The following is a 56,917-nucleotide window of genomic DNA, read 5'->3' on the forward strand; positions in this document are numbered from 1 at the left end:
TGGCTCCCCTTGCAAGACTTGAACTTGCGACATACGGATTAACAGTCCGCCGTTCTACCAACTGAACTAAAGGGGAATTATTTGTGTCAACATCAGGTCTATAAAGACCATTATTTGTTAAGCACCAAATAATGGTGCCTCGAGGCGGAATCGAACCACCGACACGCGGATTTTCAATCCGCTGCTCTACCGACTGAGCTATCGAGGCAAAAGAATGGTGCCGACTACCGGAGTCGAACTGGTGACCTACTGATTACAAGTCAGTTGCTCTACCTACTGAGCTAAGTCGGCACACTAAATTCTTTATGCTTTCGTCCGTGCTACCACTCCCTGTTAAAGAGTGTTGACACCAACAAATCAAATTGTGGTGCCCGGAGGCGGAATCGAACCACCGACACGAGGATTTTCAATCCTCTGCTCTACCGACTGAGCTATCCGGGCAACGGAGCGCTATTAAACGGATTTTCTGCATAACCGTCAACACCTTTTTTGAAAATAATTAAAAAAAACGTTCGTTAGTTGTTTTTTTATTCAAAAGTGAGGCTTACGTTTTACCTTGGTTAAAATCTTTCTTGAATTTTGTTACTTTTTCTAAGTATCGGCGCGACTCTTTGTTTGGGTGTTTCTTAGTAAGTGCCCAGTACGCTTGGCTAGGTTGCAGCGAGTTTAAGTCTCGCATTGCTCGTTTTCTGTCCTTACTGAAGGTGTTGAGCACGCCACCCGTGCCGCCGTTGTATGCTGAAATCATACTGTATTCGAGCGTTGTCGGATGTTTTACGTCTTTCAAATAACGATTTTTAAGGATGTAAAAATATGCGGTACCAGCATCAATGTTGTTTTCTGGATTGAATAAATACTCTGGGCTGGGCTCTCCAGGCTTGTTCTTTACTAGTTTAAAGACATCTCGACCTGCGGTTTTAGGCACCACTTGCATCAGACCGTATGCATTTGCCCAACTCACCGCGTATGGGTTGAAACTACTCTCTGTCTTGATTATTGCGTAGATCAAGTCTTCAGGAATGTCGTAACGCTGAGATGCTCGTCGAACGATGTCGGCGTATTGGTAACTACGCTGGCTAGCGTGATCGGCCACCATTGGGATCTCAACGTAATAGGCTTTTTTAAAGTCGACTTCTTTGGTTTTTAGGTTGTTAGCGACCAGGTAATCCGCGAATTGGTTAGCGCGCCATGTCCATTGAATGGGCTTTTTATCTTGGTCTACAACTTGATTATAGAGGAAAGGTTTGCCTTCTAACTTGATGCTTTTGGAAGAGAATAGATCGACATGCGCCGGATCATCAGGCGTCAAAAGCGTTGTCATGATCGCGTTTTTGAGGTGTTTTTTAGGCTCAGTAGAGGAGACTGTTTCTACCGTTATGAGGCCTTCGCTAAAGTTTACTTCTGAACGGCTTAGGTAATTATCTATGTATTTCACATAGTTACTTTTACCGGCCATCTTTACTTCACTGCTGCCCCAGCGCTTTTGGATATTGCCAGAAAAGCTATTAATCAAAGAGTCTAGTGCTCCGGTGTCTTTTTCAAACTGACCGGGTAGCTCTGCCAAATTGCTTACAAATCGGTTGGTCGGCTCATAATTAACATCATAAATGCTTTCGACAAATTCACGGCTGCAGCCAGTTAATAACATGGCTGTTAGGAAGTAACTTAGCTTTTTCATAGTTCCTCATACAAAAATGACATCGCAGCGTTAACCATGATGTCATTAAAAATTGCTTAAATAAATGTCTTATTCGCTTGGTGGAGTATAGCCATCAATTACGACATCTTTACCTTCGAAAAGGAAGTTAACCATCTCAGTTTCAAGAAGTTTACGATGTTCAGGATCCATCATGTTTAGCTTCTTTTCATTGATCAGCATTGTTTGCTTGCTTTGCCATTGTCCCCAAGCTTCTTTAGACACGTTGTCAAAGATACGTTTACCTAAGTCACCTGGGTAAAGTTGAAAATCTAGGCCTTCAGCATCTTTTTGAAGGCGAGCACAAAATACAGTGCGGCTCATAGTAGTTCCTCTTATGGCGTTCGTTGATTCAAACGGCGTCGTTCAGTTCAAAGGGTAGGCTCTCAATAAGCTGCTTTACAGGAGCGGCTAGGCCAATTTCTTCCGGTTTTGATAAGTTATACCAGAGACCTTTAGTCCCTTCCATTATCAAATCTGGTTGTTTATCTAATTTCACTAATACTGGCGTGATATCTAAGTGGTAGTGGCTGAAAGTATGTCGAAACGCAATCATGGTCTCGATTGAATCGGTTTCACTGTCTTTGATCGAGCGAAGATCTAACTGATGTTCGATCTCTGCATTTTCATTTTGAGGGAAACAGAATAGCCCTCCCCAGATACCAGATTGAGGGCGTTGTTCGAGCCATACTTGATTGTTGTGGTACAGAATCACAAACCATGTTTCTTTTACTGGTTTTTCTTTCTTAGGTTTCTTACCTGGAAAGTCGAGTTGTTTATCAAGTTTCTTGGCTTCACACATGCTTTCAATCGGGCACAACGCACATTTAGGCTTGCTACGGGTGCAAACCATCGCGCCCATATCCATCATTGCTTGATTGTACTTATCGACATCTTTCTTCGGTGTGTGTGCTTCGGCGTGTTCCCAGAGCTGGTTCTCGACTTTCTTTTGTCCTGGCCAACCTTCAACGGCAAAGCTTCTCGCAAGTGTTCGTTTTACATTGCCATCAAGAATCGCATGAGGAAGTTTGTGAACCGAAGACAGCACTGCAGCTGCCGTCGAGCGACCTATGCCCGGTAGCGCGTTCATCTCTTCGATAGAAAGCGGAAATTCACCACCATATTGCTCAGCAACGATCTTGGCTGCTTTATGTAGATTGCGAGCTCGTGCGTAGTAACCAAGCCCTGTCCATAAGTGCAGAACCTCATCTTGTTCGGCGTTCGCTAGGTCGATAACCGTTGGAAAGCGTTCTAAGAATCGCTGGTAGTATGGAATCACCGTGGCGACTTGAGTCTGCTGAAGCATAATTTCAGATAGCCAAACGGTGTAGGCGGTTTTGTTTTGTTGCCAAGGTAATTCTTTACGCCCGTAGGCGTCATACCACTTTAATATGGCGGTTGCGAAAGGAGTCACGACATGCTCTATGCTTTGCTATTATTAGAAGCGAAATTGCACCACACTTAACGTTGGATGTAAAACAGACAAATTGTGTGGGAATTTATCCACGGAAAGACTTGCACCGAAGGCAATTCTTTGGATAATCCCCGCTTTGATTAATCAATGTGCAGGCAAAAATCAATGAGTGAAGTGACCACTAACGAATATACTGAAGACGGCAAACTGGTTCGTAAGATCCGTAGTTTTGTTCGCCGCGAAGGCCGCTTAACAAAAGGCCAAGAAAACGCGATGAATGAATGTTGGCCAACAATGGGTATCGACTACAACCCAGAGCTTCTTAACTGGAAAGAAGTATTTGGCAACGATAACCCAGTTGTACTAGAAATTGGCTTCGGTATGGGTGCATCACTGGTTGAAATGGCAAAGAACGCACCTGAGAAAAACTTCTTAGGTATTGAAGTTCACAGCCCAGGTGTTGGTGCTTGTTTAGGTACAGCGCGTGATGCTGGCGTAACTAACCTGCGTGTAATGTGTCACGATGCAGTAGAAGTATTTGAACACATGATTCCAGATAGCAGCCTGCATACACTGCAACTGTTCTTCCCTGACCCATGGCACAAAGCTCGTCACCACAAACGTCGTATCGTTAAGGCTGAGTTTGCAGAAATGGTTCGCGGTAAGCTTCAACTTGATACTGGTATTTTCCACATGGCAACAGACTGGGAAAACTACGCAGAGCACATGATTGAAGTGATGAACGTTGCTCCAGGCTTCGAGAATATCGCTGAAGATGGTGATTACATTCCTCGCCCAGATGAGCGTCCACTGACTAAATTTGAAGCTCGTGGCCACCGTCTTGGTCATGGTGTTTGGGATATTAAGTACAAGCGTACTAAGTAATTCTCGAGCACAACAAGTGAAGGTAAACCTGCTTTAGGTTAAACCTTACACTTTGTGGGATTGATTAAAGCCAACATTATTGTAATGTTGGCTTTTTTGTCCTTAGGCTTTTATTGCGATAAAGGTTTAAGGACAGAAAGTAATGTTAGAACCCTACAAAAATAACAATATAGAAGTAAGCATACATGAAACCAACTCAAGCTATTTTAGCCGAGATTTTAGACGAAGTTCGTCCCCTAATTGGTCAGGGAAAGGTTGCTGATTATATCCCTGCATTGGCTCGCGTATCGAACCAGAAACTGGCGATTGCGGTATACACCAATGAAGGTGAGGTGATTCAAGCGGGTGATGCAGAGGAAGCCTTTTCTGTGCAATCCATCTCTAAAGCCTTGAGCCTGACATTAGCTATGGTGTTATACAAGCCTGAAGAGATTTGGCAACGCGTAGGCAAAGAGCCTTCTGGCCAAGCCTTTAACTCTATGATTCAGCTTGAGATGGAGCATGGGATTCCCCGTAACCCGTTCATTAATGCGGGCGCAATTGTCGTTGCAGACCTACTACAAAGCCGCTTATCTGCGCCTAGGCACCGCTTATTGGAGTTTGTGCGTCAGTTGTCGGGCGACACCCATATAGTCTATGACAAGATAGTAGCGGCTTCAGAAATGATGCACAGCGATCGTAATGCGGCTATCGCTTACTTGATGCGTTCATTTGGTAACTTTGAAAATGATGTTATCCCTGTTTTGAATAACTACTTTCATGCCTGTGCGCTTAAAATGACGTGTGTGGACTTGGCAAAAACCTTTAGCTATTTGGCAAACAAAGGTGTGTCGGTTCAAACCAAGAAAGAGATCATCACGCCAGTTCAAACCAAGCAGTTGAATGCTTTGCTTGCGACATGCGGTTTGTATGATGGGGCTGGTGAGTTTGCTTACCGTGTTGGGATGCCAGGTAAATCGGGTGTGGGTGGCGGTATTATCGCTATCGTTCCTGGCGAAATGACGATTGCGGTGTGGTCTCCAGAGCTTGACCCTTCTGGTAACTCTTTAGCAGGTACTAAGGCGCTAGAGTTGCTTTCTGAGCGAATTGGTCGTTCTATTTTCTAAGAGAAAGATGCGAGCACGGACTTCGTCCTGTAGAACGCTTCGCTCCGAGAGGGGGCTATAAAATAAAAAGGGTTGGCCCTAAAACCAACCCTTACACAATATCTCTCGAATCTATTCGTCCTCTTCTGCCATAAAAGCTTCCAGCAAATCGTTGAGGAATAGCTTCCCTTTTTCTGTTATCTGCCAGTGAGTGTCGGTTTCATTCAAGTAGCCTAGCTCTTTTGCCCATTCAATAGTTTCTTGAATCGAGTCAAAACCAAGCCCAGTCGTATCGATAAAATCTTGTTTTGGACACGCTTCCATTAGCCTAAAGCGGTTCATAAAGAATTCAAAAGGGCGGTCTTCATTCGGCACTTCAAACTCATCGGATAGATAAGGCTTCACCATGTTCTGATACGCTGCTAGGTAGCCTCTAGGATGCTTAACCTTTGTAGTGCGAACAATCCGTCCGTCAGCAAAACTTAGCTTGCCATGAGAGCCACAGCCGATACCTAAGTAGTCACCGAAGCGCCAGTAGTTGAGATTATGCTGACACTGGTAGCCCGGCTTGCTGTAGCCTGAAATTTCGTATTGTACATACCCTGCATCAGCGAGCTTTTTGTGGCCTAATTCGAAGATATCCCAGAGATCATCGTCATCAGGTAGAGTTGGCGTTTTGTAATAGAACATGGTGTTAGGTTCTATTGTTAGCTGATACCAAGATAAATGTGGAGGGTTAAGCTCGATCGCTTTATCCAAATCAGCCAATGCTTGATCTATGCTTTGATCCGGTAAGCCGTGCATGAGATCTAAGTTGAAACTATTCAATCCAATTTTATGCGCTAAATGAGCGGCATTTACCGCTTCGTCTTGACCATGAATACGCCCAAGTCTTTCAAGCTTATCTTGCTCAAAACTTTGCACACCCACCGAGATTCGACTCACTCCTGCCTTTTGGTAACCTGCAAAACGCTCAGCTTCGATAGTTCCCGGGTTGGCTTCCATGGTGATTTCTATTTCAGGTTTGAACGGAATACGTTGCTCAATACCTTGTAGTAACCGCCCGATGCCTTCAGGAGAGAATAAACTCGGAGTTCCTCCACCTATAAAGATTGAGTGCAATGGACGAGGCATACCATTGAGCTGATATTTTTCGATATCGGTATCGAGATCCTCAAGCAGTGCATCGATGTACTCTTTCTCTGGGATCTCGGCTTTGAGGGCGTGAGAGTTAAAATCACAATACGGACACTTTTGTACACACCATGGGATGTGGACATAGAGGCTAAGTGCGGGTGGTATTAGCGCTGCATTGTGCATTACAGAGCTTGCTCCTTGAGAGTCTTTAATAGTGACGCAAGCGCTTTACCACGGTGTGATAGTTGCTTCTTACGTGAAGATTCAAGTTCTGCTGATGCGCAGTTATCTTCTGGAACAAAGAATACGGGATCGTAGCCAAAGCCATTCTCACCATGTTCTTCGGTAAGGATGCGACCTTCCCATTTCCCGTGACACACTAGAGGTGTTGGATCATTCTCGTGACGCATTAGCACCAACACACAGTGGAAACGCGCAGTACGCTTTTCAGTTTCGACACCTTGCATCGCGTTTAGCAATTTTTCGATGTTCTGTTTATCGGTTGCCCCTTCACCTGAGTAACGCGCTGAGTAGATGCCCGGAGCACCATTTAAGTAATCAACCTCTAAACCTGAGTCGTCAGCAATCGCTGGCTGTCCTGTTTCTTTCGCGGCGTGGCGAGCTTTGATGATGGCATTTTCAATGAAAGTTGTCCCCGTTTCAGCGACTTCTGAAACGTTAAATTCACTTTGTGCGACCACGTCAAAGCCAAACTCAGACAGAATATCTGCCATCTCGCGAACTTTACCTTGGTTGCCTGTTGCTAAAACAATCTTGCTCATGGGAATGTGACTCTAATAAGTGAATAAATGAAAAGTAAGGGATAGCTTACTCTTCTATATAGAATTTCTGTGTGAAGCGCAGTGGGCCAGTGCCTTTCAAGCCTGCGTTAACATCGATGTTAAAGGTGATGTTCTCTTCGTGAGTTACAGGGAACTCAGCAAGGTAATAAATCGCATCACCTTCTTTGATTTCTCGAAACTTCAAAGTTCGGGTGTTTCCAACGAGGTTCTTCGCTGTTCCCGTAATTTTAGCCGTTGTAGCAGGCTTGCCTAGGGAAGCCTTGTCTAACACGCTGATGTTGAGGATTGCTGAGTATCCATTTCGCTTAAGTTTGTATTGCTTAGCGACTTGCGCAGTTAGAAACGTGGAATTAAAAGCCGAGTAGTGAACCTCGACATCTTTGATGTTTTTAAACTGCCCTGCCCAACTAGGTAGGGCAATAAGAGAGGTGAGTAGTGCTGTTATCCATAGACGCATAATGACTCCAATAAATAGCAAAAAGCCATCATAGGATGGCTTTGACTTCAGTTGGGATTTGGCTTGGCGAGCATATTCGAACTTGCTTATGCCGACCGAGCTCTCCCTTTTCTATCTTAATTTGCCCTTTTGCGACCTTAAACTGTTTCGCTAGGTATTTCGCTAAATGGGCATTGGCTTTGCCATCTACCGGTGGGGCGGTAATGGCAATTTTTAGTTCCTCACCATGCAAGCCAACAATCTTGTCTCGGCTTGCTTTGGGTTGGATATAGAGCCTAAGAAGAATATCGTCTTCCTCGGCCCAAACCGCTTTTGGCATCGTCAAAGTACCTGATGTTTGTACTTGAATTATAGTTGATACCAAATAGGACCAATCATGTCGCCCATTAGGAAGTTCGCAAATTGCAGAACAATGAACAGAACCAGTACGCTTAGGTCGAAACCACCCATGTCCGGAAGGATACGGCGAATAGGCACTAACATTGGTTCAGTCAGTTGATGGAATACGTACTCTATTGGGCTACGACCTTGGCTTACCCAGCTTAGGATTGCACGGATAAGTAGAACCCAGAAAATTAAACCACCAGCCGCTTTGAGCAGAGACAGTGCACCAAAGATTAGGAAGCTAATATCGAAAACGGCAGCGCCGCCAGAGATAATCAGGTTTAGAGCAACGAACTTAAGTACACACAGCACATAAGCAAAAACAACCGTCGCAAGATCAAGGCTGCCGATAGATGGAATAACTCGGCGTAGTGGGGCAACAACCGGTTGTGTCGCTTTTACGATGAATTGTGAGAATGGGTTGTAGAAATCTGCACGTGATGCTTGTAGCCAGATACGCAAGATCACAACCATGATGTAAAGATCAAAAACGGTCGAGATCAGAAAGCTCATCGAGTTCATATTGTTTCCTTTTTCGGATTTACTTGCCGCTTAGATATAACCTGAGCGGCAAAATGCTTGTTTACCTTGATTGGTACTAAAACAGTTTTTCCATCTCTTCAGCCCGAGCGACTGCCGCTTGCATGGCTTTGGCTACGATGTCTGATAGTTGATGTTCGTTAAACGTGCGTAGTGCTTCTGCGGTCGTGCCGCCTTTTGATGTCACTTGTTCACGCAGTGTTGATAATTCAGTCTCTTGGTTTGCTACCACCATCTCTGCCGCGCCTAACGCAGACTGCTGAACTAATTTACGAGCGGTTTCTTGGTCGAAGCCTTGGTTGACTGCTTCTGCTTGCATCGCTTCCATAAACAGGAAGAAGTAAGCCGGAGCACTACCCGCCGCCGCAATAATGTTATTGATACCAGATTCTTGCTCAACCCAGCTTACTTCACCTACAGCTTGCATCAGCTGAGAAGCAAAGTCTTTATCATCTTGGCTAACGGTTGAATCGGCATAAAGACCGCTCATCCCCTTCCCAAGTAGTGATGGCGTGTTTGGCATCACACGAACAAGGTTTAGCTGGCAGTTTAACATCTCATTGAGTCGATTCGCATTAATACCCGCGGCAATTGAGATAACCAGTTTGTTGCTGAAGTCGATATCTTGTAAGGGCTTACATACATTAGCCATCATTTGTGGCTTCACGGATAACACGACAACGTCTGCTTGCTCTGCTGCTGCAATATTATCGCTGGTGGTATTGATGCCGTATTCTTGTTCTAACGGCAACCTTCTGGTTTCTGAAGGTGCGGTTGCCGTAATCTTTTGCGCTGGGTAACCACTCGCGACTAAGCCCGCTACAATTGAGCGAACCATGTTTCCCGCCCCAATAAAGGCGATGTTCTTATGTTCCATATATAAAATCCTGAGCGTGTCGCTGCGCGGATAAGGCGAAGCGGTATCAATACTTGTACTTGTCGTTGGTTACTTACTACGGCTATTTCGCGTAATCACGAGCGCCGAAAATAGCCGTTCCAATACGAACCATTGTGCTGCCAGCCTCAACGGCTGCATCCATATCACCACTCATCCCCATAGACAGGGTATCGATGTCTGGATACTTCGCGGATAACTTATCTTTAAGCTCTGCCAGTTGAGAGAACGCATTAAGCTGTGATTGATAGTCAGAGACGTTTGCAGGAATCGACATCAATCCTCTTAAGGTGAGGTTAGGGAGCGATGAAATCAACTCCGCGAGTGCAAAAACTGTCTCTTCTGAGGTTCCTGACTTAGACTCTTCACCACTGGTGTTTACCTGAATCAGCACCTGTAGAGGTGGAAGTTCGCTTGGACGTTGATCATTAAGTCTTTGTGCGATCTTATCGCGATCAACGGAATGTACCCATTGGAAGCTTTCCGCGATTGGACGAGTTTTATTGGACTGAATTGGACCAATAAAGTGCCACTCTAAATCTAGGTTAGAATGTTGTTCTGAAAAGTGTTTTACTTTATCGACACCTTCTTGAACATAGTTTTCACCAAAGGCAACTTGGCCTCCGAGTGCGGCTTCTAGAATCGCATCAATAGGTTTAGTTTTGCTGACGGCTAAAAGTTGCACGGACTCTGGAGCTCGTCCGCACTTTTGCTCAGCACTACGAATCTGTGAGGTGATTTGTTCGATATTTTGTTGAATACTACTCATAGCTGACTTTACTTAAGGGAAAATAAATGGATATCACTGAGTTACTAGATTTTAGTGTAAAGCATAACGCGTCAGATCTACATCTTTCTGCGGGTGTATCTCCAATGGTACGTATAGATGGTGAAGTAAGGAAGCTTGGAATCCCAGCTTTGAGTCATGCTGATGTGCATCGTTTGGTTTTTGAGATCATGAGCGATTCGCAGCGTGGTGAGTTTGAAGAAAAATTGGAAGTCGACTTCTCTTTTGAATTGCCCAATGTTGGTCGTTTCCGTGTGAATGCTTTTAACCAAGCTCGTGGTTGCTCGGCTGTCTTTCGAACTATCCCTGTAGAAATCCCAACTTTAGATCAACTAGGTGCGCCTGAAATCTTTGAAAAGATTGCCAACTACGAAAAAGGTTTAGTGCTCGTTACTGGCCCAACAGGCTCTGGTAAATCAACGACCCTTGCGGCGATGGTTGATTACGTAAACCGCAACCACAACAAACATATCCTGACGATCGAAGACCCGATTGAATTCGTTCACACCAACAATAAATGCCTTGTTAACCAACGTGAGGTCCATCGTGATACTCACAGCTTCAAAGCGGCGCTGCGCAGCGCGTTACGTGAAGACCCAGATGTTATCCTTGTTGGTGAGCTTCGTGACCAAGAGACGATCAGCTTAGCGCTAACCGCAGCGGAAACCGGTCACTTGGTTTTTGGTACCCTACATACCAGCTCTGCAGCAAAAACGATTGACCGTATCATTGATGTTTTCCCTGGTAGCGATAAAGACATGGTGCGTTCAATGCTGTCTGAATCGTTACGATCGGTGATTGCACAGAAGCTGCTAAAACGTGTAGGGGGTGGTCGTGTGGCTTGCCATGAAATCATGATGGCGACACCAGCGATCAGAAACTTGATTCGTGAAGACAAGGTCGCTCAGATGTATTCGATCATTCAAACGGGCGCAGCACATGGCATGCAAACCATGGAGCAAAACGCGAAGCAGCTGATGGCTCAAGGCTTGGTTGATTCGGAAGAGGTTGAGAAAAAAATCGAAATTGAAACCTCAATGTTTTAATCAAGGTGCACATAATGGAATTGAATCAAATCCTTGAGGGAATGCTGTCTCAAAAAGCGTCCGATCTTTATATCACTGTCGATGCGCCTGTCTTGTTCCGTGTCGATGGTGAACTACGACCGCAAGGCGAGAAGCTGAATTTGGTTCAGGTCGCTCAACTACTTGATGCGATGATGGATCAAGACCGACGTGATGAATATCAGCAAACGCGTGAGGCTAATTTTGCCATAGTGCGTGACTTTGGGCGTTTTCGTGTCAGTGCATTCTTTCAACGAGAGCTACCTGGAGCGGTCATTCGACGTATCGAGACTAACATCCCAACCTTTGAGCAATTAAAGCTTCCAGATGTACTGCAGGACCTTTCAATCGCTAAGCGCGGACTTGTGTTGGTGGTTGGGGCGACAGGCTCTGGTAAATCGACCTCAATGGCTGCGATGACTGGTTATCGCAATACCAACCGCTCGGGGCATATCTTGACGGTTGAAGACCCAATTGAATTCGTTCACGAACATAAAAAATGTATCGTGACTCAACGTGAGGTTGGGCTCGACACCGAGAGCTATGAAGTCGCACTTAAGAACTCGTTACGTCAAGCGCCAGATATGATCTTGATTGGCGAAATCCGTAGCCGTGAAACCATGGAATACGCGATGACCTTTGCTGAAACGGGTCACTTGTGTATGGCAACTTTGCACGCCAATAACGCTAACCAAGCGTTAGAACGTGTTCTTCACTTGGTGCCGAAAGAACAGAAAGAGCAGTTCCTGTTTGATTTGTCGATGAACTTGCGTGGCGTGGTTGCTCAACAGTTAATCCGAGATAAGAATGGCAGCGGTCGTCATGGTGTGTTTGAAATTCTGCTGAATAGCCCTCGTGTGTCTGACTTGATTCGTCGTGGTGAACTACATGAACTGAAAGCAACCATGGCAAAATCAAAAGAGATTGGTATGCAGATCTTTGACCAAGCTTTATATGATTTAGTTGTAGCAGGCAAGATCAGCGAAGAGGATGCGTTTCACAGTGCTGACTCTGCTAATGACTTACGTTTGATGCTAAAAACCAGACGTGGCGATGATGACTACGGGACTGGTGCTTTGGCCGGGGTAAAGATAGACATGGGTTAGGTTGAATGCCTAGTGTCTGGTGCCAATAAAAAACCCGCTGAGATGCGGGTTTTTTGTAAAGTGAATAAATTAGTGATTAGCAAAACGGTTGTTGTCGTTCGAGTAGCCACGCTCTTTCTCTAATTTAATTTTAGTTGGATATTGTTCGCCAGTGTAACCCGCTGAACCACCCATTGAACTGCATGCTGAAATGGTTAGAGCGGTGAAGATTGCTAGAAAAATTTTCATTTGAACTCCCACGTTCTGATTTTGAATTGCATCGACATTACGGCGTGAAATTCGTGTGGGATCACAAATTAGTTCAAATTTTGCTCACTTAATTTTCGTTACGAATATTGCGCTTCAAACCAGCTCTCTAAAATGACGACTGCAGACTGGTTATCTACATTGCCTTTACTTAATGCTTTATAGCCACCCATGTCAAAAAGATCGGCTCTTGCTTCGGCAGTCGATAGCCTCTCATCATGCAGTTCAACATCAACACCAAAGCGCCCTTTAAGGCGGTTAGCGAACTTCTTCGCTCTAGGTGTGATGGTGGCTAGATCTTTGCCATGAAGGTCGGTAGGAAGGCCAACCACAATCAGGTTAGGTTGCCACTCCTTAATTTGCTTTTCGATATCGTCCCAGTTAGGAATTCCGTCTTTGGCTTTAAAGGCTTTCAGTGGGCTTGCTGTGCCTGTGATTTCTTGTCCTATCGCACTGCCGATACTTTTTGTACCGTAGTCAAATGCCATAATTGTTCGTGACATGGGGGTTCCAAATTTATCTGTGTTTGAGAGTGTCTGTTTATTTAGCTGATTTGAGCTAGGCGTGACCAGCGTCTGCTGAAAGCTGAGCCGCATTAATGCCTAACATCTGCACGGCGACTTTCCAGCGGTCAGAAATCGGTGTATCGAAGATGACCTTTGGATCGGCTTCAACGGTTAACCATGAGTTCTCGGTAAGTTCGGTTTCCAGTTGTCCCGGTTCCCATCCTGCATACCCAAGTGCGATTAAATAATTCATCGGCTCATCTTCTGTGCCCAACACCATCAAGATATCTTTTGAGGTTGTCACTGAGATTTGATCTGTCATGTTGATGCTGGATTGATAGCTGCCTTTAGGTTTGTGCAAAATAAACCCACGGTCTTCTGCGACCGGCCCACCGTTCAATACTGGCTTATCAAGACTTGCCTGATTCGATTTCGGCTGCTCAGAATCAACCTCAACTTGTTTAAGCATGCTTCCGACAGTGACATCGATAGGAGCGTTGATCATTAAGCCCATCGCACCTTCGTCGTTGTGCTCACAAAGGTAAATTACCGAATTTTGAAAGTAGGGGTCTTTCATTCCGGGCATAGCAACCAGAAAGTGGTTCGTTAAATTCATAGAGCCTCCTGCCAGTGTGTTCCCAGTAAAGGAAAAAGAGCGGCGTGAAGCCGCTCATTGATTCTGTGCCGTTTGCGAATAGCTAAGGCTTTCTTTAGTTTAGGCTATTTAGCGTTAACGCGACGCTCGATTGCGTCCATTAATTTACCTGTTACCGAAATATCAAAAGCAGCTTCAATTTCACGGATACAAGTAGGGCTGGTCACGTTAATTTCTGTCAGCTTGTCGCCGATAACATCCAGTCCGACAAAGATTAAGCCTTTTTCTTTTAGTGAAGGAGCCACTGCTCGTGCAATAGCCCAGTCTGTTTCACTTAATGGACGAGCTTCACCTGTACCGCCAGCGGCTAGGTTGCCGCGTGTTTCGCCTTTAGCTGGAATACGAGCTAGGCAGTAAGGCATTGGCTCACCGTCAACCACAAGAATACGCTTATCACCATTGCTGATGTCAGGAACAAAGGTTTGTGCCATTGCGTAGTTTTGACCATGGTTGGTCAGCGTTTCAATGATCACCGATACGTTTGGATCGCCTTCCTTCACGCGGAAGATAGACGCACCACCCATACCATCAAGTGGTTTTAGGATCACGTCACCATGCTTCTCACGAAACTCTTTAATCTTTTCAGCTTTACGAGTCACGATGGTAGTTGGTGTTAGCTCTGGGAACCAAGCCGTGAACAACTTTTCGTTACAGTCACGTAGGCTTTGTGGCTTGTTTACGATCAGTGCGCCGTTTTCTTCAGCACGCTCAAGAATGTAGGTCGCGTAAATGTATTCAGTATCAAACGGAGGATCTTTACGCATCAATACTGCATCTAAATCAGATAGCGCGATAGTCTGTTCTGACTTGAATTCATACCAACCGTTTGGGTCTTCCTTTAGTTCTACAACCTTAGTGTCAGCAATGGCTACGCCTTGATCTAAGTGTAGATCATCCATTTCCATGTAATGGATTTCGTAACCACGACGCTGAGCTTCAAGCATCATGGCAAAGCTAGAGTCTTTTTTGATGTTAATGGATGAAATTGGATCCATTACGATGCCAAGTTTGATCATTTTTTTCTCCTAGCCTAGATCGCCAAAACGGACTTGTAAGGCAGTAATTGCGGTTAGAGCAGCTGTTTCGGTACGAAGTACACGTGGGCCGAGTAGCGTCTCTTCAAATTTGTATTGCTCTGTCATGCCGATTTCTTCAGCCGACAAGCCACCTTCAGGACCAATCAATAGGCGTACCTTGCTAATAGGTTCTGGAAGGGTGTTAATTGAGTACTTTGCTCGAGGGTGCAGGTTTAGCTTTAGTGCTTCGCTTGGTTCGCTGCACCATTCTTCAAGCTGCATAATTGGACGAATGACTGGAACCGTATTACGGCCACACTGTTCACACGCCGCGATAGCAATCTTTTGCCACTGTGCGAGTTTTTTCTCAAAGCGTTTTGTATCAAGTTTAACGCCACATCGCTCTGAAATTAGAGGGGTAATGGTGTTCACACCAAGCTCAACCGATTTCTGAATGGTGAACTCCATTTTGTCACCACGTGAAATCACTTGGCCTAAATGTAAGTCTAACGGAGATTCGCTGCTGCGCTCGATGCGTTCAGAAACATTAACGGTGACATTTTTCTTTGACACTTCAGTGATTGTCGCTGGAAATTCAGCACCACTGCCATCAAATAGAAGGACTTCTTGGCCTTCTTTCATGCGAAGGACACGACCAACATGACCCGCGGCATCTTCGCCTAAAGCGAGTGAACCTAACTGATGAATGCGTTCTGGGTGATGGATACGAGGGATTCTCATGCTGGTAAACCTATAAATATGTTCATTTGGGTATTTTGTCTCTGCCTAACATGGATGCTTTTGGTTGAAAAAACAAGGGTAGATCAAGAGTTTCAGGGGCAATTCTGAAACTCTTGTTTGAGATAGTTGGAATGTTGATTGTACGAGTGACGTTATTTACAAGCAGGGTAAACAAATGGGTTGTGATTTCCTTGGATGGCATAGATTCGCTCATCCCGAGTACATTCCCACTTGTCGACAGGAAATTGCTTGTTCCACGCCATCATCAGGTTGGTTTGCTGCTTAGATAGCTTGAAGCCATACTCTTGGCTCATGTAAAGGTAGGTACGCGCGATAGAGCCTTTTGCTCTGTCTGGCGGCATCACCTTACGCTGCTTGAAGTTGACCTGCATTTCGCACTGACCATAGCTCACGCCATCCATTCCATTCCACTGGCTGAAGTTGTAGTTCGAACGGTCACCATTTACTTCACCGATAGCTGGCGTTAGGTTGTGGAGATCGGCTTCCATGGACTTGAATACTTTGTCATTGCGAGTGCAGTTCTTGCGCCCGCCATCTTGCCAGCACTGACGCTGGTGGCCGAATTGCCAAGCTGGAACCACGTGTTCCCACTCAATTCGACTCGCTCGCTTTTGTTGTTTTCGGGCTTGATAACCACAGCCGTCAAGGTCGGGAATCCCTTTCTTTTTGTCCTTCCATGTAATGTCACAACCACAATAAAATGAAGTCGGGTGGTCGAGATAAATCTTCACCGCTTCTCTTTTTGCTTTGGAGAATGAGCTCAGTGGTGCGGCGAAAACGCTTTGGGTTACCAGTAGGCCAAATACTATTGATAAGTAAAAAGACACAGGTAGGCCAAATGCTTTGATGGTGAGTTTTTGCATAGAAAAAGACTGATAAAAGTATGATAAACATCAGTCTAGCACTCAAAGGATGAGTTTCTCCATTACATTTCTATCATCAACTTAATCGAGTGTTGCTTTCTGAAATAAAAAGGATGGGGTTACCAAATCGAATAGGTGCGAGTCTAGGACTTTAGCTGAGCTGTGTGCCTGTGAAGGATAAGGTTTGATAGCACTGCTGGCAGCGATAGGTCGATTGATTTCGAAGCACTTTATTGTGTCGTCTGATTGATAATGGGTAAGTGGTGCACTCACATCTATATTCAAAGGTTTTCCCTTGAACTGAAGCGATTTCAAAGCTGTGAGTTGTTTTGGCTGGAACGTTGAATACCTTTTCCATCACGTATTTCCACTCGTTTCCGTGAGGCCTAACACGTCCGAAAATCTGATGCGTGATTAGGTGTGCGAGCTCATGCGGCACAACTTCGTTGATGAAGGCGTCTTCATTTTCAGAAAATAGTACGTGGTTGAGCTTAATTTCGTTGAGCTGAAGGTAGGCCTTTCCCGCCGCTTTACCTCTTAACTTGAAGGTGATAGTTGGGTGTGGAAATTCACGAGAGAAATGTTGATTTGCGATAGCTAGGCACTCGGCCAATTTCTTATTTGCTCGATGTTGTTGCGGGGTGTAAGACAAACGTTGTTAACTCCAAATAAAAGGCCTCAGCGTTTAAGCCAAGGCCTCATCATAACATTGCTTGTTGATCTAGCGATGCTTTACACGTGATGTTTTTTCTTAATGATCTCGTGATAAGCGTGCCATGTACCATAACCAAGTAGCGGCATGGTGACGATCATTCCGATGCCGTAGGTGGCAAAACCCACCAGAATACCGGCACAAATAATACTTGCCCAAACCACCATTGCAGGAATGTTCGATTTCACGGCATTAAAGCTAGTGAAAATCGCACTCATCACATCAACGCGTCTCTCCATCATTAACGGAATTGAAAATGCTGAGATGCTAAATATGAGGCTTGCGATAACAAAACCAATCACAGAACCCGTAATTAAGAAGGGAGCGAACTCAGCCAATGGTGCGCCTTGCACTGAAGGGTAGAGCGCGTGCAATAACGCAGCGATACGCATCCAGAATATCATCGCAACCATCAACACAATCGCAAAGGCCCATTGGTGGGTGGAGTTGCGAGTGATGGCTTTCATTGAGTGGAGTAGGCTGGCGTTATGGCCTTTTTCTCTTTCCCAAGCTGCGTCATACAAGCCTAGGGCAAGAAACGGCCCTATCAGCATGTACACGATCAGGCTTGGCATCACGACTAAGTGTGTTCCTTGCCATTGGACAAGTTGAACAATCGCAATTGCTGCTCCCATAAAGCACAATCCGTAAAATGCGCTGATTAATGGCATTCTTACTAAGTCATGCAGAGCAAGCGACAACCAATGAAAGGGTGCGGAAATACTGATTTGGTTGCAAGGAATGGTGCGAGCGTAATCCTTATCGCTGACCTTGTGTTTTTTATCGTTCAGTTCGGATGGGTGCGCGGTACGAGGCATAGATCCCCCTAGTTAAATAACGTCCTAGTTATAATTCCATAAGGCTCATCGATGTGGCTTGTGTGAGAGTTATGGTGTTTGAGCTAAATTGCTCTTTGTCATCCCAGTTATTGTTCTAGCGTGCATTTAACGAGCGTTATCAGACTGAATTAATTTAAGTTAAATGTGAGCTTGATCGCCTAGGAGTTACCTTAACTATTGTCAGTAGTGCTAGAAAACACAAATTATCAGCGGCTTTTTATACTAAGTGGTTAACGGTAAAGAAGGGCGTTGGAGAAGGGTATTGTGAGTGAAAGTTCGGTAAGTACATAAAAATAAAGCCCTTACTAAGCAGTAAGGGCTTTAAAGAAACAAATCGCAGTGGCTAAATTATTTTAGGCCAGCGAAGTCCGCAAGGATTGCTGCTTTGTCAGTCGCTTCCCAAGGGAACTCTTCACGACCGAAGTGGCCGTATGCAGCAGTTTGCTTGTAGATAGGCTGAAGAAGGTTCAGCATCTCTTGAAGGCCGTATGGACGTAGGTCGAAGTTTTGACGAACTGCTTCAATGATGATTTCGTGCGCTACTTTCTCAGTACCGAACGTTTCAACCATGATAGATGTTGGATCAGCAACACCAATAGCGTAAGACAGTTGAATCTCACAACGATCAGCCATGCCAGCAGCAACGATGTTTTTCGCAACGTAACGAGCCGCGTAAGCTGCAGAACGGTCAACTTTTGATGGATCTTTACCTGAGAATGCACCGCCACCGTGACGAGCTGCGCCGCCGTAGGTATCAACGATGATCTTACGACCAGTTAAACCACAGTCACCCATTGGGCCACCGATTACGAAACGGCCTGTTGGGTTGATGAAGAAGTTAGTATCTTTGTTGATCCACTCAGCAGGAAGTACTGGCTTGATGATTTCTTCCATTACTGCTTCGCGTAGGTCAGGCGTTGTTACTGAATCACAGTGTTGAGTAGAAAGAACAACAGCATCGATACCAACGATCTTACCTTGGTCGTATTGGAAAGTAACTTGAGATTTCGCATCTGGGCGAAGGAAGTCAAGTTTGCCGCTCTTACGTACTTCAGCTTGCTTCTTAACAAGAAGGTGAGAGTAAGTAATTGGAGCTGGCATTAGGATAGGAGTTTCGTTAGTCGCGTAACCAAACATGATACCTTGGTCGCCTGCGCCTTGCTCTTTAGGGTCTTCTTTATCAACACCTTGGTTGATGTCTGGAGACTGCTTACCAATTGTGTTTAGAACAGCACAAGAGTCAGCGTCAAAGCCCATATCAGAATGAACGTAACCAATTTCACGTACTGTTTCACGAGTGATTTCTTCGATATCAACCCATGCAGACGTTGTCACTTCACCGCCAACCATAACCATGCCGGTTTTAACGTAAGTCTCACAAGCAACACGTGCTTTTGGATCTTGTTCCAAGATGGCATCAAGAACAGCATCAGAGATTTGGTCTGCAATTTTATCTGGATGACCTTCTGAAACAGATTCAGAAGTGAATAGGTGCTTAGCCATGAGAGCTCCACTTTTAAGTTTTTGGTGTAAATAGTTTATGGCGTCGCAAGCTAGGAAGCGCCGCCATTAAATACAGTATATTTTGTAGGTGTTTCTACATCTAGACGGCTATTCTAAATTCCAGCGGTCGAATTACAAGCTCTTTTTTATGATATGTCATAACTAATCGTTTGCGTATCGATCGAGATAAGCCACTGCTAAGTGATGTAAATGTTCGAAAATTGCGAAAAATGACAGTTAAAATGCCAGTAAAACGTTTGCAGTCGCAATAGTCGTTTGAGAGAATACCCGCGCTAATAAAAATGAAAACTTTAGCAATTATCTCTTTTTTAAATCGCTTATGTATCCAGGAGCAGACATGCCTTCTCGTAAAGATCTAGCCAATGCAATCCGCGCACTTAGCATGGACGGTGTTCAACAAGCAAATTCAGGCCACCCAGGCGCACCTATGGGCATGGCTGACATCGCTGAGGTTCTTTGGCGTGGCCACTTGAACCACAACCCAGCAAACCCAGAATGGGCTGACCGCGACCGTTTTATTCTGTCTAACGGCCATGGTTCAATGTTGATTTATTCTCTGCTTCACCTTGCAGGTTACGAGCTTTCAATTGAAGACCTGAAAAACTTCCGTCAACTGCACTCTAAGACTCCAGGTCACCCTGAGTACGGTTACGCTCCTGGTATCGAAACAACGACTGGTCCTCTAGGTCAAGGCATCACTAACGCTGTTGGTATGGCAATGGCTGAGAAAGCACTGGCGGCACAGTTCAACAAAGAAGGCCACGACATCGTAGACCACTACACTTATGCATTCATGGGTGATGGCTGTCTGATGGAAGGTATCTCTCACGAAGCATGTTCTCTAGCAGGTACGCTAGGTCTTGGTAAGCTGGTTGCTTTCTGGGATGACAACGGCATCTCTATCGATGGTGAAGTTGAAGGTTGGTTCTCTGACGATACACCTAAGCGTTTTGAAGCATACGGCTGGCACGTAATCCCAGCAGTAGATGGTCACGACTCTGACGCTATCAACGCAGCGATTGAAGCGGCTAAAGCGGATCCTCGTCCTACGCTTATCTGTACTAAAACTATCATCGGTTTTGGTTCTCCAAACAAAGCGGGTACGCATGACTGTCACGGTGCTCCACTAGGTGCTGATGAAATCACAGCAACTAAAGCAGCATTGGGTTGGGAACACGGTCCTTTCGAAATCCCAGCAGATATCGCAGCTGAGTGGAATGCGAAAGAAGCAGGCGCAGCGAAAGAAGCAGCGTGGAACGCGAAGTTTGACGCATACGCAGCGGCTTACCCAGAGCTAGCAGCTGAATTCAAACGTCGTACTAACGGCGAGCTACCCGCTGAGTGGGAAGAGAAAGCAAACGCAATCATTGCTGATCTTCAAGCTAACCCAGCAAACATCGCTTCACGTAAAGCATCTCAAAACGCACTAGAAGCGTTTGGTCAAATGCTTCCAGAATTCATGGGCGGCTCTGCTGACCTTGCGCCTTCTAACCTGACTATGTGGTCTGGTTCTAAGTCTCTTGAAGCAACTGACTTCTCTGGTAACTACATCCATTACGGTGTACGTGAATTCGGTATGACGGCTATCATGAACGGTATCGCTCTGCACGGTGGTTTCGTGCCATACGGCGCAACGTTCCTAATGTTCATGGAATACGCGCGTAACGCAATGCGTATGGCTGCTCTGATGAAAGTTCAGAACATCCAAGTTTACACGCACGATTCTATCGGCTTAGGCGAAGATGGCCCTACTCACCAACCGGTTGAGCAGATCGCTTCTCTACGTCTGACTCCAAACATGAGCACATGGCGTCCATGTGACCAAGTTGAGTCTGCTGTTGCTTGGAAACTGGCTATTGAGCGTAAAGATGGTCCTTCATCTCTAATCTTCTCTCGTCAAAACCTTGCACAACAAGATCGTAATGCTGAGCAAGTTGCTAACATCGCTAAGGGTGGTTACATCCTGAAAGATTGTGAAGGCAAGCCAGAGCTAATCATCATTGCAACTGGTTCTGAAGTTGAGCTTGCAGTTGAAGCTGCTGCACAACTAACCGCTGAAGGTAAAGCAGTACGCGTAGTATCTATGCCTGCAACTGACGCGTTCGACAAGCAAGACGCTGAATACCGTGAGTCTGTACTTCCATCTGACGTTACAGCGCGTATCGCAGTAGAAGCTGGCATCGCTGACTTCTGGTACAAATACGTTGGCTTCGGTGGCAAGATCATCGGTATGACAACGTTCGGCGAATCTGCACCAGCAGGTGAGCTATTCAAGATGTTCGGTTTCACTACTGAAAACGTAGTAAACACAGCGAAAGAGCTTCTTGCTTAATCATTGACTGATGGCCTTGTGCTAACAGTTAAATGAAGGAAAAAACCGAGCGCTGAGCTCGGTTTTTTGTATCTGGGATTTGTTTCTTCTAGGCTTATCTCTACAAGCAACAGATTAACCTGTCTTAACTAAACGGCGTTATTCAAGTAATGCCTTTTGGGTAGGATTCAGTTATCATCTGTTGCACGAAATTTTGGTTAGATGTACGGAACTATGCTAAAAGTCGCGATAAACGGATTTGGAAGAATAGGGCGTAATGTATTACGCGCTGTCTATGAAAGTGGCAAAAGCCAACAAATCAAAGTAGTAGCTGTTAATGAGCTTGCTCAGCCTGACGCTATGGCTCATCTATTGCAATACGACACTAGTCACGGCCGCTTCGGCAAGAAAATCTCCAACGATCAAGAGCACATCTATGTCCATCACGGCATTGGTGCGGAAGATAAAGGTGAGTTCGATACCATTCGTATCTTACATCTTGCTGATATTGAGCTGTTGCCTTGGCGTGACCTAGAAGTGGATATTGTTCTCGACTGTACCGGAGTTTATGGTTGCCGAGATGACGGCCTAGCGCACATTGCTGCTGGGGCAAAAAAGGTACTGTTTTCTCACCCTGGTGCCAATGACCTCGATAACACCATTATCTATGGTGTGAATCACGATACCATTGAAGCGGACCACCGAATCGTTTCCAATGGCTCATGCACCACCAACTGTATTGTCCCTATCATTAAGGTTCTTGATGACGCCTTTGGTATTGAGTCCGGTACTATTACGACTATTCACTCTTCAATGAATGATCAACAAGTTATCGATGCGTACCACAGCGATTTGCGTCGTACTCGAGCGGCAAGCCAATCGATCATTCCTGTCGATACCAAGTTGCATAAAGGTATTGAAAGAATCTTCCCGAAATTTTCCAACAAATTTGAAGCTATATCTGTGCGTGTGCCGACGGTAAACGTAACAGCGATGGATTTAAGTGTCACAATTAATGCAAATGTGAAAGTTAATGACGTAAATCAAACCATTGTTAATGCATCCCAGTGTACATTACACAATATAGTTGACTATACTGAAGCGCCGCTCGTTTCCATCGACTTTAATCACGATCCCCATAGCGCAATCGTTGATGGTTCACAAACTCGAGTGAGCAACGGCCACTTAGTTAAAATGCTAGTGTGGTGTGACAATGAATGGGGCTTTGCGAACCGAATGCTAGATACGGTTCTTGCAATGCAAGCTTCTGAAGGCAAGAAGTAAGACCTAGAAGCAAATGTGCGGATTATTTATTTTTTAGCTTGAAATAAATACTAAGAGTCCACATATTATTGGTAGTGAAAGAATTACCAGTTGAATAATTTATAGGCTTAGCAGGGTTGCTGAGTTTCCAAAACTTTATATTTATTTAAATTTGAGAGGACAAATCATGTCTGTGATCAAGATGACTGACCTGGAACTTGCAGGTAAACGCGTATTTATCCGTGCTGACCTAAACGTACCAGTAAAAGACGGTAAAGTAACTTCAGATGCACGTATCCTTGCATCTCTACCAACTATCAAACTTTGCCTAGAAGCTGGCGCAAAGGTAATGGTTACTTCTCACCTTGGTCGTCCTACTGAAGGCGAATATAACGAAGAGTTCTCTCTAGCTCCTGTAGTTAATTACCTAAACGACGCACTAGACTGCGAAGTTAAACTAGCTAAAGATTACGTAAACGGCCTAGAGCTAAACGCTGGTGAACTTGTTGTTCTTGAAAACGTTCGCTTTAACAAAGGCGAAAAGAAGAACGAAGAAGCGCTTTCTAAGCAATACGCTGCACTATGTGACATCTTCGTAATGGATGCATTCGGTACAGCTCACCGTGCTCAAGCTTCTACACACGGTGTTGGTACTTACGCTCCTGTAGCATGTGCTGGCCCTCTTCTAGCTGCTGAGCTTGAAGCGCTTGGTAAAGCAATGGACAACCCAGCTCGCCCACTAGTGGCTATCGTTGGTGGTTCTAAGGTTTCTACTAAACTAACAGTTCTAGAATCTCTTTCTAAAATTGCTGACCAGCTTGTTGTTGGTGGTGGTATCGCGAACACATTCATCGCTGCTGAAGGCCACAACGTAGGTAAGTCTCTATACGAAGCTGACCTAGTTGAAACGGCTCAAAAACTAATGAAAGAGTGTGCTATCCCAGTAGCGACTGACGTTGCATGTGCTAAAGCATTCGACGAAAACGCAGAAGCTGAAATCAAGCACGTTTCTGAAGTTCAAGACGACGACATGATCTTCGACCTTGGTCCAGATTCAACTGCGGCACTAGCTGAAATCATCGGCAACGCTAAAACTATCCTTTGGAACGGCCCTGTAGGCGTATTCGAATTCAAAAACTTCGAAGCGGGTACAGCTGGTATCTCTAAAGCAATCGCTGAGTCTGCAGGCTTCTCTGTAGCAGGTGGTGGTGACACGCTAGCAGCTATCGACAAGTTCGGTATCAAAGCTGACGTTTCTTACATCTCTACTGGCGGTGGCGCTTTCCTTGAATTCGTTGAAGGTAAAGTACTTCCTGCAGTAGCAATGCTTGAAGAGCGTGCTAAAGCATAATTGATTTAGAAAGGCGAGATGTGAATCTCGCCTTTTAACGTTTGCTGCATATCACACTTTTTTGCTAGAATGACATAAGTTGTGAGCAAACGATTGCAAGTTTTTGAACTTAAGTTTTTTAATCTTAAAACGATAGAATAAATAGGACTATTTCCATGTCTAAGATCTTCGATTTTGTAAAACCTGGTGTAATTTCTGGCGATGACGTACAGAAAGTATTTGAAATCGCAAAAGAGAACAAGTTTGCACTTCCTGCTGTAAACGTTGTTAACACTGATTCAATCAACGGTGTTCTAGAAGCAGCTGCTAAAGTTAAAGCTCCTGTTGTTGTTCAGTTCTCTAACGGCGGTGCTGGTTTCTTCGCTGGTAAAGGCGTTAAACTTGAAGGTCAAGGCGCACAAATCCTTGGCGCTGTTGCTGGTGCAAAATACGTACACGCTGTTGCTGAGTCTTACGGTGTTCCAGTTATCCTGCACACTGACCACGCTGCTAAGAAACTTCTTCCATGGATCGACGGTCTACTAGACGCTGGTGAAGAGTTCTTCGCACAAACTGGTAAGCCTCTTTTCTCTTCTCACATGATCGATCTTTCTGAAGAGTCTCTAGAAGAGAACATCGAAACATGTGCTAAGTACCTAGAGCGCATGGCTAAAATGAACATGACTCTAGAAATCGAACTAGGTTGTACTGGTGGTGAAGAAGATGGCGTTGATAACTCTGATATGGACGCATCTGAGCTTTACACTTCTCCTGAAGATGTAGCTTACGCTTACGAAATCCTAAACGCAGTTAGCCCTCGTTTCACTATCGCGGCTTCTTTCGGTAACGTACACGGTGTTTACCAAGCTGGTAACGTTGTACTTACTCCAACTATCCTACGTGACTCTCAAGCATACTGTGCAGAGAAGTTCGGTATTGCACCTAACGCTCTAAACTTCGTATTCCACGGTGGTTCTGGTTCTTCTGAAGCAGAAATCCAAGAGTCTATCGGCTACGGTGTTATTAAAATGAACATCGATACTGATACACAGTGGGCAACTTGGGATGGTATCCGTACTTACTCTGCTGAAAACTTCGATTACCTACAAGGTCAAATCGGTAACCCTAAAGGCGAAGACCAACCAAACAAGAAGTTCTACGATCCACGCGTATGGCTACGTGCTGGTCAAGCTTCAATGGTTACTCGTCTTGAGAAAGCATTTGCTGACCTTAACGCTATCGACGTACTATAATTCTTTGAATTAAGTACTCTTTAAGTTTTAAAAACCCGCTCATTGAGCGGGTTTTTTTATGTCTGATAAAAACTTGTATTAAATATGTGAAAAACCTAGCGTGTGGTGAATAAATTTCCTAGGATTGAGTTATCGGTATTTGTATTTATTGGTAAGTTTCAATAATTCAAAAGCTTACATAAATATGACTTTGCAATCTGTCAAAGATAGGATATCGTGCCGAAAAACTGAACTTGGTTCAGTTTATAAAAAGGACTTGGCTTTAATTTACTTTGAACACAATGACTTAACGGTCATTAAACTGTTTATTATATTGTAGAGTAAATTAGGCTTAAGGCAGTTTAGCCCATAGCATATTATATAGAGGATGCACATTATGGCTGAGAGTTCGACAGCGGTTGAGACTCCACTTGTGGATGGTTTGTCTCAAGCAGAGCAGTGGTTAACAAATAATTCAGATTTATTTATCCAATATGGCGTAAATATCATTTCAGCACTGATAATTCTATTTATTGGTAACCTTATTGTTAAAGCAGTAGCGAATAGCGTGTCTAAGGTTCTTCAGAAGAAGAAAATGGACCGAGCGGTTGTGGAATTTATTCACGGCTTAGTTCGCTACCTATTGTTTGTTATTGTTTTAATTGCTGCACTAGGTCGATTAGGTGTTCAAACGGCATCTGTAGTTGCTGTTATTGGTGCGGCTGGTTTAGCCGTTGGTCTTGCATTACAAGGCTCACTATCTAACTTTGCTGCTGGTGTACTTATCGTTGCATTCCGTCCATTTAAGTCTGGTGACTATGTGGAAATTGGTGGTGTAGCAGGTTCAGTGGATTCAATTCAGATCTTCCAAACGGTTCTAACAACGCCAGATAACAAAATGGTAGTGGTACCAAACGGTAGCGTTATTGGTAGCCCAATTACTAACTACTCTCGTCATGACACACGTCGTATCGACCTAATGATCGGTGTTTCTTACGGTGCTGATCTACAAAAGACCAAAGAACTTCTGACTAAGATCTGTGAATCTGACGAGCGCGTGTTGAAAGAACCAGGCGTTCAAGTGGGTGTTCACACACTTGCTGACTCTTCTGTTAACTTCGTGGTTCGCCCATGGGTTAGCACCGCAGAGTACTGGAATGTTTACTTCGACCTGATGCAAGCAATCAAAGAAGGCTTGGATAAAGAAGGTATCGAAATTCCATTCCCACAAATGGATGTTCACATGAACAAAGTTGAGGGCTAATAAAGCTTCGACAAGTTGAATAAAAAGGCGGATAACTTAGGTTATCCGCCTTTTTTGTTGTCTTCAATATCATTCCTTTTACTCGTTAGTTGTTGTTACTGCTTAGCTTCTTTTCTTTGTATATCCCTATTTCGTGTTCTACTCGACGTCGGCCACAACGATGTTTTTAACATCGCATATAAGGGCTTTCTTACTTCTTGTCCTCCCAAAATAGCCAATAAACATAAACCGCCAGGAATCAGAATCATCATCAGTAGCGGTCGAAGTAGATAAGAGAAGCAAAAGATCGTGGGCAGAAAAATCAGCACTTGTCCCAGTCGGTTTAATATATTCATCATGTCCGTATCTCCAAAGTTAAATTGAGCGCGCTCATTTTTATAATTGAGCGCGCTCAATTTGTCAAATTAGAGCACTAAGAGTATGATCAAGCTTGATTAGAGAAGGATGTATTTTCGTGAGTAAGAGAGAGATAACGAAACAGAAGATCTTAGCGTCTGCTTGGGAGTTGTTTGGGGAAAATGGTTATGACAACACCACAACTCGACAGATCGCTCGCCACGCGGGTGTGGCAGATGGCACGGTGTTTAGTCATTTTGAAACCAAGCTGACTATTCTTCGAGAAGGAATGCTATCGCAGTTGGAAAAGATTGGTCAGGAGGTGTTAGCGGCTGAGCAAGATAAACGTGCTGTGGATATCGGTATCTCGCTAATTGGACACTACTACAGCTATTATTTTGATAATGTTGAGTTAAGTCGAGCGTTACTCAAAGAGGTCATTTGGGATCTAGACTATTACCGTACCTTTGATCAGGCACTCTTTCAGACTGTTAATGTCGATGCATCTATTTCTGAAAAAATGCCATTGATTATGGATAGCTATTTCATGACCTTGATAAATCACTTGAGCCAACCGGAACCAAGCCTTGAAGCTGCGCTGAGTGAACTTAACAGTAAAATTCGAGTCATTCTAGCGTAACTCATTATATTAATGAGTTACTGATGTCATCTTTGGCTTGGTCGACAGTCTTTGTTCTTTAATTGCTTACCAGTATTGCTCAACCAGTCCATTGGTAAGCACAGCAGCAATTGCGAACATCATAGTTGCTACAGCGATATCAATGCCTTTCTTAACATTCGGTTTAGATAGCGTTGGGCCTAGCTTTGCCGCGCCCAGTGACAAAGAGTAAAACCAAACAAATGAAGCCAAGATGGTTCCCATAGCAAAAGCAATTCTGTCGTTACCTTCAAACTGCCCGCCAATCGACCCAAGAATCACCACCGTATCTAAGTAGAGATGTGGGTTTAACACAGTAACCGCCAATGCGCCCAAAATAACGGTGCGCTTACCACGAGCCAGTATCTCTCCTTTTGACTCCTCGCTTGAGGGCGCTTTAAAGGCACTGCGTAGTGATAACAAACCATACACGGTTAGAAAAGCGATGCCGCCTAACGTGACCGAGGTGAGTAGCAATTCATTTTGCGACAGAATCGCACCGCCACCAAAGATACCCAATGAGATAAACAGAGTGTCGAGCAGGCTACAGATTGTTGCAGTGGTTAAATGGTGGTTGCGCTTTATCCCTTGATTTAGGACGTACGCATTCTGAGCGCCAATAGGGATAATCATGCTTGCCCCTAGACCAAAACCTTGTAATAAAACCCAAAAACTCATTTTAACCTCCACTTATTTAACGATATTTACGTGCTATATGGCGAAGATACTCCGACCCTTTAAATAAGTATAATTAATGATTTTAATCTATTATTAGAGTTGCTAATGTGGCATTGAGTTAGCTTAAAAAGGAAGCAAATTGATGCGTGGATTGGATTATAAGTGGATAGAAGCACTGGATGCCGTAGTAAAACAACGTAGCTTCGAAAGGGCTGCTGAGCAGTTATATATCTCCCAGTCGGCGGTATCTCAGCGCATCAAACAGCTGGAAAAGTGGTTGGCTCAGCCTGCCTTAGTGAGAGAAAGCCCGCCTAGGCCAACGCCTGCGGGTAAAAAATTACTGGGCTTATATCGTCGTGTTCGTTTGTTAGAGCACGAACTTGTGCCTGAGTTGATGAATGAAGAGGGAACTCAGCCACTATCGATATCCATAGCCACCAACGCTGATAGTTTGGCGACATGGCTGCTACCGGCTTTGTCGGATGTGATGAAATCTCGCCAAGTCGAGTTGAACCTCGCGATTCATGGTGAGTCGAGAACCATTGAAAAGATAAAAAGTGGCGAGGTGGCCGGTGCAATCAGTTTGGAGTCTCAAGCGATTCCAGGCTGCAGTGCCGATTATCTCGGTAGGATGGATTATGTTTGCGTGGCTAGCCCTGATTTTCATCAGCGTTACTTTTCAGAGGGCGTAAATTACGCCACGTTAAGCAAGGCGCCTGCGGTTTCCTATGATCAATACGATGACCTGCATAAGAAGTTTTTGCATGATCATTTTAACGTCCCGAGAGACAGTGTGATTAATCATACTGTCGGCAGCTCGGAAGCATTTGTGCGTTTAGCGTTGTCGGGTGTTGCCTATTGCTTGATTCCTCGATTGCAGATTATCGATGAGCTAGAGTCTGGTGATCTTATTGACATTACCCCTGGCTTTCTGCTGTCTTATCGCATTTATTGGCACCATTGGCAGCTCGAGAGTGGGGTGTTAAAAGAGATATCCCAAGCGGTATTAAGTTTTGCTCACAATCACTTGCCTCAGTAAGCTGTTGATTTTTTCAGCGTCAAAGTTCTGTTAGAAGTGCGTGCTCTGGATTGGCTAAACGATAAATTGCTCTATGATGAAAGTACATTTGTTTAGCATAGGTCATACCTAATGAAGCTTGTACCAAAGATGTTAGCAACGTCTCTTACTCTTACTGCGGCGTTGAGTGCTGTGAGTTTTCCATCATTGGCAGATTCTCCATCCTTTCCTCATATTTCAACGACAGGCTATGGTGAAGTGATCGCGACACCTGATATGGCGACATTCTCTGTGAGAGTCGTGGAATCGACGATGACTGCTGAACAGGCTAAAAATACCGTTGATAAAGTCGTGACAGGCTTTCTAAATAAGTTGCATCAAGCAGGTGTTGATGAGGCGAGTGTTCATAGCTCAAACCTGTATCTATCTCCTCAATATCACTACCCGAAAGATGGCAAACCGGAACTGGTTGGCTACCGCGCTTCACGTAATGTGACCGTTCAAGTGACTGAGCTAGCTAATCTTAATGAGTACATGGATATTGCGATTGGAGAAGGCATTAATCAGATCGACAACATTCAGCTTCAAGTTCGAGATCAAGCCAAGTATCAAGAGCAAGCGCGCTTAGAAGCCATCAAGGATGCGCGATCGAAAGCTAAATCATTAGCGAGTGGGTTTGAGCGTGAGTTGGGTGATGTTTGGCGTGTTGATTACAACGCACAATCTTCTCAGCCTGTGTTAATGCGTTCAATGGCGATGGATGCGAGAACAGAGTCGAACTCTTATGAAGACTCAACGATCACCATTCGCGATCGTGTTAATGTGATCTACCAGATCGAAGAATAAGATAGCGCTATAGAGGCTTTTGGATCATGGTGATCTAATTACCTACGATAGGCCAAATACTAAAAAGGCTCTCATAATGAGAGCCTTTTTGTTTTTACTAATATCGAGTTCGATGATTAGTGAAGTAAACGAGCACGGATTGTGCCTTCGATCTCTTTCAGTTTAAGCAGTGCTTCTTCTGAACGATCCGCTTCTACATCGATAACTACATAACCCATATCAGCCGCAGTCTGTAGGTACTGACCCGCGATGTTAATGCCTTCTTCAGCGAAGATGGTGTTGATCTGAGTTAGGATACCTGGGCGGTTTTCGTGAATGTGCAGCAAACGAGACGTGCCCGTGTGTAGCGGTAGAGATACCTCTGGGAAGTTAACACTTGATAGCGTAGAACCGTTATCAGAGTATTTCGCTAGCTTGCCAGCCACTTCAACACCGATATTCTCTTGTGCTTCCTGAGTTGAACCACCTACGTGAGGTGTAAGAATCACGTTGTCGAACTGCATCAATGGCGACTCAAACGGGTCTGCATTGGTTTTGGGTTCTGTTGGGAAAACGTCGATCGCTGCACCTGCAAGGTGACCAGAATCTAGAGCGCCACACAGAGCAGGAATGTCTACCACTGTGCCACGTGCTGCATTGATAAAGATAGAACCAGGCTTCATGCGCTCGAACTCTTCTTTACCCATCATGTCTTTTGTTTCGTTGGTTTCAGGGACGTGTAAAGAGATCACATCACACTTATTCAGCAGTTCGGTCATGGTATGAACTTGCGTTGCGTTACCCAAAGACAGTTTGTTTTCAATGTCGTAGAAGTAAACACGCATGCCAAGGTTTTCAGCAATAATACCCAGTTGAGTACCTATGTGACCGTAGCCAATAATACCTAAACGCTTACCACGGGCTTCGTAAGAGTTGTCTGCACTCTTTTTCCAGATGCCACGGTGAGCAAGAGCGTTCTTTTCTGGAATGCCACGTAGTAGTAGTAAAACCTGGCCAAGAACAAGTTCAGCAACGCTTCGAGTGTTTGAGAACGGTGCGTTGAACACAGGGATACCGCGTTTTGCTGCTGCTTGAAGGTTGACTTGATTAGTACCAATACAGAAACAACCAACGGCAACCAGTTTTTCAGCTGCATCAATAACTTCTTGGGAGATGTTAGTGCGAGAACGAATACCAATGAAGTGAGCATCTTTAACTGCTTCAAGAAGTTCATCTTCCGGTAGCGAGCCTTTGTGGTACTCAATGTTTGTGTAACCAGCGGCTTGCAGTACTTCTACAGAAGAAGGGTGAAGACCTTCTAGAAGTAGAATTTTTATTTTTTCTTTTTCCAGTGAAACTTTGGCCATTGTTCTCGTCCTTAAAATGGAAAGGTTGGGCAAATGCGGCGCACGTGCTACAAAATGGCTGAAAGGGGAACAAATTCACCACTTTGTTAGGAGACAAACGTTTTCCCTGTGCGTCTTCTGAACAATAAAGTAACAAAAAAAAAATGTTTTGGGTAAGAAAATTACGGAATAAGACATAATTTTACAGCAATAAAGCAAAAAAAACGGCGCCCTAGGGCACCGTATGTAATGAAGTAACAGAAAAACTCAATCTTCCATTATTTATTCTTCGATTTTTGCACCTTCAGGCGTGCCAGTGATAACCACATCAGCGCCACGATGAGCGAACAGACCAACCGTCACCACACCAGCAATACCATTGATGATATCTTCTAGTTGTTTCGGGTTTTCGATCGCCATGCCGTACACATCTAGGATCACGTTGCCATTATCGGTTGTGCAGCCTTCGCGGTAAACTGGGTCACCACCAAGCTTAACTAACTCACGAGCAACGTACGAACGTGCCATTGGGATTACTTCAACAGGCAGTGGGAATTTGCCCAACACATCAACTGCTTTAGTACCGTCAACAATACACACAAACTTATCAGAGATAGCCGCTACGATTTTTTCACGAGTCAAAGCAGCGCCGCCGCCTTTGATCATATCGCGTGAAGCGTTAATTTCGTCTGCACCATCAACATAGATGTCTAACTTGAATACGTCGTTGCACTCAAATACTTTGATTTCTAGTGCTTCTAGTTTTTCAGTAGAGGCTACAGAGCTTGAAACCGCACCTTTGATTTTGTCTTTCATTGTGCCAAGTGCGTCGATGAAGTGATTTACTGTTGAGCCAGTACCTACACCTACAATGCTGCCTTCTTCAACATATTGAAGTGCTGCCCAGCCAGCTGCTTTTTTCATTTCATCTTGAGTCATGCCATTCTCCTGAATAAGGTCTTGCGCTTTGAATTAATCGTTCGCGTATTGAAGTTAACGTTTATATATCGAGGTTAACGTTTGCGGCGCGATTATAGCGCTTTAATGGTTGTTTTCCCATTGCCAAGTTTTACTTGGAGTCACGATTTTAGGTAACGGAATGTCCCATTCTTCAATCGGTAGGGTATCAACATGTTGGCAATCATGAGCCAAACCAATAGGAGTTGCGCCTTCGCCCGTTTCGAACCACTTCGCCAAGGTGCGATCGTAATATCCGCCGCCCATACCTAAACGATGGCCATGAGAGTCAAAGCCGACAAGGGGTGTAAGAATGAGATCGAGTTGCTGGCAAGGTTTAACCAGCATTTGATTAAGTTGGGGTTCAACGATTCCGTACTTATTCAAAACAGTGGGTGTGGTTGGAGAATAATGTAGAAACAACAGGTGTCCGGCAGAGAAGGGGTGTAATACTGGTAAATAAGTTTGCTTACCTTGCGCCCATAACCATTCGATCAAAGGCTGGGTATCGAGTTCGCCATCGATAGAGATGTAGAGGGCAATATGTTGAGCTGACTGAATCTCATTGAGCTGAGAACACTGCTTAACTAAGTCTATACCGGATTGAGTTTGCTGGTCGCCAGATAAGGCATTGCGTTTGATACGGATCTGTTTGCGAAATTCGCTGCGTGTGAGCGTCTTCATAAGAAGGGATACCCCAAAGTGCCGTTGAGAATAGATGGCCCTTGAACCAGCGAGTTCAAGGCGGATCAGCAATGATTACCGTAGGCTTCTCGGCGGACCGAGCATGCTCAATAGCACTCAAGTACTAACCCTTAGGGATTGCTTATCGGCTCGGGGACGTGAATCCTCTGACAAACACTCCAGGGTAAATTTTGTGTACGCTATTGCTGTCCGTGCTTAACTTTACTGAGGACATCTGAAAGTGATGTCGTGAGCTGTTCCATTCGCTCGGTCAGTGCGTTTTGTTCATCATTTGCTTCAAACTTCTTGGTTTGTAATTCGTAGCAAATATTCAGAGCTGCGATAGTCAGCAGCTTCACTTCATTGGTTACCTTAGTACGTTCAGCCATCTCTTTCAATCGATTATCAAGATCGGCCGCCGCTGCAATCAATGACTCTTCTTGCCCTGGTGGACAATTCACTCGAGTCAGTTTTCCTAATATTTCAACGTCTACCGCTTGATTACTCATGATGGATGAACTCTTTAACGCGCTATTTTAAGGCTATTGCCCTTCGCCATTTTTTGAGAAAGAAAAAGTGCAAGTACCGATGAGGAAGCAATCTCCTCTGAGGGAGAAACTATAGGTAAACCGCTATTAAGATTCAAGCTTTTCAGAGTGACTGTTTGTAAATGAGAGCTTGAGCACACAGTAATTCAGCAAATTGAACAATTGGTAGTCAGTCATCCTTCAATTGCTGGGGATCGATGCTTACCAGAATTGGGGTGAAGTGGTACGATTATACTATCGATATAAAGAATAACTGAGCGAGCTATCTGATGAGCGAAACTACTTTACCTGATTACCTAACGGTTGCGACTGAACTTCAATCGGCAAGTTTAGCCGTAACCCCTGCTGAGATGCATGGTTTATTAACGGGTATGTTAAGCGGAGGCTTAAGCCTAGCAGATAAGAGTTGGCAACCGCTGATCTTTGATTACACCAACGAAGGTATGGGCTGGCCAGATCGCGCGTTAACGCTAGCGGAAGCGACATTGAAAGTAACGACCAGTGAAATCACAGGTTCAGGCATGGAATTGTCTATGTTGCTGCCTGACGAAGACGCAAGCGCAAGCCTGTTTGACTTGGCTGACGGTGTGTCTGATTGGATTAACCATTTCATCTCTGGTTTAGGTCTTGTTGGCGCTCAATTGAACAAAGCGTCTGAAGGCACGAAAGAAGCGTTGGCTGATCTTGAAGAGATGGCAAAGCTAGGCATTGATGAAGAAGATGATCTGGAAGAACAAGCACAACTTCTAGAGCACGTTATTGAGCACGTAAAAGCGTGTGCATTAACGATTCATGCTGAATTTGGTGCACGCCCATCTGAAGATGCGGCGCCAACCATTCACTAATCGTTTGTCGGTTTGAGGTTATGATGGCTCAATATGATGTTGTAATTGCTGGTGGTGCAATGGCGGGGGCGACGTTAGCCCTTGCTCTGAACCGCCTAAGCCAAGGCTCGTTGTCGATTGCGGTGGTTGAGCCTTATCAGGTTGATCATCAAGCTCATCCTGGGTTTGATTCTCGTTCGATCGCTTTGTCTTATGGCACGGTACAGATCCTTGACTCTCTGCACCTGTGGCAATCTATCGCTCCGGTAGCGACCCCGATTAAAGATATCCATGTATCGGATCGTGGGCATGCAGGGATGACGGATATCTATAGTGAAGAACTGGCTGTAGATGCACTTGGCTATGTAGTCGAGTTAGCCGATGTTGGTCGAATTTATCAGCAGAAGCTGGAATCAGAAGCGGCAATTACGATGTTGTGTCCGGACTCGGTAGCGAAAGTTGAGCGAAGTGAGTCACTGACAACTATCGAACTCAACAGTGGGCAAACCATAACGACTAAGTTACTGGTTGCGGCTGACGGTGCAATCTCAACCTGTTGTCAGCAACTCAATATCCCACTGAATGAACATGACTTTGAACAGGTTGCTGTGATTGCCAATATCGTGGCGAGCGAACCCCATCAAGGTCGCGCATTTGAGCGCTTTACCCATCATGGGCCAGTCGCTCTATTGCCGATGAGTGATAACCGTTTGTCTCTGGTTTGGTGTTTACCGCCGGAGCAAATCGATAAAGTTATGGCTTTTAACGACGACGAATTCCTTGAGCAGCTTCAGAGCGATTTTGGTTGGCGACTTGGCCGATTAGAGAAAGTCGGCAAGCGTGCGAGCTATCCACTGATTCTTCGTCACCGACAGCAAAATATCTCTCATCGATTTGCCATTGTTGGTAATGCTGCTCAAACGCTTCACCCCATTGCGGGGCAAGGCTTTAACCTAGGTATCCGAGACGTGGCTTCCTTGGCAGAAGAGTTGTGTACTCAGTTGGATGATGTGGGTCGTTACCGTGGTCTTGTTAACTTTAGAAAACGTAGAGAACAAGATAGAGACGCAACGATCACGTTGACTTCAAGCCTAGTTCACCTGTTCTCAAACGATTTTATGACCGCTCGCATTGGGCGTAATCTTGGGTTAGCCGTAATAGATAACCTTCCACCACTTAAAGGTCCACTTTTGCGTCATACGCTTGGCCTAGTAGAAAGATAAGGTAATAAATAATGATGCAAAGTGTTGATATCGCGATTGTTGGTGGTGGCATGGTTGGCTTAGCGCTTGCTGCTGCCCTGAAAGACAGTGACCTAAGAATTGCTGTCATTGAAGGTAGAGCTCCCAGTGAAGGGCTTAGTGAGCTGCCTGACGTACGTGTATCCGCGTTGAGTCGTTCTAGTGAAGTGATTCTTCGCAACTTAGGTGCATGGCAAGGTATCGAACAAAGACGTGCAGCACCGTATCAAGCGATGGAAGTGTGGGAGCAAGACAGCTTTGCCCGTATTGAGTTTGACTCGACACGCTTGGCTCAGCCGAACTTGGGTCATATCGTTGAAAACCGTGTGATTCAATTAGCGCTGCTTGATCAGGTTAAGAAGCAAGACAACGTCAGCCTGTATATGCCCGCAACGTGTAAAACGATGGCGATTGGTGAAAGTGAAGCTTGGTTAACATTGGACAATGGTCAAGCACTGACAGCTAAGTTAGTTGTTGGAGCAGACGGCGCAAACTCTTGGGTTCGTAAGCAGCAAGATATCCCATTAACACATTGGGATTACGGACACAGTGCGATTGTCGCGAACATCAAAACCACAGAGCCGCACCACAGCGTTGCTCGTCAAATATTCACACCTCAAGGCCCATTGGCATTCCTACCAATGCAACCAAGCCACATGAGCTCGATTGTTTGGTCTACGGAACCAAATCGTGCCGAGAAGTTGGTATCCATGTCGGATACTGATTTTAATAAGCAGCTAACGGCAGAGTTCGACTCAAAGCTTGGATTATGCGAAGTGGTTGGTGACCGTTTTGCATTCCCACTACGCATGCGTTATGCACGTGACTTTGCGGTAGAGCGTGTGGCTTTGGTTGGTGATGCTGCTCATACCATTCATCCATTAGCGGGGCAGGGCGTTAACCTTGGTCTATTAGACGCAGCAAGCTTAGCACAAGAGCTGTTAAAGCTATGGACTGCGGGTGAGGACATTGGCACCAAGCGTAATCTTCGCGGCTACGAGCGCTGGAGAAAAGCAGAGGCGGCGAAAATGATTGCTTCAATGCAGGGCTTTAAAGATCTGTTTGAAGGCGATAACCCAGCTAAGAAGCTGATTCGTGGTATCGGTATGAAGCTAGCAGGTCAATTACCGGGTGCGAAAGATGAGATCATGAAGCGCGCACTGGGTTTATCTGGCAATCTTCCTGACTTAGCTAAGCGCCCAGTGACTCATCGATAGTGACATAGTGTTCTGGTGATTTGTCTAATCATTGGGATGAAAAAAGGGTTGGCATGATGCCAACCCTTTTTGTTTTTAATTCTGTAGATAATCAGGTCATGCGTACGCGCAGCGCAGTTTCATGATTTCACTATTTATTTCTTTCACTGTTTGAAAGTGACGCTTTTCTGCTCGGTCTGGTAGCACTAGCTTACCGTTATCAAACTCAAATTTTCCTACGCCGTAAATGTAGATTCGTCCTTTGAAAAGTCGACTTACATGTTTAGCTATCATACTCGGTGTATAGCGCTTAAACAGTCTCATTTTTTATTATCCTTATATTTACCTAGCCTGCATATTATAGAAAAACTCCGAGATAATAATTGTGATAAGCATGGAGTAATATGCAGTAGAGTTGACGTTAATTAGATATTTGTGCTGTTCTAAGCACTTTCTTCAGTAAATATCTATTTTTACGTGAGCTCCTCCCCAAAATAATACTGAGTAGTGAACTGACGTGAACTTTCCTGTTCGGTATTAAGCAGTGATAATGTTACAAGTATAAGAATAGGCGGGATTTTTTTGTTTGTGTAATCAAATTGTAAATTTCTGACAAAAAAAAGCCCGTCTAAAACGGGCGAATAGTCACAGATGCATTACACAAAAGTGGATACTGATATTACTCAGTGGATTCACTTGTACTGATTTGCTTAATAGCTAGTCAGTAAATTCACAATAACGCAAATTTAACTTTGTGACTACTTATGCTTTTATTTTGAGTAACTATTTACTAATGGTGTGTTCTTCTTATGACGAAGTTCACACAAAAAATGTACTCAATGAAATATTCAAATGAAGTTTGCGAAGCATGATCTGATCGAAACGATCATCGACTGATATCTGCGACGGTCGGTGCACATAACGCCATAAGATCTTCGAGATCAAGTGCGACGCCAGCCATTCGAACACCCGAGCTAATGGTTACGGTCGAGTTGTTCTGAATGGAAGGATCAAAAATGATCGGCATGTGTCTCTTGAGAGCGAGCGGACCAACGCAACCCACTTTAAAGCCAGTGATCGCTTCAACATCAGTGAGCGACACGCAGGTCATCCGACGGCAATTCAGCACCGAGCGTACTTTCTTGGGGTCGACAGAACGATCGCCAGCAGTACAGGCCAGTGCATACTGATTACCCATATCCTTGAGCAGGATGCACTTGACCATTTGAGATGGGTCGATGCCTCGCTCTTGCGCGGTTTCTTCGATGCTGGTGGTGGGTTTACTTTGCATCAGCAGGCGATACTTCACCTGCTGTTGATCCAGCCATTGTGTAATCAGTGTTTCCACGTGGTTACTCGTCTTCGAGGCTGTAAGGCAGTGGCAGGATATTCCACCCTTGATCAGGCTGCGCAGTCAATCGAAGCTGAACATCGTCATCCAGGTTGTTTGGTAATACTATTAAACCAATCGCTTGGTTATCAGCAAATTGATATACGTTTAATAGTCGGCCTGCGCCACGCCAGTTTTCACCAACACTACGCTCTAGTTCAATAGGATTCTCTAGAGACAATACGTCCGCAGTTGTGCCCGACACAATGCGCATCTCACGCTTGTTCATGCCACGATACTTGGCACGAGCAACCGTTTCTTGACCTGTGTAACAGCCTTTTGAAAAGCTGATACCGCCAATCGCTTGCAGGTTAAGCGCTTGAGGGATGTGTTCGTTTTGCTCTGCTTTCGATAGGTGAGGCTGAGCATCAATAATTTCATGATACTGCCATAACGCTTCTGATACTTTCTCCGCAGCGCTGTTTGATACCAAGGCTTCAGCGGCTTCTTCTGTAACAAGTAAAGCCCAGCGGTTGTCTGATACTAAAACGGCCGTACCGCCAGAAATCACACGTACATTACCTTGGCTTACTGAAATCGAATCAATGTATTGATTTGCAGACGCGCCGATCACACCGATAACAACGTCAGACGTTTGCTCGATATCGACCTTAGAGAACACGGCGTACTTTTTGATTTCAACGAGCTCGACTTCAATCGCAGATTTAGGTTGCATGAGTGCGTAGCCACCGTTGTGGTGGAACAAACGAAAGATACTCCATACCTTTCCTTTTGCATCACAGTGCGCGCCTAATGTGGATTCATCATTAGGAAGAGTCACCACGTCGCACGTTACTTGACCTTGCAGGTACGACTTTTTGTCATCGCCTATCATGGTGATTGCACTCCAGTCTGACACGTGTGTCATCATCAGTTCTGGAAGCGATTCATTTTGTGTATGAGCGAGTGGCTGAAATGTGTTTTTCCAATCCATTTTATCTTTCCTAAGAATTTTATTTGGCTCTATGTTAATCCGGTTCTGTTTCTTTGTCAGCTTAGGTTTTTTTGTGAGCTGAGATAGGGACTGTGACTCACATAGTAGTTGCAGGGCGTATGACTTGTTACACTCCGAGAAAGAAAAATTATAGGTGAGGATAGCCAATGTACACTGCAGAGCAGAAAGCACGAATTAAATGGGGTTGCCGTCGCGGCATGTTAGAACTTGATGTAGTCATCATGCCATTTTTCGAAGAGTGTTTTGATTCATTGCAAGAGCAGGAACAGCGCGAGTTTGTTTCTCTACTAGAGTGTGATGACCCAGATTTGTTTACTTGGGTGATGGGACACGGACGCAGTGAAAACCTAGGTCATGCATCAATGGTTGATAAAATTGTCGCACACAACCTCAGCAAGGTTCGTTAAGCTCCAGCTTAACCCTTCATATTCCGCATTATTCACAAAAGGCACTGTTTTCGGGTGCCTTTTGTTTTTCATCGTCCTATCTTCTATTCCACTTGCCGCTAGCCTTTATTGTTTAGCACTGCTGATCCATCTGTTTAAAACTAACCATCTGATTTTGAATAGTGCTCATGGTCGTTTTGATTATAAAGAAGATGGTGAGATCCGATTGAATGACCGACGTTATATTCTAAAGTCCGTGGATAAGATCTGGGCGCAGTTCTTTGTTAAATTGCAGTTTGAGTGTGGGTACTCGGTATTGCTTTGGCGCGACAGCTGTTGCGAGAATGAATATCGTCACTTTCTGGCAAACTTACAACGAGCGTGCTAGGTCAGCCAAAGTATTAGATAAAAGAAAGCATTAGACAAAAGAAAAGGGAGCACTCGGCTCCCTTTCGTTTAATTACTTTTCGCTGACGACTAATTAGCTAAGCACGCTTAACCCATAATTATGATTGGCGCTTTTCTGGCGTCAGAATCGTTGGGCCGCTGTCTTCTGCAAGTTCTGGATAGTCCAACGTGTAGTGTAGGCCGCGGCTCTCTTTACGTTGCATTGCACAGCGAACCATTAGCTCAGCCACTTGTAGCAAGTTACGCAGTTCTAATAGGTTATTCGAAACTTTGAAGTAGCTGTAGTACTCATGAGTCTCTTGCTGCAACATCTGAATACGGCGCAGTGCTCGTTCAAGGCGCTTATCCGTTCGAACAATGCCCATGTAATCCCACATGAATAGACGTAGCTCGTGCCAGTTGTGCTGAATGATAACTTCTTCATCACTGTTGGTTACTTGGCTTTCATCCCATGCAGGCAGTTCAGCACACAATTGAGATTGGTCGATGTTCTCAACGATATCTTTTGCTGCTGCCCATGCGTAAACCACACACTCAAGCAGTGAGTTAGAAGCCATACGGTTTGCACCGTGCAAGCCGGTATAGCTCACTTCGCCAATCGCATACAAGTTAGTCAGGTCGGTTTGACCTTGCTTATTAACCATGACACCACCACAAGTGTAGTGAGCGGCAGGTACGATAGGGATTGGCTCTTTGGTCATATCGATGCCCAAGTCCATCAAGCGAGTATGGATCATTGGGAAGTGCGTTGTGATGAATTCTTCAGGCTTGTGGCTGATATCAACATACATGCAGTCGGCACCCAAGCGCTTCATTTCGAAGTCAATTGCCCGAGCAACCACATCACGTGGAGCCAGCTCACCGCGCTCATCGAAGTCCTTCATAAAACGAGAACCATCTGGGCGGCGCAAGTAAGCACCTTCACCACGCAGTGCTTCCGTCAGTAGGAAGTTACGCGCTTCTGGGTGGAATAAACAAGTTGGGTGGAACTGATTGAACTCAAGGTTTGCCACACGACAACCCGCACGCCAAGCGATAGCAATACCATCACCTGAGGAGACATCTGGGTTAGAGGTGTATTGGTAAACCTTTGAAGCGCCGCCTGTTGCTAATACAACAAATTTAGCGCGCACGGTTTCAACGTGTTCTTGGTTACGGTTCCAAATGTAGGCACCGATCACCTTGTCTTTTGAACCACCAATCTTATCTTCAGTGATCAAATCCAGCGCATTGTGGCGCTCGAAGATCTCGATATTTGGGTGGTTGTTGACGTTATCTTGTAGTGAGGTTTGCATCGCCATGCCCGTTGCATCGGCAGCGTGCAGAATTCTGCGGTGACTGTGGCCACCTTCACGAGTGAGGTGATATTTTGGTTGGCCTTCTGTGCTGTTTTCATCTTTATCAAATGGAACACCACCATCAATCAGCCATTGCACACACTCTTTCGCATTTTCAGCAATGAATTGAACTGTATCTTCTTCGCATAACCCAGCCCCAGCAATTTGAGTATCCTCTACATGAGACTCAATACTGTCCGACTCATCGAACACCGCGGCGATACCACCTTGTGCGTAATACGTCGATCCTTCGCTGCGTGGTCCTTTGCTTAATACAATTACTTTTGCATGTTCTGCTACGCGTAAGGCTAATGACAAGCCTGCCGCACCACTTCCTACCACTAATACATCACACTGATGTTCACGGTTTGCGTTCATAAAACTTATTAAATCCCGGGCTATAGTCGAGTTGTCCACTCTCAATTGACTTTGTCTTGTTTTAGGAGTTTGGGTAAGACTGTTATAATCTCTCCAGAGTCATCCTTAAACGCTATGCAAAATCAATATATAGACAGCTATCTAGAAATATTTAATTGCTCAATACCATTGCTTTTGCTCAAGTTTCCCCAAATTGATAGGGATAGCTATTTTTATTACATCACATTGTGAAACAATAATGGCAAATAATTTTAAGAAAGTTGGAACTTTCGGTATTTGGCTTAGTCACAATAGTGCTCTTGTAGACGGTGGTGTCAATACTACATTTCGCATAATTAGTACCCATATCTGCGAAGGTAAGGGTTATAACAATAGGAGTACCCGCTCGAATGAACGAGCAGCTAACCGATCAAGTGTTGATTGAGCGAGTTCAGAGTGGAGATAAGCAGGCATTTAACTTACTAGTGGTTAAGTATCAAAACAAAGTTTGTAATCTTATCTCTCGATACGTGAATAATTCCGGTGATGTACCTGATGTAGCACAAGAAGCTTTTATTAAAGCTTACCGCGCGATACCTAACTTTCGTGGCGAGAGTGCCTTCTATACATGGTTGTACCGAATTGCCGTGAACACCGCTAAAAATCATATCGTTGCCCAAAGCCGTAGGCCGCCAGCAACCGATGTAGATGCAGAAGATGCAGAATATTACGAAACAGGCAGCGCGTTAAAAGAAATATCGAACCCTGAGAACTTAACGCTGTCAAAAGAATTGAAACAAGTCGTTTTTGGAGCGATTGAAGCGTTACCAGAAGACTTAAAAACTGCAATGACGTTGCGTGAGCTCGAAGGTTTGAGCTACGAAGAGATTGCAGAAGTAATGGATTGCCCTGTAGGAACCGTACGTTCGCGTATTTTCCGAGCTCGTGAAGCAGTGGAAAAGAAAATCAAACCTCTTTTGCAACGCTAGAACTTGTAATAATTATGGTGAAAATAATGGCTGATAAAGAAAAGCTTTCGGCACTCATGGATGGTGAAACGATCGATAAAGCTCTCATTGTAGATCTTGAATCTGATCAAGAAAGCATGGATACCTGGCAGAGTTACCATTTAATTGGTGATGTTATGCGTGGGGATGCGCCAGAAACTCAAGATTGGAACATTGCTAACAATGTGGCAGCAGCGCTTGAAGCTGAGCCTGCACATAGTGCAATGCCGAACCTGCACCAAGTGAATGTTGAACCTACTGTTGCTCCAATTGAAGAGCAGCCTAAACCTCAGCAAGCGAAGCGTCAGCTTCCGGCTTGGTTACAACAGTTTGGACAAGTTGCCGTAGCAGCGTGTGTTTCATTGGCGGTTGTATTAGGTGTTCAACAATATGGTGGCAGCGACCCTGCAGCTCCAGAGCAGTTGCCTGTACTCCAGACGATTCCATTTGCGGGTTCTGCGGAACCAGTAAGTTTAACGCGTGACTCTGTTGAGAAGCCGGCATCGGAAGCTAACTTGCAAGAGCAGCGTAAACGCGTTCATGCAATGCTAGAAGATTATGAGCTTCAGCTAAGACTAAACAGTGATGCATCGCCAATGCAAGATGCACATCTAGAATCGGACATTGAATGAAGAAAATCCTGGTCAGTGCACTGACACTGTTCAGCTTGATGTCTCCAACAGCCTTTGCAGAGGAAACCACTGCAAAGGCCTTGTTGCATCAAATGAACGAGGCCAGTCAGCATCTAAATTACGAACTCTCCTACATATTGATAAAGAAGAGCAGTATTGAACCTCTTGTTTATCGCCATGCAGTTAACGACGACCAACAACTTGCACACCTTGTTTACCTAAGCGGCCCTGTTCGTGAAGTCATTCGACGTGGCAATGAAGTTAGCTACATCGAACCGGGTACAGAGCCATTTACGATTCAGTCTGGCAGTATGGTTGCACCTGTTATTCCGATGATTAATAGAGATATCGAATCACTGAATCAGTACTACGACTTCGTAAAAGTTGGGCGCTCTCGTGAAGCGGGCAGCACTACTCAAGTACTGCGGGTCGTGCCGAAAGATGGCCTTCGCTATTCTTACGTGGTTTGGGTAGACGAGAAAACAAGCCTTCCTTTGCGTGCCGACCTTTTGGACCGTGATGGCGAAGTGCTTGAACAGTACCGCACGATCTCTTACGTGGTGAACGACAAGATTGCTGAGGCGATGGGTGGCTTGAACCAAGCTCAATTACCAAAAGTCTTATCACTGCCGGAAGGCTTAGTGAGTGAAACTAACTGGCAAGCGTCTTGGATTCCTGAAGGGTTTAAGTCAAAAGAGCTTAGCCGCTATCAAATGGCTGCGACCGATAAAATGGTTGAAAGTCAGCTTTTCAGTGATGGATTGTTTAGCTTTTCGGTTTATATCGCCGATAAAGACGAGCATTCATTGAAAGGGCAATTGGTACGCCAAGGACGCAGAACCTTACACAGCTTAGTGATTGGCGATAAAGAAATTTCTGTGGTTGGTGATATTCCGCCAGCAACCGCCAAACGTATTGCTCAATCAGTTACGTTTAATAAATTGGAACCAGCGCAATGATGACCGCGCTGGCGACCGTTAGCTCGGTTGAACAAAAAGGTAAGCAATATTTTGTTCAACTGAGCTGCGAGCAACAAACCAGTTGCAGCAGTTGTTCTTCTCAAAAAAGCTGCGGAACAGGTATTGTGACTAAGGCTGTTGGCAATAAATCTTTGTTTTGGCAGCTTAAAACCAAAAGCTTAGTCAAAGCAGGACAAATCGTAGAAATTGGCTTTCCAGAAAAAAGCCTACTTCAGTCGGCGGCGATCGTTTATCTGATCCCACTTTTCATGTTGATGATTGGTGCTGGTTTTGGACAACTCTTGTTGCAACCCTTACTTCAAGGGGGCGAGGGCATTGTTATCTTAAGTGCAGCACTGTTTACTGCTGGTGGGATTGCCTTAGCGAAGCGGTTAGCCAAACCCATGGAAGACAAATCTAAGCAAGAAGTCGTCTTGATTCGAATCCTTGGTGAGTCTCTCGTCTAATTTATGATGCTTCTTGCCCTTAAATTGGGTAGAATCTGCCAACTTGATTGAAATGCCGCCACCAATGCTGACTGTAGATTGGACGTGTCGCGGCTTTCTTATTATCCCTATTCAAAGAGTTTAGTCACACCAAGCCTATGAAGCACATTCGTAATTTTTCGATTATCGCCCACATCGACCACGGTAAGTCGACCCTTTCTGACCGCTTAATCCAAGTTTGTGGAGGATTAAGTGAACGTGAGATGGCAGCTCAAGTCCTCGATTCTATGGATATAGAACGCGAGCGTGGTATTACAATTAAAGCGCAGAGTGTGACTTTAGATTACAAAGCTAAAGATGGTGAAACTTACCAACTTAACTTTATCGACACTCCTGGACACGTAGACTTCTCTTACGAAGTATCTCGTTCTCTAGCGGCTTGTGAAGGCGCACTACTTGTAGTGGATGCAGGCCAAGGTGTTGAAGCACAAACTCTAGCAAACTGTTACACAGCAATCGAAATGGAGCTGGAAGTAGTGCCAATCTTGAACAAGATTGACCTACCAGCTGCTGAACCAGAGCGTGTTGCTGAAGAGATCGAAGAGATCGTTGGCATCGATGCGATGGAAGCGACTCGCTGTTCTGCTAAAACAGGTTTAGGCGTAGATGATGTTCTAGAAAACATCGTAACGGCTATCCCACCACCGGAAGGTGATCCTGAAGCGCCTCTACAAGCGTTGATCATTGACTCTTGGTTCGATAACTACCTTGGCGTAGTTTCTTTGGTTCGTATTAAAAACGGTAAGCTGAAGAAGAACGACAAGATTCGAGTAATGTCGACAGACCAAGTTTGGGGTGTTGACCGTCTAGGTATCTTCACGCCTAAGCAAATCGACACGACAGAGCTAAATACTGGCGAAGTAGGTTGGGTTGTTTGTGGTATTAAAGACATCCTAGGTGCACCAGTTGGTGATACGTTGACGCTTGCAAAAGGCGGCAGCACTGAACGTCTGCCTGGTTTCCAAAAAGTGAAGCCTCAGGTATACGCAGGTCTATTCCCTGTATCATCTGATGACTACGAAAACTTCCGTGACGCGTTAGGCAAGCTAAGCCTGAACGATGCGTCATTGTTCTTTGAACCAGAAAGTTCAGCAGCACTTGGTTTTGGTTTCCGTTGTGGCTTCTTAGGCATGCTTCACATGGAGATCATCCAAGAGCGTCTAGAGCGTGAATACGACCTAGACCTAATCACGACTGCACCAACAGTAGTGTATGAAGTTGTAAAAACAGATAAAACGGTTCTTTACGTTGATAGCCCGGCTAAACTGCCAGCGGTTAATGACCTAGAAGAAATTCGTGAACCAATTGCACGCTGTAATATCCTGGTACCTTCGGATTACCTAGGTAATGTAATCACACTGTGTGTAGAGAAGCGTGGCGTACAAGTAGACATGGTTTACCACGGTAATCAAGTTGCTGTGACGTACGATCTTCCTATGGCTGAAGTAGTTCTCGACTTCTTCGACCGTCTGAAGTCAACGTCTCGCGGTTACGCATCATTGGATTACAACTTCCAACGTTACGAGCCATCAAACATGGTACGTGTAGACGTACTGCTGAATGGCGAAACGGTTGATGCTCTAGCGATCATTACGCACAAAGATATTGCTCAGTCTCGTGGTCGTCTACTGGTAGAGAAGATGAAAGAATTCATCCCTCGTCAGATGTTCGATATCGCGATTCAAGCAGCGATTGGTAACCACATCATTGCTCGTTCTACAGTAAAACAACTGCGTAAGAACGTAATCGCAAAATGTTACGGTGGTGATATCAGTCGTAAGAAGAAACTTCTTAAGAAACAAAAAGAAGGTAAGAAGCGTATGAAGCAGATCGGTAACGTTGAACTGCCTCAAGAAGCATTCTTAGCAATTCTTCATGTTGGTAAAGACTAGGTATCAATCGCACTAACTATCTGCTGAATATTACTGGTTAAAATCGTTTATTTCTTTGTTGCAAAGATTGCAATTAGGCCCACTAGTCACTGCACTTTGCGCCTCGAACTAAACGATTTTTCCTGCGTAATCTTCCCAGCATTTAGTCAGCATGATTGATACAAATTAGAAATATTAAGCAGAGTGAAAGAGTTATGCTCTTTCACTTTCGTTATTTTTAAAGAAATGAAATTTAAGGGATATCAATGGCTAATACATTTTCGCTTATCTTAGTGATCGTAACTCTAGTGACCGGCATTGTATGGGCGTTGGAAAAGTTTGTGTGGGCGAAGAAGCGCCAGCAAAAGCTTGCTGACGTTGAAGCACAATCGAATGGCCTAGACGCTGAAACCAGCGCAAAAGTTACGGCTCAGCCTTGGTGGGTTGAGAACAGTGTGTCCATTTTCCCGGTAATTGCATTTGTTTTGATCTTGCGTTCATTCATCTATGAACCGTTTCAAATCCCATCAGGCTCGATGATGCCAACCCTTTTGGTTGGTGATTTTATCTTGGTAGAGAAGTACGCGTACGGTCTAAAAGACCCAGTATGGCGCACTCAATTGGTAGAAACAGGCAAGCCAGAACGCGGTGATTCAATCGTATTTAAGTACCCACCTCAGCCAAACATCGACTACATTAAGCGTGTTGTTGGTATGCCAGGTGACACTATTCGCTACAGCAGTCGTAAAGAGATCTGTATTCAGGCGAAGGGTACAAGTAGCTGTGAACCAGTGAAACTAAGTCACGTTGAAGAGAGCCAATTTATTCAAGATGGTGTGCCTCTGATTCAGCTGAATGAACAGCTTGGAGATGTTGAGCACCAAATTTTAGTTAACCCATTACGCCGTGATCGTGTGCAAGCATATCAGCCTCGCAATGGTGTTAACGAGTGGGTCGTTCCAGAAGGCCAGTACTTTGTGATGGGTGATAACCGTGATAACAGTGCTGATAGCCGTTACTGGGGCTTTGTCCCTGAAGCAAACCTTGTTGGTAAGGCCGTTGCTATTTGGATAAGCTTCGAATTCGAACGCGGTTCAGACAGTGTACTTCCAACATGGATTCCTACTGGTGTGCGTTTTAATCGCATCGGTGGGATTCATTAATCGATCAATTAACACATCGAGAGAGCATGAATTCTCCAATTGATAAACTAGAGAGAAAGATTGGCTATCAGTTTAATGATGCCGATCTTATCCACTTGGCGCTGACTCACCGCAGCGCCGCAGGTAAACATAATGAACGTCTTGAGTTTCTGGGCGATTCAATTTTAAGTTTTGTTATCGCTGATGATCTTTACCACCGTTTCCCTAAAGTAAACGAAGGTGATATGAGCCGCATGCGTGCAACATTAGTACGTGGTCATACATTGGCAGAACTAGGTCGTGAATTCGAACTAGGAGATTACTTAAAATTAGGTCCAGGTGAGTTGAAGAGTGGCGGTTTCCGTCGTGATTCTATTCTAGCGGATGCGGTTGAAGCGATCATCGGTGCTGTCTATTTAGATAGTGATACCGAGACGGTTCGCGGCATTATTTTAAGCTGGTACCAATCTCGCCTAGATGCTATTCAGCCTGGAGTATCTCAAAAAGATCCGAAAACTCGCCTACAAGAGTTTTTGCAAGGTCGAAGAAATCCTCTGCCTGTCTACACAGTGACTAATATTAAAGGTGAAGCACACAACCAAGAGTTTACGGTTGAGTGTGAAGTGGCAGGTGTGGATAAACCTGTTATCGGTAAAGGCACTAGCCGCCGCAAGGCAGAACAAGCGGCTGCTGAAACAGCATTAGAGCAACTAAGCAATGTCTGATAACAACCAAGATTTCGATATCGATGCATTCTTTTCATCTGATAGCAAAAAAACAGGCCTACCGGAAAACCAACACTGTGGCTTCATCGCTATTGTCGGTCGCCCAAACGTAGGTAAGTCGACGCTTCTGAACCATATTCTGGGTCAGAAGATTTCTATTACATCACGTAAACCACAGACGACACGTCACCGTATTATGGGCGTTGAAACTGAGGGTGATTACCAAGCGATCTTTGTTGATACTCCTGGACTTCATATTGAAGAAAAGCGTGCAATTAACCGCTTGATGAACCGTGCGGCGAACAGTTCATTGAGTGATGTGAACCTAGTATTCTTCCTTGTTGATGGTACTCACTGGACTGACGACGATGAGATGGTTCTGAACAAACTGAAGAAGACTGACTTCCCAGTTGTACTTTGTATCAACAAAGTAGATAACGTTCAAGACCGTACTAACGTGATGCAGCACATGATGGAAGTCTCTAAGAAGATGGACTTCATTGACGTTGTGCCAATCTCAGCGAAGCAAGGTAAAAACATTGATGTACTGCGTAAGCACGTACGTGAACATTTACCTAAAGCGACACACCATTTCCCTGAAGAGTATGTGACGGATCGCTCGCAACGTTTTATGGCATCTGAAATTATCCGTGAAAAGCTGATGCGTTTTACGGGTGACGAACTACCTTACTCGGTAACGGTTGAAATCGAACGTTTCGATTACAACCCAGATAACGATGGCTTCCACATCAATGCACTGATTCTTGTTGAGCGTACAGGTCAGAAGAAAATGGTGATTGGTAAAGCGGGCGAGAAGATCAAAACGATTGGTCGTGAAGCGCGTATCGATATGGAAGAACTGTTCGGCCGTAAGGTTTACCTAGAGACTTGGGTCAAGGTTAAATCTGGCTGGGCTGATGATGAGCGTGCACTTCGCTCGTTAGGCTACATCGACGATCTATAATATATTGAACGTCACTTTCTGAGATTAAGAAAGTTGAACTGAAGATAAATCCAAGAGAGAGTGCGAACTCTCTCTTTTTGTATCTGTAATAAGGGTAAGTGATTGAGCGAAGGGTTACAGCGATGCTTTGTGTTGCACCGTCGACCATATAGTGAGTCGAGCCTGATCTTGGACGTCTTCAGTGAAGAGTTCGGTCGGGTGACGTTGATGTCTAAAGGTGCTCGCAGCAAGCGTTCCAATTTGAAAGGTGCACTACAACCATTTACGCCACTACTGCTTAAGTGGTCTGGTAATGGTTCGATGAAAACCTTACGCCAAGCTGAACCTATTAGCTTGGGGCTTCCTCTCGCCGGTATCAATCTGTATTCAGCCATGTATGTGAACGAGTTAATTGGTCGCGTATTGATGGCTGAAGTGCCGATGCCAGCACTTTTTCACGACTATCTTCATGCTTTAACAGAGCTGGCGCATAATGAAAACCCTGAGCCAGCACTGCGTCGCTTTGAGTTGGCTCTATTATCCGCTATGGGTTACGGCGTCGACTTTTTACACTGCGCGGGTACTGGCGAAGCGATTGATCCGAGCATGACTTATCGCTATCGAGAGCAGAAAGGTTTCATCGCTTCGGTGCGTCGAGACAACCTTACTTTTATGGGCGATGAACTAATCGCAATCAGTGAACGTAGGTTTATCACTAAAGAGCAGTTAAAAGCGGCAAAACGCTTTACACGCATAGCCTTAAAGCCGTATCTTGGCGGCAAACCATTAAAAAGTAGAGAGCTATTTATGCCAACAATAGCCCTCTCTAGAGCACGGAGTATTGGAAAATGAGCTCAATCCTTTTAGGCGTTAATATCGACCATATTGCAACACTACGTAATGCACGTGGTACTAAATACCCAGATCCAGTACACGCAGCTGAAATTGCTGAACGTGCGGGTGCTGACGGTATTACTATTCACCTGCGTGAAGACCGTCGTCATATCGTTGACCGCGATGTGCGTATTCTAGCTGAAACACTTCAAACTCGTATGAATTTGGAGATGGCAGTAACGGACGAGATGGTTCAAATTGCCCTCGATACTAATCCTGAGTTTGTTTGTCTGGTTCCAGAGAAGCGTGAAGAGCTGACCACTGAAGGTGGCTTGGACGTGGTTGGTCAACTTGAAAAGATCAAAGCGGCGACGGAAAAACTGTCTGCTGCTGGCATTAAAGTATCTCTGTTTATCGATGCTGACCGTGAGCAAATCGATGCAGCAAAAGCGTGTGGCGCACCGTTCATTGAACTGCACACTGGCCATTATGCCGATGCTAAAACAGAAGAAGACCAACAAGACGAGCTGAAAAAGATTGCTGCAGGCGCAAGCTACGCGGACGATCTTGGTATCACAGTCAATGCGGGTCATGGTCTGACTTACCACAACGTCGCACCGATTGCGGCTCTTCCAGAGATCTACGAGTTGAACATCGGCCACTCAATCATGGGACGTGCAGTGTTTGATGGTTTGAACAAAGCCGTTGCAGACATGAAAGCCGTGATGGAAACAGCACGCAACAACGCTTAGTTTTCTAAACAGTAAGCGTTAAGTCTTAAGCGACTAATTAGTAGAATTAATAGATAGAAGTTTGGTAATAGGGTAAACATGGCTGTTGTTGGATTAGGTACAGATATCGCAGAAATTGAACGTGTTGAAAAGGCATTGTCACGAAGTGGTGACGCTTTTGCTCAGCGTATTTTGACCGATTCTGAATTTGAAGTATTCCAGCAACTGAAGCAAAAAGGGCGTTACCTTGCAAAACGTTTTGCTGCCAAAGAAGCGGCATCTAAGGCGTTAGGCACGGGGATCGCGCTGGGTGTGACCTTCCACGACTTTGAGATTTCAAACGATGAGCATGGTAAGCCAGTTCTGAGCCTGCATAAAAAAGCGCGTGAAATCGCAGAGGCGAATGGCACAACATCGATTCATCTGACTATCTCGGATGAGCGTCACTACGCTGTGGCAACGGTATTACTCGAATCGTAAACAGATTATCGCTACTTTATATCTAGTGCTCTTGGCTCTAGACAGAAAAAAGCAGAGCTTGTGAGCTCTGCTTTTTTATTGCCTTGAGTTTGAGGCTAAATCAATCTAGTCACTAGTTGGTTTCAAGTAGTGAATGGCCGTCGCTTGAACCTTATCTAGCTCATCTTGAAGCTCGAAAAGCTCCGGCTCAATGTCTTCAACAGAAGTACCAGAACGCAGCTCTTTCTCTATCGTCGCACATACCGACTTTAGCCTTGGTACGCCACTGTACGAACTGCTGCCATGCATCTTGTGGATAATGTGTATCAGCTCTTCAACTGGGTAGCCACTGTCTTCTATCGCTTTGTCTGCTGCCTCATAAACCTCCGGAATAAAGTCGACAAGCATTTGCAGCATATCGCGTGCGAGGTCTTCTTTATTGGCGGCTTGTCTCATCGCAGCTTGCCAATCAATGATGATGTTTTTGTGCACGCTGGCTTCAGTTTCTGACACTGGACCGTTATCGATTTCAGCAGAAACAGCAGGGTGGTCTGGATCTATTTTTTCGATGTGCTCAACCTCAGAGGTTGGGCTCCAATGAATCAGTACCTGCTGTAAAACATGCTCTTCAATGGGTTTGGTTAGATAGTCATCCATGCCCGCTTCGAGTAGTCGGTCACGTTCGCCAATCATTGCATGCGCGGTCACGGCAATCACAGGTGTGTTCGCATTATTAGCTAGCTTCTTAATGTTCTTACAAGCCGTCACACCGTCCATCTGTGGCATTTGAATATCCATGAAGATGATATCAAATTGAGTATCTGTCGCCTTGTCTATCGCCTGCTGACCACTGGTACAACTGATGACGGTTTCTACACGTTCTTTTAGCAACGCAGTGATCAGTTTAAGGTTGGCAGGGTTGTCGTCGACCGCCAATACAGTAAGCGGAAGCTTCTCTTCTGAGTGTGTTTCAATCGCTGGTGCAATCAAGGTTGGCGCCTGATTCGATACCAGAGTTTGCAGTAACTTCTTGCGAGAAAGAGGTTTAGTGATGCATTGAACATCGACCTCTTTCATTAGTTGCTCACCCAACGCTAGCTCGGTACTTGGTGTACCAATAATCACGTTTTGGGCAATCTTCTTCGCACCAATTGCCCAACCACTCACGGTATCAAATTGATATTCTTGGTTGGCGGCTAGGTTAAGCAAAACGTAGTCATACGAGGTGGTCTCGTCTGGCATTACTGAACGATACGTTACCACTAAGCCTTCTTGGGTTAGGATTTGCTGAGTAATCGATGCCGCTTGCATGTTTGGTTCGATCAGCAGCAGTTGTTTGTCTTGTAGACACTGAGTCTCAATCAGCTCTGTCATTGGCATATCAGTCGTTGATAGTCTCAACGTAAACCAGAAGGTTGACCCTTGATGTAGACGACTGGTTAGGCTGATCTCTCCGCCCATTTGGCTGACCAGTTTTTGGGTTATAACTAGACCTAAGCCTGTACCACCATAACGACGAGAGATACTTGCGTCGGCTTGGCTGAAGGCTTGGAACAGCTGAGCTTGTTGACGCTCCGAAATACCAATACCCGTATCGCGAACCATGAATTGCAGCTCAATGTTGTCTTCGCTTTGTGAGCGAAGCTCAACGCTGATATCAATGTTGCCGCGCTCGGTAAACTTGATTGAGTTGCCGACTAGGTTGGTCAGGATCTGTTGAATACGCAGTGGATCGCCCACTACGCCTGGCGGTACTTTAGGATCGATCTTCAGTGTCAGCTCAAGGCCTTTCTCATGAGCGTTGGTTGCTTGAAGGTTTACTACCTCTTCAAGGCTAGCTTGGAATTCAAATGGGATGTTTTCTAGAGCCAGTTTACCGGCTTCAAGTTTCGAAAAGTCCAAGATATCGTTGATGATGCTGAGCAGGTTGTTTGCCGATCGTTCAATGGTTTGTAGGTAATCGGTTTGGCTGTTCGATAGGTGAGTCTTAAGCATTTGACGAGTGAAGCCAATCACACCATTCAAAGGTGTTCTTAGTTCGTGAGACATATTCGCCAGGAATTCAGACTTAACACGAGCTGCTTCTTGAGCTCGTTTCTTCGCTATGTCTAACTCAACGTTTTGAATCTCTAATTGCTCAAGGGTTTCTCGCAAGTCTGATGTGGCTTGGTCGATACTGTGCTGCATCTCGACGTGATACTCTGACAACGATACCGCCATCGCGTTGATGCCGTTTTTCAGTGAGTCTAGCTCACCATGCATTTTGCCTTCGATACGTACATCTAGGTGGCCTCGACGAATTCGGTCGACCATGTTCTTCATGTGTGTGATCGGCTGGGTTACGTCATGCATCAAGCGGAAAGCAAAGACACCAGACAACCCAAGCCCGAGAATCAGAACTAAGAAGGCAGAGAACACTTCTTGATATTGCTGCAATCGAAGAGAAGATAGGTCTAATTCAATCGCAATATAACCGATCGCTTGGTTGGCTTGAGACTGACCGTTGGCTGAATTGATGTATTGGCCTTCGGCTATGATCGGCGTCCGCAGAATCAGTGTGTTATCGAGTAAATCAGAAGAACTTAAATGCGGAATCGGTTTATCTTTTGGATAAGTCAGGCTTTCAAAGTCGGGGTGGAAGTTTGAGGTTACAAACAATTCATGACGTTCATCAAACACCGCGATACTACGCACCAGCTTAGAATTCTTTCGATGCGCATAGCTAATAAGCTGACGAACAGACTCTCGACTTTCGAGCTTCATGCCTGATTCACTCGCAATCGCAAGTGGCTCAATGATGCTAGTACCAGTGTTAACCACTTGCCCCTCAAGGTCTTGATAGCGGTTAAATGAGAAAAATGCACTCAATAGCAACCCAATAATCAGGGTTGGAGCTAGAGTTAAGGTAATTACACGGGCTCTTAAGCCATATCTGGTCATGTTCTTTAATTACATCGAGGTCTGGATATGGGAAAATAACGCACACAATGGCGGTTAAGTGAACGGTAAGCTTAATCAAAGCCGTGACGTTCGACAATGATTCCAAGACATAATAGTGAGTCCTGGATACCAATTACTTATTAAAAGATACATTAGGCACAAGCAATGGCACGTTTTTTCCAACCAAAAAAGAAAACTCAACTCGAGACCAAGCATCAATCGGTTTTGGTTGAACGAATGGATCACAATGGCGCTGGCATCGCTTATCAGAAGAATAAACCGGTTTTCATTGATGGCGCATTGCCAGGTGAGCAGGTGGTCATTCAACTTACTGAGAGCAAAAGTAAGTTTTCGCGAGCAAAGCTCATCAAATTGTTGAAGCCGAGCGAGCAGCGTTTAAAGCCATTTTGTAAACACTTTAATCAGTGTGGTGGTTGTCACCTTCAGCATCTCGGTTATTCTTCTCAGGTTGAGCATAAATCGCAATCTCTTACGCACCTGATGAGCCAATACCAAACGGCTAATACTGAAGTTGCACAACCTATTATTGGTGATGAAACCGGTTATCGACGTCGCGCACGTATCAGCCTATTTGTTGATAAGAAGACACAGCAGCTTCAATTCGGTTTCCGTAAGAAGCAGAGTAAGCAGATTGAAAACATCACCGACTGTGCCGTGCTTGATCCTCGCCTTAATGTATTGCTTCCAAAACTGAAAAATTTACTCAACACTTTCAACAGCCTTACGTCTTTAGGACACGTTGAATTGGTATTGGGCGATACTGGCCCTGTTATGGTGCTACGTCACCTTAAGCCTTTGGTTGAAAAAGATGAACAAGCGCTGATTGCATTAGCAAAAGAAGAAGGCGCGACGCTGTACTCAATGCCTGAAACCGATAAGTTGGTTCGTTTGGTTGGTGATGCACCAGCCTATAGCGAAACTGGCGTGACGTTACCGTTTGAGCCAAACCACTTTATCCAAGTAAACCAGAAGGTTAACCAGCAGATGGTGGCTCAAGCGATTGAATGGTTAGAACCTAAAGCGGATGAGCGAGTGCTAGATCTGTTTTGTGGCTTAGGTAACTTCAGTCTACCTATCGCTCAACAATCGGCGTTTGTGGTTGGTGTTGAAGGTGTCGATGAGATGGTTCAGCAGGCCACATTGAATGCCCAATTGAACCAGTTGAGTAACACCGAGTTTTACCAAGCGAACCTTGAAGAAGACTTATCTACACAAGCTTGGGCAAAAGAGAAATTTGATAAAATCTTACTGGACCCAGCTCGTGCTGGAGCGAGTGGTGTTGTTGATCAAATTTCAGCGTTAGGAGCGAAGCGTGTGGTTTATGTTTCGTGTAATCCTGCTACTCTAGCTAGAGATTCAGAGAGCTTAGAAAAGCAAGGCTACCAATTAGCCAAACTTGGTATGTTGGATATGTTCCCACACACCAGCCATTTAGAATCGATGGCTCTCTTTATCAAGGCTTAAAGGCCCGTAAATAAGGCTTAAAAATGAATGACAAAGGCGCAGGGACACCTGCGCTGATATCAATATGGTCGAACTAACTTGGAACCAGTTAGTCATATTGAATTGGGTATAAAACATAATAACTAGGAAGGCATGATGGTTGCGGTACGAAGCGCACATTTAAACCCAAGCGAACAGTTTGAGCTAGAAAGTTGGATTGCGTCACTGAATCAAGACGCAAAAACCTCGAATAAACTGATCAAGGTTTATCGTCACTGTGAAGAGCTATTAAAAGATCACGAGCAAGCATCGCTCTTGCTTTGGCGTGGCCGCGAGATGATCGAAATCTTGGTTACGCTGTCCATGGACCGTGCCACTTTAATTGCCGCGCAACTTTTCCCCGTCGTCTCAAGCGGCGTTTTTGAGCGCGAAGCGTTTGAAGAAAGCTACGGTAAAGAAACCGTAAAGTTGATTGATGGCGTTGAAGAAATGGCGGCCTTGGGCCAGCTAAACGTAACCCTTGAAGGCAGTGCTGCCTCGGGCCAAGTTGATAACGTTCGTCGTATGCTACTGGCGATGGTAGATGATTTCCGCTGCGTAGTTATCAAACTCGCTGAGCGAATCTGTAACCTTATTGAAGTAAAAAAAGCGCCTGATGCTGTACGTCGCGCGGCAGCAAAAGAGTGTTCTAACATTTACGCTCCGCTCGCTAACCGTTTAGGTATTGGTCAGCTTAAGTGGGAAATCGAAGATTACGCATTCCGCTACCAGCAGCCAGACACCT

At 44.9% G+C, this 56,917-nt stretch carries 59 protein-coding genes, 4 tRNA genes and 1 other RNA gene (1 of these 64 cut by a window edge); 30 read left to right on the plus strand and 34 right to left on the minus strand.

Going from position 1 to position 56,917, the window contains the following annotated elements; translation table 11 throughout:
- From BCV39_RS22545 to mutY, 7 genes are all read right to left on the minus strand, one after another.
- Window positions 1–76: transfer RNA gene (locus tag BCV39_RS22545), tRNA-Asn, on the minus strand.
- 56 nt (window positions 77–132) lie between these two features.
- Window positions 133–208 (minus strand) — tRNA-Phe (locus BCV39_RS22550).
- A 7-nt stretch (window positions 209–215) separates the two neighbouring features.
- Window positions 216–291: transfer RNA gene (locus tag BCV39_RS22555), tRNA-Thr, on the minus strand.
- A 74-nt stretch (window positions 292–365) separates the two neighbouring features.
- Window positions 366–441: transfer RNA gene (locus tag BCV39_RS22560), tRNA-Phe, on the minus strand.
- Between the two features lie 103 nt (window positions 442–544).
- A complete protein-coding gene (mltC, locus tag BCV39_RS22565; protein WP_102431291.1) occupies window positions 545–1,678 on the minus strand; it encodes a membrane-bound lytic murein transglycosylase MltC in 1,134 nt (377 codons plus the stop codon).
- 69 nt (window positions 1,679–1,747) lie between these two features.
- Window positions 1,748–2,020, minus strand: coding sequence for an oxidative damage protection protein (locus tag BCV39_RS22570; protein ID WP_010435637.1), 273 nt, complete (start codon window positions 2,018–2,020; stop codon window positions 1,748–1,750).
- 28 nt (window positions 2,021–2,048) lie between these two features.
- Entirely contained in the window at window positions 2,049–3,110 is a 1,062-nt protein-coding gene (gene mutY, locus BCV39_RS22575) for an A/G-specific adenine glycosylase (protein WP_048659427.1), read from the minus strand.
- A 165-nt stretch (window positions 3,111–3,275) separates the two neighbouring features.
- Here mutY and trmB point away from each other — a divergent pair, with 165 nt between their 5' ends.
- The gene (gene trmB / locus BCV39_RS22580) at window positions 3,276–3,995 is read left to right on the plus strand and encodes a tRNA (guanosine(46)-N7)-methyltransferase TrmB (RefSeq protein ID WP_010435641.1); all 720 of its coding nucleotides are present in this window, start codon (window positions 3,276–3,278) and stop codon (window positions 3,993–3,995) included.
- A gap of 185 nt (window positions 3,996–4,180) precedes the next feature.
- Complete coding sequence (glsB, locus tag BCV39_RS22585; RefSeq protein WP_048668736.1) at window positions 4,181–5,101, plus strand: glutaminase B; 921 nt, start codon at window positions 4,181–4,183, stop codon at window positions 5,099–5,101.
- Between the two features lie 111 nt (window positions 5,102–5,212).
- Here the strand turns inward: glsB and hemW are convergent, their stop codons facing one another.
- The 7 genes from hemW to BCV39_RS22620 form a co-directional block, all read right to left on the minus strand.
- Window positions 5,213–6,400 (minus strand): radical SAM family heme chaperone HemW, encoded by a 1,188-nt coding sequence (gene hemW, locus BCV39_RS22590; RefSeq protein ID WP_102431290.1) that lies wholly within the window; start codon window positions 6,398–6,400, stop codon window positions 5,213–5,215.
- Window positions 6,400–6,999, minus strand: a complete 600-nt coding sequence (locus BCV39_RS22595; protein WP_048668738.1) for an XTP/dITP diphosphatase — start codon at window positions 6,997–6,999, stop codon at window positions 6,400–6,402. Before BCV39_RS22595 ends, hemW begins: the two co-directional genes overlap by 1 nt.
- Window positions 7,000–7,045: 46 nt before the next feature.
- Window positions 7,046–7,477, minus strand: coding sequence for a DUF4426 domain-containing protein (locus BCV39_RS22600; protein ID WP_102431289.1), 432 nt, complete (start codon window positions 7,475–7,477; stop codon window positions 7,046–7,048).
- A gap of 28 nt (window positions 7,478–7,505) precedes the next feature.
- Window positions 7,506–7,796 carry a DUF167 family protein YggU gene (gene yggU / locus BCV39_RS22605; protein ID WP_009847703.1) on the minus strand — a complete coding sequence of 97 codons (291 nt, stop codon included), beginning with the start codon at window positions 7,794–7,796 and terminating at the stop codon, window positions 7,506–7,508.
- A 29-nt stretch (window positions 7,797–7,825) separates the two neighbouring features.
- The gene (locus BCV39_RS22610; RefSeq protein WP_017067798.1) at window positions 7,826–8,383 is read right to left on the minus strand and encodes a YggT family protein; all 558 of its coding nucleotides are present in this window, start codon (window positions 8,381–8,383) and stop codon (window positions 7,826–7,828) included.
- Window positions 8,384–8,459: 76 nt separating this feature from the next.
- Window positions 8,460–9,278 carry a pyrroline-5-carboxylate reductase gene (gene proC, locus BCV39_RS22615; protein ID WP_102431288.1) on the minus strand — a complete coding sequence of 273 codons (819 nt, stop codon included), beginning with the start codon at window positions 9,276–9,278 and terminating at the stop codon, window positions 8,460–8,462.
- An 82-nt stretch (window positions 9,279–9,360) separates the two neighbouring features.
- A complete protein-coding gene (locus tag BCV39_RS22620; RefSeq protein ID WP_102431287.1) occupies window positions 9,361–10,065 on the minus strand; it encodes a YggS family pyridoxal phosphate-dependent enzyme in 705 nt (234 codons plus the stop codon).
- Between the two features lie 26 nt (window positions 10,066–10,091).
- On the opposite strand from BCV39_RS22620, the gene BCV39_RS22625 reads away from it, so the two are divergent.
- Both BCV39_RS22625 and BCV39_RS22630 read left to right on the plus strand, forming a co-directional pair.
- Window positions 10,092–11,129 (plus strand): type IV pilus twitching motility protein PilT, encoded by a 1,038-nt coding sequence (locus BCV39_RS22625; protein WP_048659419.1) that lies wholly within the window; start codon window positions 10,092–10,094, stop codon window positions 11,127–11,129.
- A 14-nt stretch (window positions 11,130–11,143) separates the two neighbouring features.
- On the plus strand, window positions 11,144–12,253 hold the full coding sequence (locus tag BCV39_RS22630; RefSeq protein ID WP_102431286.1) for a PilT/PilU family type 4a pilus ATPase: 1,110 nt from the start codon (window positions 11,144–11,146) through the stop codon (window positions 12,251–12,253).
- A gap of 69 nt (window positions 12,254–12,322) precedes the next feature.
- Here BCV39_RS22630 and BCV39_RS23250 read toward each other — a convergent pair whose 3' ends face one another.
- From BCV39_RS23250 to metK, 9 genes are all read right to left on the minus strand, one after another.
- Window positions 12,323–12,481, minus strand: coding sequence for a hypothetical protein (locus tag BCV39_RS23250; protein ID WP_165886710.1), 159 nt, complete (start codon window positions 12,479–12,481; stop codon window positions 12,323–12,325).
- A 98-nt stretch (window positions 12,482–12,579) separates the two neighbouring features.
- A complete protein-coding gene (gene ruvX, locus BCV39_RS22635; protein ID WP_048659417.1) occupies window positions 12,580–13,002 on the minus strand; it encodes a Holliday junction resolvase RuvX in 423 nt (140 codons plus the stop codon).
- 55 nt (window positions 13,003–13,057) lie between these two features.
- Window positions 13,058–13,621 carry a YqgE/AlgH family protein gene (locus BCV39_RS22640; RefSeq protein WP_102431285.1) on the minus strand — a complete coding sequence of 188 codons (564 nt, stop codon included), beginning with the start codon at window positions 13,619–13,621 and terminating at the stop codon, window positions 13,058–13,060.
- 104 nt (window positions 13,622–13,725) lie between these two features.
- Window positions 13,726–14,676 (minus strand): glutathione synthase, encoded by a 951-nt coding sequence (gene gshB / locus BCV39_RS22645; RefSeq protein WP_019822368.1) that lies wholly within the window; start codon window positions 14,674–14,676, stop codon window positions 13,726–13,728.
- A gap of 9 nt (window positions 14,677–14,685) precedes the next feature.
- Window positions 14,686–15,417: a 16S rRNA (uracil(1498)-N(3))-methyltransferase gene (rsmE, locus tag BCV39_RS22650; protein WP_055319636.1), complete on the minus strand. Its 732-nt coding sequence runs from the start codon at window positions 15,415–15,417 to the stop codon at window positions 14,686–14,688.
- Window positions 15,418–15,569: 152 nt separating this feature from the next.
- Window positions 15,570–16,301: an endonuclease gene (locus BCV39_RS22655; protein ID WP_102431284.1), complete on the minus strand. Its 732-nt coding sequence runs from the start codon at window positions 16,299–16,301 to the stop codon at window positions 15,570–15,572.
- A 151-nt stretch (window positions 16,302–16,452) separates the two neighbouring features.
- The gene (locus BCV39_RS22660) at window positions 16,453–16,953 is read right to left on the minus strand and encodes a SprT family zinc-dependent metalloprotease (protein WP_102431283.1); all 501 of its coding nucleotides are present in this window, start codon (window positions 16,951–16,953) and stop codon (window positions 16,453–16,455) included.
- Between the two features lie 80 nt (window positions 16,954–17,033).
- Window positions 17,034–17,831 (minus strand): DUF2189 domain-containing protein, encoded by a 798-nt coding sequence (locus BCV39_RS22665; protein WP_017067802.1) that lies wholly within the window; start codon window positions 17,829–17,831, stop codon window positions 17,034–17,036.
- A 369-nt stretch (window positions 17,832–18,200) separates the two neighbouring features.
- Complete coding sequence (gene metK, locus BCV39_RS22670; protein ID WP_017062234.1) at window positions 18,201–19,355, minus strand: methionine adenosyltransferase; 1,155 nt, start codon at window positions 19,353–19,355, stop codon at window positions 18,201–18,203.
- A 358-nt stretch (window positions 19,356–19,713) separates the two neighbouring features.
- Here metK and tkt point away from each other — a divergent pair, with 358 nt between their 5' ends.
- The 6 genes from tkt (at window position 19,714) to BCV39_RS22705 (ending at window position 27,752) form a co-directional block, all read left to right on the plus strand.
- On the plus strand, window positions 19,714–21,708 hold the full coding sequence (gene tkt / locus BCV39_RS22675) for a transketolase (RefSeq protein ID WP_048605833.1): 1,995 nt from the start codon (window positions 19,714–19,716) through the stop codon (window positions 21,706–21,708).
- A 213-nt stretch (window positions 21,709–21,921) separates the two neighbouring features.
- Entirely contained in the window at window positions 21,922–22,971 is a 1,050-nt protein-coding gene (epd, locus tag BCV39_RS22680) for an erythrose-4-phosphate dehydrogenase (protein ID WP_065675480.1), read from the plus strand.
- Between the two features lie 166 nt (window positions 22,972–23,137).
- Entirely contained in the window at window positions 23,138–24,301 is a 1,164-nt protein-coding gene (locus tag BCV39_RS22685; RefSeq protein ID WP_017059064.1) for a phosphoglycerate kinase, read from the plus strand.
- Window positions 24,302–24,456: 155 nt separating this feature from the next.
- Complete coding sequence (fbaA, locus tag BCV39_RS22690; RefSeq protein WP_060982706.1) at window positions 24,457–25,533, plus strand: class II fructose-bisphosphate aldolase; 1,077 nt, start codon at window positions 24,457–24,459, stop codon at window positions 25,531–25,533.
- 376 nt (window positions 25,534–25,909) lie between these two features.
- The gene (mscS, locus tag BCV39_RS22695) at window positions 25,910–26,776 is read left to right on the plus strand and encodes a small-conductance mechanosensitive channel MscS (protein ID WP_102431282.1); all 867 of its coding nucleotides are present in this window, start codon (window positions 25,910–25,912) and stop codon (window positions 26,774–26,776) included.
- Window positions 26,777–27,230: 454 nt separating this feature from the next.
- Window positions 27,231–27,752, plus strand: a complete 522-nt coding sequence (locus tag BCV39_RS22705; RefSeq protein WP_102431280.1) for a TetR/AcrR family transcriptional regulator — start codon at window positions 27,231–27,233, stop codon at window positions 27,750–27,752.
- Window positions 27,753–27,818: 66 nt separating this feature from the next.
- On the opposite strand, the gene BCV39_RS22710 is transcribed toward BCV39_RS22705, so the two are convergent.
- Window positions 27,819–28,448, minus strand: a complete 630-nt coding sequence (locus tag BCV39_RS22710) for a LysE/ArgO family amino acid transporter (RefSeq protein ID WP_102431279.1) — start codon at window positions 28,446–28,448, stop codon at window positions 27,819–27,821.
- A gap of 142 nt (window positions 28,449–28,590) precedes the next feature.
- On the opposite strand from BCV39_RS22710, the gene BCV39_RS22715 reads away from it, so the two are divergent.
- Together BCV39_RS22715 and BCV39_RS22720 are read left to right on the plus strand one after the other, a co-directional pair.
- Window positions 28,591–29,487 (plus strand): LysR family transcriptional regulator ArgP, encoded by an 897-nt coding sequence (locus tag BCV39_RS22715; protein WP_102431718.1) that lies wholly within the window; start codon window positions 28,591–28,593, stop codon window positions 29,485–29,487.
- Between the two features lie 111 nt (window positions 29,488–29,598).
- On the plus strand, window positions 29,599–30,312 hold the full coding sequence (locus BCV39_RS22720; RefSeq protein WP_057622276.1) for an oxidative stress defense protein: 714 nt from the start codon (window positions 29,599–29,601) through the stop codon (window positions 30,310–30,312).
- 116 nt (window positions 30,313–30,428) lie between these two features.
- Here BCV39_RS22720 and serA read toward each other — a convergent pair whose 3' ends face one another.
- The 5 genes from serA to zapA form a co-directional block, all read right to left on the minus strand.
- Window positions 30,429–31,658, minus strand: coding sequence for a phosphoglycerate dehydrogenase (gene serA / locus BCV39_RS22725; protein ID WP_055319631.1), 1,230 nt, complete (start codon window positions 31,656–31,658; stop codon window positions 30,429–30,431).
- Window positions 31,659–31,919: 261 nt separating this feature from the next.
- On the minus strand, window positions 31,920–32,576 hold the full coding sequence (gene rpiA / locus BCV39_RS22730) for a ribose-5-phosphate isomerase RpiA (RefSeq protein ID WP_048605825.1): 657 nt from the start codon (window positions 32,574–32,576) through the stop codon (window positions 31,920–31,922).
- Between the two features lie 102 nt (window positions 32,577–32,678).
- Window positions 32,679–33,278, minus strand: coding sequence for a 5-formyltetrahydrofolate cyclo-ligase (locus BCV39_RS22735; RefSeq protein ID WP_102431719.1), 600 nt, complete (start codon window positions 33,276–33,278; stop codon window positions 32,679–32,681).
- 6 nt (window positions 33,279–33,284) lie between these two features.
- Window positions 33,285–33,467, minus strand: a non-coding RNA gene (ssrS, locus tag BCV39_RS22740) — 6S RNA.
- An 11-nt stretch (window positions 33,468–33,478) separates the two neighbouring features.
- Window positions 33,479–33,787, minus strand: a complete 309-nt coding sequence (gene zapA / locus BCV39_RS22745; protein WP_004735366.1) for a cell division protein ZapA — start codon at window positions 33,785–33,787, stop codon at window positions 33,479–33,481.
- 308 nt (window positions 33,788–34,095) lie between these two features.
- Between zapA and BCV39_RS22750 the strand changes: the two genes are divergently transcribed.
- From BCV39_RS22750 to BCV39_RS22760, 3 genes are read left to right on the plus strand one after another with little or no spacing between them, the layout of a single operon-like run.
- Window positions 34,096–34,671 (plus strand): YecA family protein, encoded by a 576-nt coding sequence (locus BCV39_RS22750; protein WP_048664485.1) that lies wholly within the window; start codon window positions 34,096–34,098, stop codon window positions 34,669–34,671.
- Window positions 34,672–34,694: 23 nt separating this feature from the next.
- Complete coding sequence (ubiH, locus tag BCV39_RS22755) at window positions 34,695–35,873, plus strand: 2-octaprenyl-6-methoxyphenyl hydroxylase (protein ID WP_102431720.1); 1,179 nt, start codon at window positions 34,695–34,697, stop codon at window positions 35,871–35,873.
- An 11-nt stretch (window positions 35,874–35,884) separates the two neighbouring features.
- Entirely contained in the window at window positions 35,885–37,108 is a 1,224-nt protein-coding gene (locus BCV39_RS22760) for an FAD-dependent 2-octaprenylphenol hydroxylase (RefSeq protein WP_019826275.1), read from the plus strand.
- Window positions 37,109–37,204: 96 nt separating this feature from the next.
- Here the strand turns inward: BCV39_RS22760 and BCV39_RS22765 are convergent, their stop codons facing one another.
- The 3 genes from BCV39_RS22765 to ygfZ all read right to left on the minus strand — a co-directional run bounded on the left by BCV39_RS22765 (window position 37,205) and on the right by ygfZ (window position 39,411).
- The gene (locus BCV39_RS22765; protein ID WP_009847660.1) at window positions 37,205–37,411 is read right to left on the minus strand and encodes a DUF1107 domain-containing protein; all 207 of its coding nucleotides are present in this window, start codon (window positions 37,409–37,411) and stop codon (window positions 37,205–37,207) included.
- A gap of 562 nt (window positions 37,412–37,973) precedes the next feature.
- Window positions 37,974–38,435: a YbaK/EbsC family protein gene (locus tag BCV39_RS22770; RefSeq protein ID WP_102431721.1), complete on the minus strand. Its 462-nt coding sequence runs from the start codon at window positions 38,433–38,435 to the stop codon at window positions 37,974–37,976.
- A 4-nt stretch (window positions 38,436–38,439) separates the two neighbouring features.
- Window positions 38,440–39,411, minus strand: coding sequence for a tRNA-modifying protein YgfZ (gene ygfZ / locus BCV39_RS22775; protein ID WP_102431722.1), 972 nt, complete (start codon window positions 39,409–39,411; stop codon window positions 38,440–38,442).
- A 167-nt stretch (window positions 39,412–39,578) separates the two neighbouring features.
- Between ygfZ and BCV39_RS22780 the strand changes: the two genes are divergently transcribed.
- The gene (locus BCV39_RS22780) at window positions 39,579–39,839 is read left to right on the plus strand and encodes a succinate dehydrogenase assembly factor 2 (RefSeq protein WP_004735374.1); all 261 of its coding nucleotides are present in this window, start codon (window positions 39,579–39,581) and stop codon (window positions 39,837–39,839) included.
- A complete protein-coding gene (locus BCV39_RS23510; protein ID WP_347230992.1) occupies window positions 39,787–40,206 on the plus strand; it encodes a protein YgfX in 420 nt (139 codons plus the stop codon). Before BCV39_RS22780 ends, BCV39_RS23510 begins: the two co-directional genes overlap by 53 nt.
- A 118-nt stretch (window positions 40,207–40,324) precedes the next feature.
- On the opposite strand, the gene nadB is transcribed toward BCV39_RS23510, so the two are convergent.
- Window positions 40,325–41,941, minus strand: a complete 1,617-nt coding sequence (gene nadB / locus BCV39_RS22790; RefSeq protein ID WP_019826282.1) for an L-aspartate oxidase — start codon at window positions 41,939–41,941, stop codon at window positions 40,325–40,327.
- Window positions 41,942–42,330: 389 nt separating this feature from the next.
- Between nadB and rpoE the strand changes: the two genes are divergently transcribed.
- The 11 genes from rpoE (at window position 42,331) to acpS (ending at window position 51,750) form a co-directional block, all read left to right on the plus strand.
- Window positions 42,331–42,909 (plus strand): RNA polymerase sigma factor RpoE, encoded by a 579-nt coding sequence (rpoE, locus tag BCV39_RS22795; RefSeq protein WP_008223963.1) that lies wholly within the window; start codon window positions 42,331–42,333, stop codon window positions 42,907–42,909.
- A 26-nt stretch (window positions 42,910–42,935) separates the two neighbouring features.
- Window positions 42,936–43,559 (plus strand): RseA family anti-sigma factor, encoded by a 624-nt coding sequence (locus tag BCV39_RS22800; RefSeq protein WP_048659401.1) that lies wholly within the window; start codon window positions 42,936–42,938, stop codon window positions 43,557–43,559.
- The gene (gene rseB / locus BCV39_RS22805) at window positions 43,556–44,518 is read left to right on the plus strand and encodes a sigma-E factor regulatory protein RseB (RefSeq protein ID WP_048659400.1); all 963 of its coding nucleotides are present in this window, start codon (window positions 43,556–43,558) and stop codon (window positions 44,516–44,518) included. The genes BCV39_RS22800 and rseB overlap by 4 nt, the downstream gene beginning before the upstream one ends.
- Complete coding sequence (locus tag BCV39_RS22810) at window positions 44,515–44,985, plus strand: SoxR reducing system RseC family protein (RefSeq protein ID WP_048605807.1); 471 nt, start codon at window positions 44,515–44,517, stop codon at window positions 44,983–44,985. The genes rseB and BCV39_RS22810 overlap by 4 nt, the downstream gene beginning before the upstream one ends.
- Before the next feature lie 137 nt (window positions 44,986–45,122).
- A complete protein-coding gene (lepA, locus tag BCV39_RS22815) occupies window positions 45,123–46,916 on the plus strand; it encodes a translation elongation factor 4 (protein WP_048615653.1) in 1,794 nt (597 codons plus the stop codon).
- 245 nt (window positions 46,917–47,161) lie between these two features.
- Window positions 47,162–48,058, plus strand: a complete 897-nt coding sequence (gene lepB, locus BCV39_RS22820) for a signal peptidase I (RefSeq protein ID WP_048659399.1) — start codon at window positions 47,162–47,164, stop codon at window positions 48,056–48,058.
- A 26-nt stretch (window positions 48,059–48,084) separates the two neighbouring features.
- Complete coding sequence (gene rnc / locus BCV39_RS22825) at window positions 48,085–48,762, plus strand: ribonuclease III (RefSeq protein ID WP_017059043.1); 678 nt, start codon at window positions 48,085–48,087, stop codon at window positions 48,760–48,762.
- Window positions 48,755–49,726 (plus strand): GTPase Era, encoded by a 972-nt coding sequence (era, locus tag BCV39_RS22830; RefSeq protein ID WP_017059042.1) that lies wholly within the window; start codon window positions 48,755–48,757, stop codon window positions 49,724–49,726. The genes rnc and era overlap by 8 nt, the downstream gene beginning before the upstream one ends.
- A gap of 102 nt (window positions 49,727–49,828) precedes the next feature.
- A complete protein-coding gene (gene recO / locus BCV39_RS22835) occupies window positions 49,829–50,557 on the plus strand; it encodes a DNA repair protein RecO (RefSeq protein ID WP_048659398.1) in 729 nt (242 codons plus the stop codon).
- Window positions 50,554–51,291: a pyridoxine 5'-phosphate synthase gene (pdxJ, locus tag BCV39_RS22840; RefSeq protein ID WP_048664490.1), complete on the plus strand. Its 738-nt coding sequence runs from the start codon at window positions 50,554–50,556 to the stop codon at window positions 51,289–51,291. Before recO ends, pdxJ begins: the two co-directional genes overlap by 4 nt.
- Before the next feature lie 78 nt (window positions 51,292–51,369).
- Complete coding sequence (gene acpS / locus BCV39_RS22845; protein ID WP_017059039.1) at window positions 51,370–51,750, plus strand: holo-ACP synthase; 381 nt, start codon at window positions 51,370–51,372, stop codon at window positions 51,748–51,750.
- A 105-nt stretch (window positions 51,751–51,855) separates the two neighbouring features.
- On the opposite strand, the gene barA is transcribed toward acpS, so the two are convergent.
- A complete protein-coding gene (gene barA / locus BCV39_RS22850; protein WP_102431723.1) occupies window positions 51,856–54,669 on the minus strand; it encodes a two-component sensor histidine kinase BarA in 2,814 nt (937 codons plus the stop codon).
- 165 nt (window positions 54,670–54,834) lie between these two features.
- Between barA and rlmD the strand changes: the two genes are divergently transcribed.
- The gene (rlmD, locus tag BCV39_RS22860) at window positions 54,835–56,154 is read left to right on the plus strand and encodes a 23S rRNA (uracil(1939)-C(5))-methyltransferase RlmD (RefSeq protein WP_048659394.1); all 1,320 of its coding nucleotides are present in this window, start codon (window positions 54,835–54,837) and stop codon (window positions 56,152–56,154) included.
- A gap of 135 nt (window positions 56,155–56,289) precedes the next feature.
- Window positions 56,290–56,917 carry the 5' end (the start) of a GTP diphosphokinase gene (gene relA, locus BCV39_RS22865; RefSeq protein WP_055319624.1) on the plus strand. Its footprint extends 1,595 nt past the window's final position, so only the first 628 of its 2,223 coding nucleotides appear in the window; it begins with the start codon at window positions 56,290–56,292; its stop codon lies beyond the right edge, outside the window.

Source organism: Vibrio sp. 10N.286.55.E10, from assembly GCF_002872555.1.
GTDB classification, from domain to species: domain Bacteria; phylum Pseudomonadota; class Gammaproteobacteria; order Enterobacterales; family Vibrionaceae; genus Vibrio; species Vibrio crassostreae.

Coding starts and splice junctions, on each gene's coding strand:
- mltC (WP_102431291.1), bottom strand. CDS start 1,678: ATGAAAAAGCTAAGTTACTTCCTAACAGCCATGTTATTAACTGGCTGC.
- BCV39_RS22570 (WP_010435637.1), bottom strand. CDS start 2,020: ATGAGCCGCACTGTATTTTGTGCTCGCCTTCAAAAAGATGCTGAAGGC.
- trmB (WP_010435641.1), top strand. CDS start 3,276: ATGAGTGAAGTGACCACTAACGAATATACTGAAGACGGCAAACTGGTT.
- glsB (WP_048668736.1), top strand. CDS start 4,181: ATGAAACCAACTCAAGCTATTTTAGCCGAGATTTTAGACGAAGTTCGT.
- hemW (WP_102431290.1), bottom strand. CDS start 6,400: ATGCACAATGCAGCGCTAATACCACCCGCACTTAGCCTCTATGTCCAC.
- BCV39_RS22595 (WP_048668738.1), bottom strand. CDS start 6,999: ATGAGCAAGATTGTTTTAGCAACAGGCAACCAAGGTAAAGTTCGCGAG.
- BCV39_RS22600 (WP_102431289.1), bottom strand. CDS start 7,477: ATGCGTCTATGGATAACAGCACTACTCACCTCTCTTATTGCCCTACCT.
- yggU (WP_009847703.1), bottom strand. CDS start 7,796: ATGCCAAAAGCGGTTTGGGCCGAGGAAGACGATATTCTTCTTAGGCTC.
- BCV39_RS22610 (WP_017067798.1), bottom strand. CDS start 8,383: ATGAACTCGATGAGCTTTCTGATCTCGACCGTTTTTGATCTTTACATC.
- proC (WP_102431288.1), bottom strand. CDS start 9,278: ATGGAACATAAGAACATCGCCTTTATTGGGGCGGGAAACATGGTTCGC.
- BCV39_RS22620 (WP_102431287.1), bottom strand. CDS start 10,065: ATGAGTAGTATTCAACAAAATATCGAACAAATCACCTCACAGATTCGT.
- BCV39_RS22625 (WP_048659419.1), top strand. CDS start 10,092: ATGGATATCACTGAGTTACTAGATTTTAGTGTAAAGCATAACGCGTCA.
- BCV39_RS22630 (WP_102431286.1), top strand. CDS start 11,144: ATGGAATTGAATCAAATCCTTGAGGGAATGCTGTCTCAAAAAGCGTCC.
- BCV39_RS23250 (WP_165886710.1), bottom strand. CDS start 12,481: ATGAAAATTTTTCTAGCAATCTTCACCGCTCTAACCATTTCAGCATGC.
- ruvX (WP_048659417.1), bottom strand. CDS start 13,002: ATGTCACGAACAATTATGGCATTTGACTACGGTACAAAAAGTATCGGC.
- BCV39_RS22640 (WP_102431285.1), bottom strand. CDS start 13,621: ATGAATTTAACGAACCACTTTCTGGTTGCTATGCCCGGAATGAAAGAC.
- gshB (WP_019822368.1), bottom strand. CDS start 14,676: ATGATCAAACTTGGCATCGTAATGGATCCAATTTCATCCATTAACATC.
- rsmE (WP_055319636.1), bottom strand. CDS start 15,417: ATGAGAATCCCTCGTATCCATCACCCAGAACGCATTCATCAGTTAGGT.
- BCV39_RS22655 (WP_102431284.1), bottom strand. CDS start 16,301: ATGCAAAAACTCACCATCAAAGCATTTGGCCTACCTGTGTCTTTTTAC.
- BCV39_RS22665 (WP_017067802.1), bottom strand. CDS start 17,831: ATGCCTCGTACCGCGCACCCATCCGAACTGAACGATAAAAAACACAAG.
- metK (WP_017062234.1), bottom strand. CDS start 19,355: ATGGCTAAGCACCTATTCACTTCTGAATCTGTTTCAGAAGGTCATCCA.
- tkt (WP_048605833.1), top strand. CDS start 19,714: ATGCCTTCTCGTAAAGATCTAGCCAATGCAATCCGCGCACTTAGCATG.
- epd (WP_065675480.1), top strand. CDS start 21,922: ATGCTAAAAGTCGCGATAAACGGATTTGGAAGAATAGGGCGTAATGTA.
- BCV39_RS22685 (WP_017059064.1), top strand. CDS start 23,138: ATGTCTGTGATCAAGATGACTGACCTGGAACTTGCAGGTAAACGCGTA.
- fbaA (WP_060982706.1), top strand. CDS start 24,457: ATGTCTAAGATCTTCGATTTTGTAAAACCTGGTGTAATTTCTGGCGAT.
- mscS (WP_102431282.1), top strand. CDS start 25,910: ATGGCTGAGAGTTCGACAGCGGTTGAGACTCCACTTGTGGATGGTTTG.
- BCV39_RS22710 (WP_102431279.1), bottom strand. CDS start 28,448: ATGAGTTTTTGGGTTTTATTACAAGGTTTTGGTCTAGGGGCAAGCATG.
- BCV39_RS22715 (WP_102431718.1), top strand. CDS start 28,591: ATGCGTGGATTGGATTATAAGTGGATAGAAGCACTGGATGCCGTAGTA.
- BCV39_RS22720 (WP_057622276.1), top strand. CDS start 29,599: ATGAAGCTTGTACCAAAGATGTTAGCAACGTCTCTTACTCTTACTGCG.
- serA (WP_055319631.1), bottom strand. CDS start 31,658: ATGGCCAAAGTTTCACTGGAAAAAGAAAAAATAAAAATTCTACTTCTA.
- rpiA (WP_048605825.1), bottom strand. CDS start 32,576: ATGACTCAAGATGAAATGAAAAAAGCAGCTGGCTGGGCAGCACTTCAA.
- BCV39_RS22735 (WP_102431719.1), bottom strand. CDS start 33,278: ATGAAGACGCTCACACGCAGCGAATTTCGCAAACAGATCCGTATCAAA.
- zapA (WP_004735366.1), bottom strand. CDS start 33,787: ATGAGTAATCAAGCGGTAGACGTTGAAATATTAGGAAAACTGACTCGA.
- BCV39_RS22750 (WP_048664485.1), top strand. CDS start 34,096: ATGAGCGAAACTACTTTACCTGATTACCTAACGGTTGCGACTGAACTT.
- ubiH (WP_102431720.1), top strand. CDS start 34,695: ATGGCTCAATATGATGTTGTAATTGCTGGTGGTGCAATGGCGGGGGCG.
- BCV39_RS22760 (WP_019826275.1), top strand. CDS start 35,885: ATGATGCAAAGTGTTGATATCGCGATTGTTGGTGGTGGCATGGTTGGC.
- BCV39_RS22765 (WP_009847660.1), bottom strand. CDS start 37,411: ATGAGACTGTTTAAGCGCTATACACCGAGTATGATAGCTAAACATGTA.
- ygfZ (WP_102431722.1), bottom strand. CDS start 39,411: ATGGATTGGAAAAACACATTTCAGCCACTCGCTCATACACAAAATGAA.
- BCV39_RS22780 (WP_004735374.1), top strand. CDS start 39,579: ATGTACACTGCAGAGCAGAAAGCACGAATTAAATGGGGTTGCCGTCGC.
- BCV39_RS23510 (WP_347230992.1), top strand. CDS start 39,787: ATGCATCAATGGTTGATAAAATTGTCGCACACAACCTCAGCAAGGTTC.
- nadB (WP_019826282.1), bottom strand. CDS start 41,941: ATGAACGCAAACCGTGAACATCAGTGTGATGTATTAGTGGTAGGAAGT.
- rpoE (WP_008223963.1), top strand. CDS start 42,331: ATGAACGAGCAGCTAACCGATCAAGTGTTGATTGAGCGAGTTCAGAGT.
- BCV39_RS22800 (WP_048659401.1), top strand. CDS start 42,936: ATGGCTGATAAAGAAAAGCTTTCGGCACTCATGGATGGTGAAACGATC.
- rseB (WP_048659400.1), top strand. CDS start 43,556: ATGAAGAAAATCCTGGTCAGTGCACTGACACTGTTCAGCTTGATGTCT.
- BCV39_RS22810 (WP_048605807.1), top strand. CDS start 44,515: ATGATGACCGCGCTGGCGACCGTTAGCTCGGTTGAACAAAAAGGTAAG.
- lepA (WP_048615653.1), top strand. CDS start 45,123: ATGAAGCACATTCGTAATTTTTCGATTATCGCCCACATCGACCACGGT.
- lepB (WP_048659399.1), top strand. CDS start 47,162: ATGGCTAATACATTTTCGCTTATCTTAGTGATCGTAACTCTAGTGACC.
- rnc (WP_017059043.1), top strand. CDS start 48,085: ATGAATTCTCCAATTGATAAACTAGAGAGAAAGATTGGCTATCAGTTT.
- era (WP_017059042.1), top strand. CDS start 48,755: ATGTCTGATAACAACCAAGATTTCGATATCGATGCATTCTTTTCATCT.
- pdxJ (WP_048664490.1), top strand. CDS start 50,554: ATGAGCTCAATCCTTTTAGGCGTTAATATCGACCATATTGCAACACTA.
- acpS (WP_017059039.1), top strand. CDS start 51,370: ATGGCTGTTGTTGGATTAGGTACAGATATCGCAGAAATTGAACGTGTT.
- barA (WP_102431723.1), bottom strand. CDS start 54,669: ATGACCAGATATGGCTTAAGAGCCCGTGTAATTACCTTAACTCTAGCT.
- rlmD (WP_048659394.1), top strand. CDS start 54,835: ATGGCACGTTTTTTCCAACCAAAAAAGAAAACTCAACTCGAGACCAAG.